The organism is Pantoea sp. BAV 3049 (assembly GCF_009765445.1).
Classification (GTDB): domain Bacteria; phylum Pseudomonadota; class Gammaproteobacteria; order Enterobacterales; family Enterobacteriaceae; genus Erwinia.
This window is the reverse complement of the sequence record NZ_WHOY01000031.1, coordinates 2,996,415-3,052,941: the sequence shown is the minus strand read 5'-3', so window position 1 is coordinate 3,052,941 and position 56,527 is coordinate 2,996,415. Positions and strand designations below refer to the sequence as shown.

At 54.7% G+C, this 56,527-nt stretch carries 57 protein-coding genes (1 of these 57 running past the window's edge); 33 read left to right on the top strand and 24 right to left on the bottom strand.

The features are described 5' to 3' along the window. Positions 1–1,003: the 3' portion of a tRNA preQ1(34) S-adenosylmethionine ribosyltransferase-isomerase QueA gene (gene queA, locus GSQ70_RS15295; protein WP_158785328.1), read on the top strand. The gene continues 68 nt to the left of window position 1, outside the view; 1,003 of the gene's 1,071 nt are visible here — the last part of the coding sequence; its start codon lies beyond the left edge, outside the window; its stop codon occupies positions 1,001–1,003. Positions 1,004–1,125: 122 nt separating this feature from the next. Here queA and GSQ70_RS15290 read toward each other — a convergent pair whose 3' ends face one another. Together GSQ70_RS15290 and GSQ70_RS15285 are read right to left on the bottom strand one after the other, a co-directional pair. After that, positions 1,126–1,515 (bottom strand): hypothetical protein, encoded by a 390-nt coding sequence (locus GSQ70_RS15290; protein ID WP_158783340.1) that lies wholly within the window; start codon positions 1,513–1,515, stop codon positions 1,126–1,128. Beyond that, positions 1,505–2,515: a hypothetical protein gene (locus tag GSQ70_RS15285; RefSeq protein WP_158783339.1), complete on the bottom strand. Its 1,011-nt coding sequence runs from the start codon at positions 2,513–2,515 to the stop codon at positions 1,505–1,507. The genes GSQ70_RS15290 and GSQ70_RS15285 overlap by 11 nt, the downstream gene beginning before the upstream one ends. Before the next feature lie 443 nt (positions 2,516–2,958). On the opposite strand from GSQ70_RS15285, the gene tgt reads away from it, so the two are divergent. From tgt to secF, 4 genes are read left to right on the top strand one after another with little or no spacing between them, the layout of a single operon-like run. After that, positions 2,959–4,083 carry a tRNA guanosine(34) transglycosylase Tgt gene (tgt, locus tag GSQ70_RS15280; RefSeq protein WP_158783338.1) on the top strand — a complete coding sequence of 375 codons (1,125 nt, stop codon included), beginning with the start codon at positions 2,959–2,961 and terminating at the stop codon, positions 4,081–4,083. A 24-nt stretch (positions 4,084–4,107) separates the two neighbouring features. Further along, positions 4,108–4,440 (top strand): preprotein translocase subunit YajC, encoded by a 333-nt coding sequence (gene yajC / locus GSQ70_RS15275; RefSeq protein ID WP_024967238.1) that lies wholly within the window; start codon positions 4,108–4,110, stop codon positions 4,438–4,440. A 27-nt stretch (positions 4,441–4,467) separates the two neighbouring features. Then, the gene (gene secD / locus GSQ70_RS15270; RefSeq protein WP_158783337.1) at positions 4,468–6,315 is read left to right on the top strand and encodes a protein translocase subunit SecD; all 1,848 of its coding nucleotides are present in this window, start codon (positions 4,468–4,470) and stop codon (positions 6,313–6,315) included. Positions 6,316–6,325: 10 nt separating this feature from the next. Beyond that, positions 6,326–7,294: a protein translocase subunit SecF gene (gene secF, locus GSQ70_RS15265; protein WP_158783336.1), complete on the top strand. Its 969-nt coding sequence runs from the start codon at positions 6,326–6,328 to the stop codon at positions 7,292–7,294. A 45-nt stretch (positions 7,295–7,339) separates the two neighbouring features. On the opposite strand, the gene GSQ70_RS15260 is transcribed toward secF, so the two are convergent. Both GSQ70_RS15260 and lysM read right to left on the bottom strand, forming a co-directional pair. Further along, on the bottom strand, positions 7,340–7,912 hold the full coding sequence (locus GSQ70_RS15260) for a DUF3251 domain-containing protein (RefSeq protein WP_158783335.1): 573 nt from the start codon (positions 7,910–7,912) through the stop codon (positions 7,340–7,342). A gap of 25 nt (positions 7,913–7,937) precedes the next feature. Continuing rightward, positions 7,938–8,378 (bottom strand): peptidoglycan-binding protein LysM, encoded by a 441-nt coding sequence (gene lysM, locus GSQ70_RS15255; RefSeq protein WP_158783334.1) that lies wholly within the window; start codon positions 8,376–8,378, stop codon positions 7,938–7,940. A gap of 214 nt (positions 8,379–8,592) precedes the next feature. On the opposite strand from lysM, the gene nrdR reads away from it, so the two are divergent. The 7 genes from nrdR to GSQ70_RS15220 all read left to right on the top strand — a co-directional run bounded on the left by nrdR (position 8,593) and on the right by GSQ70_RS15220 (position 13,720). After that, positions 8,593–9,042: a transcriptional regulator NrdR gene (gene nrdR / locus GSQ70_RS15250; protein ID WP_158783333.1), complete on the top strand. Its 450-nt coding sequence runs from the start codon at positions 8,593–8,595 to the stop codon at positions 9,040–9,042. A 3-nt stretch (positions 9,043–9,045) separates the two neighbouring features. Continuing rightward, positions 9,046–10,146, top strand: a complete 1,101-nt coding sequence (gene ribD, locus GSQ70_RS15245) for a bifunctional diaminohydroxyphosphoribosylaminopyrimidine deaminase/5-amino-6-(5-phosphoribosylamino)uracil reductase RibD (RefSeq protein WP_158783332.1) — start codon at positions 9,046–9,048, stop codon at positions 10,144–10,146. Between the two features lie 128 nt (positions 10,147–10,274). Next, positions 10,275–10,745, top strand: a complete 471-nt coding sequence (gene ribE, locus GSQ70_RS15240; RefSeq protein ID WP_158783331.1) for a 6,7-dimethyl-8-ribityllumazine synthase — start codon at positions 10,275–10,277, stop codon at positions 10,743–10,745. A gap of 16 nt (positions 10,746–10,761) precedes the next feature. Next, on the top strand, positions 10,762–11,181 hold the full coding sequence (nusB, locus tag GSQ70_RS15235) for a transcription antitermination factor NusB (protein WP_158783330.1): 420 nt from the start codon (positions 10,762–10,764) through the stop codon (positions 11,179–11,181). Between the two features lie 55 nt (positions 11,182–11,236). Beyond that, the gene (gene thiL / locus GSQ70_RS15230; protein ID WP_158783329.1) at positions 11,237–12,214 is read left to right on the top strand and encodes a thiamine-phosphate kinase; all 978 of its coding nucleotides are present in this window, start codon (positions 11,237–11,239) and stop codon (positions 12,212–12,214) included. Next, positions 12,192–12,698 carry a phosphatidylglycerophosphatase A gene (gene pgpA, locus GSQ70_RS15225; RefSeq protein ID WP_158783328.1) on the top strand — a complete coding sequence of 169 codons (507 nt, stop codon included), beginning with the start codon at positions 12,192–12,194 and terminating at the stop codon, positions 12,696–12,698. Before thiL ends, pgpA begins: the two co-directional genes overlap by 23 nt. Before the next feature lie 95 nt (positions 12,699–12,793). Further along, entirely contained in the window at positions 12,794–13,720 is a 927-nt protein-coding gene (locus GSQ70_RS15220) for a haloacid dehalogenase-like hydrolase (RefSeq protein WP_158783327.1), read from the top strand. 102 nt (positions 13,721–13,822) lie between these two features. On the opposite strand, the gene GSQ70_RS15215 is transcribed toward GSQ70_RS15220, so the two are convergent. The 4 genes from GSQ70_RS15215 to xseB form a co-directional block, all read right to left on the bottom strand. Beyond that, positions 13,823–14,797: an aldo/keto reductase gene (locus tag GSQ70_RS15215; RefSeq protein WP_158783326.1), complete on the bottom strand. Its 975-nt coding sequence runs from the start codon at positions 14,795–14,797 to the stop codon at positions 13,823–13,825. Positions 14,798–14,894: 97 nt separating this feature from the next. Next, on the bottom strand, positions 14,895–16,760 hold the full coding sequence (gene dxs, locus GSQ70_RS15210; RefSeq protein WP_158783325.1) for a 1-deoxy-D-xylulose-5-phosphate synthase: 1,866 nt from the start codon (positions 16,758–16,760) through the stop codon (positions 14,895–14,897). Between the two features lie 19 nt (positions 16,761–16,779). After that, positions 16,780–17,679: a (2E,6E)-farnesyl diphosphate synthase gene (ispA, locus tag GSQ70_RS15205; protein WP_158783324.1), complete on the bottom strand. Its 900-nt coding sequence runs from the start codon at positions 17,677–17,679 to the stop codon at positions 16,780–16,782. Beyond that, complete coding sequence (gene xseB, locus GSQ70_RS15200; protein ID WP_158783323.1) at positions 17,679–17,921, bottom strand: exodeoxyribonuclease VII small subunit; 243 nt, start codon at positions 17,919–17,921, stop codon at positions 17,679–17,681. Before xseB ends, ispA begins: the two co-directional genes overlap by 1 nt. Positions 17,922–18,149: 228 nt before the next feature. Here xseB and thiI point away from each other — a divergent pair, with 228 nt between their 5' ends. Continuing rightward, on the top strand, positions 18,150–19,598 hold the full coding sequence (gene thiI / locus GSQ70_RS15195; protein WP_158783322.1) for a tRNA uracil 4-sulfurtransferase ThiI: 1,449 nt from the start codon (positions 18,150–18,152) through the stop codon (positions 19,596–19,598). A 73-nt stretch (positions 19,599–19,671) separates the two neighbouring features. Here thiI and yajL read toward each other — a convergent pair whose 3' ends face one another. Both yajL and panE read right to left on the bottom strand, forming a co-directional pair. After that, positions 19,672–20,277, bottom strand: coding sequence for a protein deglycase YajL (gene yajL / locus GSQ70_RS15190; RefSeq protein ID WP_158783321.1), 606 nt, complete (start codon positions 20,275–20,277; stop codon positions 19,672–19,674). After that, positions 20,231–21,151, bottom strand: a complete 921-nt coding sequence (gene panE / locus GSQ70_RS15185; RefSeq protein WP_158783320.1) for a 2-dehydropantoate 2-reductase — start codon at positions 21,149–21,151, stop codon at positions 20,231–20,233. Before panE ends, yajL begins: the two co-directional genes overlap by 47 nt. 173 nt (positions 21,152–21,324) lie before the next feature. Between panE and GSQ70_RS15180 the strand changes: the two genes are divergently transcribed. Then, the gene (locus GSQ70_RS15180) at positions 21,325–21,816 is read left to right on the top strand and encodes a YajQ family cyclic di-GMP-binding protein (RefSeq protein WP_158783319.1); all 492 of its coding nucleotides are present in this window, start codon (positions 21,325–21,327) and stop codon (positions 21,814–21,816) included. A 46-nt stretch (positions 21,817–21,862) separates the two neighbouring features. On the opposite strand, the gene GSQ70_RS15175 is transcribed toward GSQ70_RS15180, so the two are convergent. From GSQ70_RS15175 to cyoA, 9 genes are all read right to left on the bottom strand, one after another. Continuing rightward, entirely contained in the window at positions 21,863–22,486 is a 624-nt protein-coding gene (locus tag GSQ70_RS15175; RefSeq protein WP_158783318.1) for an SDR family oxidoreductase, read from the bottom strand. After that, complete coding sequence (gene hutX, locus GSQ70_RS15170; protein ID WP_158783317.1) at positions 22,486–22,980, bottom strand: heme utilization cystosolic carrier protein HutX; 495 nt, start codon at positions 22,978–22,980, stop codon at positions 22,486–22,488. The genes GSQ70_RS15175 and hutX overlap by 1 nt, the downstream gene beginning before the upstream one ends. Then, on the bottom strand, positions 22,961–24,304 hold the full coding sequence (gene hutW / locus GSQ70_RS15165; RefSeq protein ID WP_158783316.1) for a heme anaerobic degradation radical SAM methyltransferase ChuW/HutW: 1,344 nt from the start codon (positions 24,302–24,304) through the stop codon (positions 22,961–22,963). Before hutW ends, hutX begins: the two co-directional genes overlap by 20 nt. 449 nt (positions 24,305–24,753) lie before the next feature. Continuing rightward, positions 24,754–26,118, bottom strand: a complete 1,365-nt coding sequence (locus tag GSQ70_RS15160; RefSeq protein WP_158783315.1) for an MFS transporter — start codon at positions 26,116–26,118, stop codon at positions 24,754–24,756. Between the two features lie 127 nt (positions 26,119–26,245). After that, positions 26,246–27,133: a heme o synthase gene (gene cyoE, locus GSQ70_RS15155; RefSeq protein ID WP_158783314.1), complete on the bottom strand. Its 888-nt coding sequence runs from the start codon at positions 27,131–27,133 to the stop codon at positions 26,246–26,248. 14 nt (positions 27,134–27,147) lie between these two features. After that, a complete protein-coding gene (locus GSQ70_RS15150) occupies positions 27,148–27,477 on the bottom strand; it encodes a cytochrome o ubiquinol oxidase subunit IV (RefSeq protein ID WP_158783313.1) in 330 nt (109 codons plus the stop codon). Then, complete coding sequence (locus GSQ70_RS15145) at positions 27,477–28,091, bottom strand: cytochrome o ubiquinol oxidase subunit III (protein WP_158783312.1); 615 nt, start codon at positions 28,089–28,091, stop codon at positions 27,477–27,479. The genes GSQ70_RS15150 and GSQ70_RS15145 overlap by 1 nt, the downstream gene beginning before the upstream one ends. Then, positions 28,081–30,072: a cytochrome o ubiquinol oxidase subunit I gene (gene cyoB / locus GSQ70_RS15140; RefSeq protein WP_158783311.1), complete on the bottom strand. Its 1,992-nt coding sequence runs from the start codon at positions 30,070–30,072 to the stop codon at positions 28,081–28,083. The genes GSQ70_RS15145 and cyoB overlap by 11 nt, the downstream gene beginning before the upstream one ends. 4 nt (positions 30,073–30,076) lie before the next feature. Continuing rightward, complete coding sequence (gene cyoA / locus GSQ70_RS15135; RefSeq protein WP_158783310.1) at positions 30,077–31,003, bottom strand: cytochrome o ubiquinol oxidase subunit II; 927 nt, start codon at positions 31,001–31,003, stop codon at positions 30,077–30,079. A gap of 373 nt (positions 31,004–31,376) precedes the next feature. On the opposite strand from cyoA, the gene GSQ70_RS15130 reads away from it, so the two are divergent. The 7 genes from GSQ70_RS15130 (at position 31,377) to GSQ70_RS15100 (ending at position 38,072) form a co-directional block, all read left to right on the top strand. Further along, positions 31,377–31,592, top strand: a complete 216-nt coding sequence (locus tag GSQ70_RS15130; RefSeq protein ID WP_158783309.1) for a hypothetical protein — start codon at positions 31,377–31,379, stop codon at positions 31,590–31,592. Positions 31,593–31,737: 145 nt separating this feature from the next. Beyond that, on the top strand, positions 31,738–32,769 hold the full coding sequence (locus tag GSQ70_RS15125) for an ABC transporter substrate-binding protein (RefSeq protein WP_158783308.1): 1,032 nt from the start codon (positions 31,738–31,740) through the stop codon (positions 32,767–32,769). After that, positions 32,766–33,758 (top strand): iron ABC transporter permease, encoded by a 993-nt coding sequence (locus GSQ70_RS15120; protein WP_158783307.1) that lies wholly within the window; start codon positions 32,766–32,768, stop codon positions 33,756–33,758. Before GSQ70_RS15125 ends, GSQ70_RS15120 begins: the two co-directional genes overlap by 4 nt. Continuing rightward, positions 33,755–34,537: an ABC transporter ATP-binding protein gene (locus tag GSQ70_RS15115; RefSeq protein ID WP_370521065.1), complete on the top strand. Its 783-nt coding sequence runs from the start codon at positions 33,755–33,757 to the stop codon at positions 34,535–34,537. The genes GSQ70_RS15120 and GSQ70_RS15115 overlap by 4 nt, the downstream gene beginning before the upstream one ends. Further along, positions 34,527–35,186 (top strand): class I SAM-dependent methyltransferase, encoded by a 660-nt coding sequence (locus GSQ70_RS15110; protein ID WP_158783306.1) that lies wholly within the window; start codon positions 34,527–34,529, stop codon positions 35,184–35,186. The genes GSQ70_RS15115 and GSQ70_RS15110 overlap by 11 nt, the downstream gene beginning before the upstream one ends. Positions 35,187–35,196: 10 nt before the next feature. Beyond that, positions 35,197–36,048 (top strand): ModD protein, encoded by an 852-nt coding sequence (gene modD / locus GSQ70_RS15105; protein ID WP_158783305.1) that lies wholly within the window; start codon positions 35,197–35,199, stop codon positions 36,046–36,048. A gap of 62 nt (positions 36,049–36,110) precedes the next feature. Continuing rightward, on the top strand, positions 36,111–38,072 hold the full coding sequence (locus tag GSQ70_RS15100) for a TonB-dependent siderophore receptor (protein ID WP_158783304.1): 1,962 nt from the start codon (positions 36,111–36,113) through the stop codon (positions 38,070–38,072). Positions 38,073–38,088: 16 nt separating this feature from the next. Here the strand turns inward: GSQ70_RS15100 and ampG are convergent, their stop codons facing one another. Next, the gene (gene ampG, locus GSQ70_RS15095) at positions 38,089–39,567 is read right to left on the bottom strand and encodes a muropeptide MFS transporter AmpG (RefSeq protein ID WP_158783303.1); all 1,479 of its coding nucleotides are present in this window, start codon (positions 39,565–39,567) and stop codon (positions 38,089–38,091) included. Positions 39,568–39,615: 48 nt separating this feature from the next. Further along, entirely contained in the window at positions 39,616–40,194 is a 579-nt protein-coding gene (locus GSQ70_RS15090; RefSeq protein ID WP_158783302.1) for a lipoprotein, read from the bottom strand. Positions 40,195–40,366: 172 nt separating this feature from the next. On the opposite strand from GSQ70_RS15090, the gene bolA reads away from it, so the two are divergent. From bolA to GSQ70_RS15045, 9 genes are all read left to right on the top strand, one after another. Next, a complete protein-coding gene (gene bolA / locus GSQ70_RS15085) occupies positions 40,367–40,681 on the top strand; it encodes a transcriptional regulator BolA (RefSeq protein WP_158783301.1) in 315 nt (104 codons plus the stop codon). Between the two features lie 322 nt (positions 40,682–41,003). Then, positions 41,004–42,308: a trigger factor gene (gene tig, locus GSQ70_RS15080; protein WP_158783300.1), complete on the top strand. Its 1,305-nt coding sequence runs from the start codon at positions 41,004–41,006 to the stop codon at positions 42,306–42,308. A 235-nt stretch (positions 42,309–42,543) separates the two neighbouring features. Next, positions 42,544–43,167, top strand: coding sequence for an ATP-dependent Clp endopeptidase proteolytic subunit ClpP (gene clpP, locus GSQ70_RS15075; RefSeq protein ID WP_024967267.1), 624 nt, complete (start codon positions 42,544–42,546; stop codon positions 43,165–43,167). A gap of 121 nt (positions 43,168–43,288) precedes the next feature. Next, complete coding sequence (gene clpX / locus GSQ70_RS15070; RefSeq protein ID WP_158783299.1) at positions 43,289–44,563, top strand: ATP-dependent protease ATP-binding subunit ClpX; 1,275 nt, start codon at positions 43,289–43,291, stop codon at positions 44,561–44,563. A 189-nt stretch (positions 44,564–44,752) separates the two neighbouring features. Beyond that, complete coding sequence (lon, locus tag GSQ70_RS15065) at positions 44,753–47,107, top strand: endopeptidase La (RefSeq protein ID WP_158783298.1); 2,355 nt, start codon at positions 44,753–44,755, stop codon at positions 47,105–47,107. Positions 47,108–47,327: 220 nt separating this feature from the next. Then, positions 47,328–47,600, top strand: coding sequence for a nucleoid-associated protein HU-beta (gene hupB, locus GSQ70_RS15060; protein ID WP_158783297.1), 273 nt, complete (start codon positions 47,328–47,330; stop codon positions 47,598–47,600). 199 nt (positions 47,601–47,799) lie between these two features. Next, positions 47,800–49,671 carry a peptidylprolyl isomerase gene (ppiD, locus tag GSQ70_RS15055; RefSeq protein WP_158783296.1) on the top strand — a complete coding sequence of 624 codons (1,872 nt, stop codon included), beginning with the start codon at positions 47,800–47,802 and terminating at the stop codon, positions 49,669–49,671. A 139-nt stretch (positions 49,672–49,810) separates the two neighbouring features. Further along, positions 49,811–50,203, top strand: coding sequence for a helix-hairpin-helix domain-containing protein (locus GSQ70_RS15050; protein ID WP_158783295.1), 393 nt, complete (start codon positions 49,811–49,813; stop codon positions 50,201–50,203). A 112-nt stretch (positions 50,204–50,315) separates the two neighbouring features. Further along, positions 50,316–50,717, top strand: a complete 402-nt coding sequence (locus tag GSQ70_RS15045; RefSeq protein ID WP_158783294.1) for a thioesterase family protein — start codon at positions 50,316–50,318, stop codon at positions 50,715–50,717. On the opposite strand, the gene queC is transcribed toward GSQ70_RS15045, so the two are convergent. Beyond that, positions 50,709–51,404, bottom strand: a complete 696-nt coding sequence (gene queC, locus GSQ70_RS15040) for a 7-cyano-7-deazaguanine synthase QueC (protein WP_158783293.1) — start codon at positions 51,402–51,404, stop codon at positions 50,709–50,711. The two genes, GSQ70_RS15045 and queC, sit on opposite strands and share 9 nt — an antisense overlap. 66 nt (positions 51,405–51,470) lie before the next feature. Continuing rightward, positions 51,471–53,171: an SgrR family transcriptional regulator gene (locus GSQ70_RS15035; protein WP_158783292.1), complete on the bottom strand. Its 1,701-nt coding sequence runs from the start codon at positions 53,169–53,171 to the stop codon at positions 51,471–51,473. Positions 53,172–53,266: 95 nt separating this feature from the next. On the opposite strand from GSQ70_RS15035, the gene cof reads away from it, so the two are divergent. Further along, positions 53,267–54,088 carry an HMP-PP phosphatase gene (cof, locus tag GSQ70_RS15030; protein WP_158783291.1) on the top strand — a complete coding sequence of 274 codons (822 nt, stop codon included), beginning with the start codon at positions 53,267–53,269 and terminating at the stop codon, positions 54,086–54,088. A 79-nt stretch (positions 54,089–54,167) separates the two neighbouring features. Here cof and GSQ70_RS15025 read toward each other — a convergent pair whose 3' ends face one another. Continuing rightward, entirely contained in the window at positions 54,168–55,205 is a 1,038-nt protein-coding gene (locus tag GSQ70_RS15025; RefSeq protein WP_158783290.1) for a PLP-dependent cysteine synthase family protein, read from the bottom strand. A gap of 114 nt (positions 55,206–55,319) precedes the next feature. On the opposite strand from GSQ70_RS15025, the gene GSQ70_RS15020 reads away from it, so the two are divergent. After that, positions 55,320–55,778, top strand: coding sequence for an Lrp/AsnC family transcriptional regulator (locus tag GSQ70_RS15020; RefSeq protein WP_158783289.1), 459 nt, complete (start codon positions 55,320–55,322; stop codon positions 55,776–55,778). Between the two features lie 47 nt (positions 55,779–55,825). Beyond that, positions 55,826–56,527 (top strand): ABC transporter transmembrane domain-containing protein (locus GSQ70_RS15015; protein WP_255455418.1); only part of this gene is annotated, 702 nt, incomplete at its 3' end.

Genomic DNA, 56,527 nt, shown 5'->3' with positions numbered 1-56,527 from the left:
CAGCGGATGCCGTCTTCTGTCCCTTAATGGGCCGGACGGCGAGCTGACGCATGGGGTGTTCACCGATTTACTGGATAAACTCAATCCGGGCGACCTGCTGGTGTTCAACAACACGCGGGTGATTCCAGCGCGAGTATTTGGTCGCAAGGCCAGCGGTGGGAAAATTGAAGTTCTGGTGGAACGGATGTTGGACGATCACCGCGTGCTGGCTCACGTACGTTCCTCTAAAGCGCCAAAACCAGGCACTGAACTGCTGCTTGGTGACGACGAAAGCGTCAGGGCCACTATGGTCGCCCGTCACGATGCGCTGTTTGAGCTTCACTTTGACGATGAACGTGCAGTGCTGGATATCCTCAACGCCGTTGGCCATATGCCGCTGCCTCCTTATATTGATCGTCCGGATGAAGAGGCGGACCGCGAGCTGTATCAGACAGTCTACAGCGAACGTCCTGGGGCTGTTGCCGCGCCGACCGCCGGTCTGCATTTTGATCAACCGATGCTTGAAGCATTGCGGGTTAAGGGGATTGAAACCGCTTTCGTCACTCTGCACGTTGGCGCGGGAACTTTCCAGCCGGTGCGGGTGGAGAGTATCGAAGACCACATCATGCATGCCGAATATGCCGAAGTGCCGCAGGAAGTGGTTGATGCCGTGTTGGCCTGCAAGGCTCGCGGAAATCGCGTGGTGGCCGTGGGCACAACTTCTGTCCGTTCGCTGGAAAGCGCGGCGCAGGCAGCAACCGACGCGCTGATAGCGCCGTTCTTCGATGACACCAAAATCTTTATCTTTCCGGGCTACCAGTATCAGGTGATTGATGCGCTGGTGACCAACTTCCACCTGCCGGAATCCACGCTGATTATGCTGGTCTCGGCCTTTGCCGGTTACCGCAACACCATGCAGGCTTATCAGCAGGCGGTAGCGGATCAGTACCGCTTCTTCAGCTACGGCGATGCGATGTTTATCACCCGCAATCCTGAAGCGGTGGATGAGAAAGTCAGTAAATAATTTTTGCCCGTTGTAAATTCAGATGGCAGAGAGGTTTATTGACGGCTGTCTGTCGATGCTGGATGTCAGGTTGGAAATGGATAACTGATGCTGAGCAAAGGCCCTGGTATGGGCCTTAGTGATTATGGTAAAAGCAGGCCAAAAAAAGCAAACAAGAGATAACACACCGTTGCTGCCATCCAAAGGAAAGAGAAGAACTTCATCCATGTGTGTATAACGATATCTTTATTATCAAAGAAAGTATAAGCAGGATCGTTACGATCCATAAAAAATATTTTTTTCCCCTTTTTTAATTTTATAAAAAAATGCAAAACCGGGAACGCACCAAAAAATCCCATCATGTGCCAAAAGGAACAGGGGGGGGGGAATATATACTTTTCAGTATATGATGTAACTAGCTTGTAATACTCTCTCCTTTTAACCGCATAAATTAACAGAGAGATTATTAGCATGCTGCTACCCAACATCAGAAAAAACAATGCTAAAGTGGCTAATGATTTATTACTTATCATAATATTCAATCACTGTATTGACTAAGGCTTCTAAACCAGTGCCTCCCACGTACCCGCCAGCCATAGAACCAACGGCTGCACAAGCGACGCCTCCAATGCCGACCGTAGCAATCCCTATGCCGGCACAAACACCAACCATTGCAGTACTTCCATATATACCGCCCAACATTCCACCACCAGTCCCAGCTACAAACCTGGCATATTGTTTAAAAGCAATTTTTCCACATTCACTCTCACGCCCTTTACTGCAGGCATCAACCACATCATTGGTCGTTCCGGCAAACGAAAATCCAATGCCAACGTAGCCGCCCATCCTGAGGAAACGCGCCGCTCTGGCCGCATTGCCGACATAGTAGGAATAGCCCGGTATCCCACCCATCCCCACAGTGGACCACTCATGTACGATTGAACGGCTGGAGAGGTTTAGCGCCCTCTTCATATTTTCATACTGTTGGAATTTCACGGTATACCGGGCAAGGGATTTTAACAGCGGCTTGTTGACCAGTTCCTTTAGCTGATGCAGCAACTGATTTCGCTCAACAAAAAATTGCTGTCCTATCAGCGTACCCTGAGTACGAAATTGATTCTGGTAGCTGGCCTCAATTTTTTTTAAGGTTTGCTCAATAGCATTAAAATACTTTTCTCCAACGTCTCCAGCTGTTCCAAAAATCTTGTCTCCGGCAGCGGTCAGCCCGGCAATCATTCCATAATGTTTCTGCATAAAGCTGGCATCTTCACCACTCACCCCAGTGAGAGCCGCATTGGTTTTATGCTTTGCCTGCCGGAGCGTATTCAGCATCTGCATTGTTTGCTGGTCAGGCGTATCCGGGTCAGCCACAATCAAAATCTGGCCTGGTTTCAGATACTGCGTATCCGCATTAAGTTTCATAAACAGGCTGGTGGCTGGTGAACGAATATCCCTGAACAGTTCCCGTGCCTGATAATCAAGCGTTCCGGGTCGTTCCACCACACAATATCCGGGGGCTATATCACGGGCCATGCTTCCATTCTCCCTTAAATTTAGCGCCACAAGGTAAGCGCAGTTGTTTACAAAAAATAAGAAATAAATAATTCTCCTGTGTTACGCAAAAACTATTATAAAGCATAGTGTTATGGTTGTCACAACGCACCCTCTAATAAACAACGCAGCCTGGCCTTTGGGTAAGTTTTTTTGCTTTCTGCATCCAAATTACCGGGCTGAAAGCGGCAAAGCATATGAGGATTTATTACCGAACGATGAAGTCCGTATGGTCGTGAAGGATTAACTGTTACTGGCTTGTCTGAAGGGGGCAAATTTGTGTCATAACTAGGGTTCAATGTGGCATAAATCAGCAAATAATAACTGACTCTATACTTGTGGGCTTGCTTGTGCAGCGACTCAGATGGTTGTTAGAATGCGCCACTTTTTATCAATCATCAGACTGTTTCTCTGGTGGAGGCAACGTGAAGTTCGAATTAGATACTACCGATGGGCGCGCGCGCCGTGGCCGTCTGGTCTTTGACCGTGGCGTGGTGGAAACTCCGGCATTTATGCCGGTGGGCACCTATGGCACCGTTAAAGGCATGACGCCGGAAGAGGTACAGGAAACCGGAGCTCAGATCATCCTCGGCAATACCTTCCATTTATGGCTGCGTCCGGGTCAGGAGATCATGAAGCTGCATGGCGACCTGCACGACTTTATGCAGTGGAAAGGGCCGATCCTTACTGATTCCGGCGGTTTCCAGGTCTTTAGCCTGGGTGACATTCGTAAGATCACCGAAGCAGGCGTGCATTTCCGCAACCCAATCAACGGCGATGCGATCTTCCTCGACCCGGAAAAATCCATGGAGATCCAGTACGATCTGGGCTCCGATATCGTGATGATCTTTGACGAGTGTACGCCTTACCCGGCCGACTGGGATTATGCCAAGCGCTCGATGGAGATGTCGCTGCGCTGGGCACAACGTAGTCGTGATCGCTTTGATTCCCTTGAGAATAAAAATGCGCTTTTCGGCATTATCCAGGGTGGGGTTTACGAAGATTTACGAGATGTCTCGGTAAAAGGGCTGGTAGAGATTGGCTTTGATGGTTACGCTGTGGGCGGCCTGGCGGTCGGCGAGCCAAAAGAGGATATGCACCGGATTCTTGAGCATGTCTGCCCGCAGATCCCTGAGGACAAACCGCGCTACCTGATGGGCGTCGGCAAACCCGAGGATCTGGTGGAAGGCGTGCGTCGCGGCATTGATATGTTTGACTGCGTGATGCCAACCCGAAATGCCCGCAATGGTCACCTGTTTGTGACCGATGGCGTGGTGAAAATCCGCAACGCGAAGTATAAAGATGACACGTCCTCGCTCGATGCCGACTGTGATTGCTACACCTGTCGCCATTACAGCCGCGCCTACTTGCATCATCTTGATCGTTGTAACGAAATACTGGGTGCGCGCCTGAACACCATTCATAACCTGCGCTATTACCAGCGTTTGATGGCGGGTTTACGCCAGGCTATTGAAGAGGGTAAATTAGAGCACTTTGTTACCGAATTCTATGACCGGACGGGCAAGGCGGTTCCGCCGTTAAACGTCTGATAATTAAACAATGAGGGAAATTTAATGAGCTTATTCATTTCTGACGCAGTGGCAGCCGCTGGGGCGCCATCTCAGGGAAGCCCGTATTCACTGGTCATTATGCTGGTGGTGTTTGGTCTGATTTTCTATTTCATGATCCTGCGCCCACAGCAGAAACGTGCGAAAGAGCACAAAAAACTGATGGACTCCATTTCCAAGGGTGATGAAGTGCTGACCACCGGTGGTCTGGTGGGTCGTGTGACCAAAGTGGCTGAAACTGGCTATGTGGCAATCGCGCTGAACGATACAACGGAAGTTGTGGTCAAACGTGATTTCGTGGCTGCCGTTCTGCCGAAAGGTACGATGAAGGCGCTGTAATTTTTTGTTTTCCCTAAGGGAACTGCCGTGTTAAACCGTTATCCTTTGTGGAAGTACATCATGCTGATCGTCGTGTTAATCGTCGGTCTGGTGTACGCACTTCCCAACCTTTATGGTGAGGATCCGGCTGTTCAGGTCACTGGTGCGCGCGGAAGCGCCGCCAGTGAGCAAACGCTGGGTCAGATCCAGGACGTACTGAAAAAAAATAATATTCAGAGCAAATCACTGCTGCTTGAAAATGGCGCGATTATGGCGCGTTTTGCCAACGGTGACGTGCAGCTGCGTGCCCGTGATGCCATTACTCAGGCGTTGGGTGAGAACTACGTTGTAGCGCTTAACCTTGCCCCTGCCACGCCAGCCTGGCTGAGCCTGCTGCAGGCAGAACCGATGAAACTCGGTCTCGATCTGCGTGGCGGCGTACACTTCCTGATGGAAGTCGATATGGATACCGCTCTGGGGAAACTCCAGGAGCAGAACATCGACAACCTGCGCAGCGATCTGCGTGACAAAAACATTCCTTATACCAACGTTCGCAAAACTGATAACTACGGTCTGGAAATTCGTTTCCGTGACGGTCAGGCGCGTGATGAAGCCGTCAGCTATCTGACTGGTCGCCACCGTGACATGGTGATCAACACCAGCGGCAGCAATGCCCTGCGAGCGGTGATGACCGACGAGCGTCTGCGTGAAGCGCGTGAATACGCGGTGCAGCAGAACATCAACATCCTGCGTAATCGTGTTAACCAGCTGGGCGTGGCTGAGCCACTGGTGCAGCGTCAGGGCTCTGACCGTATCGTCGTGGAACTGCCTGGTATTCAGGATACCGCGCGGGCGAAAGAGATTCTGGGCGCGACTGCCACCCTGGAATTCCGTCTGGTAAACACTTCTGTCGACCCAACTGCTGCTGCTAACGGCCGCGTACCGGGCGACTCAGAAGTGAAAAACCCCCGTGACGGCCAGCCAGTGACGCTGTACAAGCGTGTGATCCTGACCGGTGACCACATCACTGACTCCACGTCGAGCCAGGATGAGTACAACCAGGCACAGGTCAACATCTCGCTGGACAGTGCCGGTGGTAACATCATGTCCAACTTCACCAAGGACAATATCGGCAAGCCAATGGCAACCCTGTTTGTGGAATACAAAGACAGCGGTAAGAAAGATGCCAACGGCCGGGCGATTCTGGCGAAGCAGGAAGAAGTGATTAACGTGGCCAACATCCAGTCTCGTCTGGGTAACAGCTTCCGTATCACTGGTATCAGCAACCCTAACGAAGCCCGCCAGCTGTCGCTGCTGCTGCGTGCCGGTGCGTTGATTGCCCCAATTCAGATTGTGGAAGAGCGGACTATTGGCCCGACTATGGGTCAGCAGAACATCACTCAGGGTCTGGAAGCCTGTCTGTGGGGCCTGATCGCCTCGATCCTGTTCATGATTATCTTCTACAAGAAGTTTGGTCTGATTGCGACCTCTGCGCTGCTGCTTAACCTGGTGCTGATTGTCGGTATCATGTCATTGCTGCCAGGCGCGACGCTGACCATGCCGGGTATTGCCGGTATTGTGTTGACGCTGGCGGTAGCCGTCGATGCTAACGTTCTGATTAACGAGCGTATTAAAGAAGAGCTGCGTAACGGTCGTTCTGTTCAGCAGGCAATTCATGAAGGCTATAAAGGCGCTTTCTCAAGTATTGTCGATGCGAACATTACCACTCTGATCAAAGTTATCATTCTGTATGCGGTCGGAACCGGTTCGATCAAAGGCTTTGCGATTACTACCGCAATCGGTATTGGGACGTCGATGTTCACGGCGATTATAGGTACCCGTGCCATTGTTAATCTGGTTTACGGTGGCAAACGCATCAATAAGCTGTCTATCTGAGGAGTGCGTTGTGGCACAGGAATATAACGTTGAACAGTTGAACCACGGCCGTAAAGTCATTGATTTTATGAGCTGGGACCGACTGGCCTTTATTATCTCAGGGCTACTGATTGTGGCTGCGGTGGCTGTTATTGGCTTACGTGGTTTCAACTGGGGACTTGATTTTACCGGTGGTACGGTAATTGAAATCAACCTGGAAAAACCGGCCGATCTTGAGGTGCTACGTGATGATTTGGTGAAAGCCGGTTTTCACGAGCCACAGGTGCAGAATTTCGGCAGCAGCCGTGACGTGATAGTGCGTATGGCACCGGTGTCAGGTCCGGCTGGTACGGAATTAGGTAACAAGGTGGTTTCGGTTATCAATCAGACGACTCAGCAGAACGCCAGTGTTAAGCGTATCGAATTCGTTGGTCCCAGCGTCGGCAGTGATTTGGCGCAAACGGGGGCGATGGCACTGCTGTCGGCACTGATAGCGATTTTGATCTACATTGGGTTCCGTTTTGAATGGCGTCTGGCCCTGGGTACCGTGCTGGCGCTGGCACACGATGTGATCATCACCAGCGGTCTGCTGGCGCTGTTTCGGGTCGAAATTGACCTTACCATTGTCGCGTCGCTGATGTCGGTAATTGGTTATTCGCTTAACGATAAAATTGTTGTCTCCGACCGTATCCGTGAGAATTTCCGCAAGATTCGCCGGGGATCCTCTTACGATATTACCAATGTGTCGCTGACCCAAACGCTGAGCCGAACGCTGATTACCTCGCTGACCACGTTAGCGATGATTCTGATCCTGTTCGTGTTTGGCGGTGAGCTGCTGAAAGGCTTCTCACTGACTATGCTGATCGGTGTGACTATCGGTACTGTCTCGTCAATTTATGTTTCTTCGGCGCTGGCGTTGAAGCTGGGCATGAAGCGCGAGCATATGCTGGTGCAGAAAGTGGAAAAAGAGGGCGCAGATCAGCCTTCAATTCTGCCTTAAGCTGGACTGTCAGAAATGAGAAGGGCCGCGAAAGCGGCCCTTTTTTTATGGCTGGCTGGTGGGTTGAACGGGAGCCTGTACCACGAGGTCATGAACGCGAATGTAACCTGACTGTTCCGGCACGGTGTTGCTCAGCCGCAGCGGGATGGTCACTTCACTGCGTGGCAGCAGAGATCCCGCCACGTTGATCAACTGACTCTGGCTGTCGACCTGCAACGGTTTACCGGTTGTCGGATCCATTTCTCCCCATTCGACACGGACGGTGAAGGCCGGAAGGGGCTTTTCTCCGGCCGCGCGGATATTCAGGATCGCACGGGTCCCGTTGGCTTCACTTGAAACATGGCTCAGCGACAGGCGAACATCGCCTGCCTGGCTTTTCAGCACCACCGCGGTGTTGGCGGCGGGCAACAGCCACGCGCCCTGAGTGGAGTTAGTGTTAAGCATGTTCTGCTGGGTCAGCGCCGTAGCCTGTTGGGTCAGCTGGCGCAGTTCGCCATTCAGCTTGCCAACCTGAGTATGCAGCTTGTTCAATTCCGGCTGCTGTGAGGGCGTTGCACAACCTGCCAGCAGCAGTGCTGCTACCAGCAAAACGGGCTTTCTCATTACCACTCTGGTCATAACCAGTCAGCTCCTTGCAGTTAAATTATTCAGGAATACGCAGTGTCTGCCCGGGATAGATTTTGTCCGGATGAGACAGCATCGGCTTGTTAGCCTCGAATATCTTATTGTATTTGTTTGCATCACCATACACTTCACGTGAAATGGCACTCAGGGTGTCGCCTTTCTTCACCGTATAGAATTTTGCTTCTGTGGCGGGCTGCGCGACGTTAACGTTATCTTCCACCGAGGTAATACCGGCCACGTTACCAGCAGCAATCAGGATCTTCTCCTTCAGCTCCTGGGAGATTGCGTCACCGCTGATGCTGGCTTTGCCGTCGGTGACTTTCACATCCACCTTATCCGCGCCGGGCAGGCCCAGCTTACTGATGTAGTCCTGCAGTTTCTTACTCTGATCGTCACCTGAGCCGGTAACGGAGTCCCACAATTTCTCACCTGCTTCTTTTACGAAGTTAAACAGTCCCATATATCCTCCGGTTAATCCTTGATAAGAGAAAAAGTTACGCTATGTAACTAAGTTATTATAGCGGGAAAGTCGAGGCTGTACTGCGTACGGCTGTCTGAAAGTCATCGGGGAACGAACTTTTCCGGGAAAGGGCGGAAATGGACAGCCCGTTATTTTGTTAGCGTTGACTTCGCGCTACACTGTGGTCAAATTTCCAGGATTATCAGGAAGCACCATGCATTGCCCGTTCTGTTCCGCTGTGGATACCAAAGTGATCGATTCCCGCCTGGTGGGGGAAGGCACCTCGGTGCGTCGCCGCCGTCAGTGTCTGGTGTGCCATGAGCGGTTCACCACTTTCGAAGTGGCCGAGCTGGTGATGCCACGGGTGGTCAAAAGCAACGAGATCCGCGAACCGTTTAACGAAGACAAGCTGTGCAGCGGCATGCTGAAAGCGCTGGAGAAGCGCCCGGTGAATTCCGACGATGTGGAAAACGCCATCAGCCATATCAAGAGCCAGCTGCGCTCCACCGGCGAGCGTGAAGTGCCCAGTAAGATGATCGGCAATCTGGTGATGGACGAGCTGAAAAAGCTCGATAAAGTGGCCTATATCCGCTTTGCTTCTGTTTATCGTAGTTTTGAAGATATCCGTGAATTTGGCGAAGAGATCGCCCGCTTACAGGACTGAACCATGCAAGATGAAGTCTGGATGGCGCGAGCCCTTGAACTGGCCCGTCGGGGTCGGTTCACCACCACTCCAAATCCTAACGTCGGCTGCGTGATTGTCCGTGACGGCGAAATGGTCGGCGAAGGATATCATTTTCGCGCCGGGGAGCCGCATGCCGAAGTACACGCGCTGAGGATGGCTGGTGAGAAAGCGCGCGGCGCAACTGCTTATGTCACGCTGGAGCCTTGCAGCCATCATGGCCGCACGCCGCCCTGCTGTGATGCTTTAATTGCCGCTGGCGTCAGCCGGGTGGTTGCTGCCATGCAGGACCCGAACCCGGAAGTGGCAGGACGCGGTTTGTATCGGCTTCAGCAGGCAGGAATTGAGGTCAGCTCAGGTCTGATGATGCAGGAAGCAGAAGCGCTGAACCGGGGCTTTCTCAAGAGGATGCGCACCGGCTTCCCATGGGTACAGTTGAAGATGGGTGCTTCGCTGGATGGTCGTACGGCAATGGCCAGCGGTGAAAGCCAGTGGATAACCTCCCCGGAAGCTCGCCGTGATGTACAGCGCCTGCGTGCGCAAAGCTCGGCTATCCTGACCACCAGTGCCACGGTGCTGGCAGACGATCCTTCGCTGACCGTGCGCTGGGATGAATTAAGTGCGGAGACGCAGGCCATATATGCGCAGGAAAATTTACGTCAGCCAGTGCGGGTGGTAATTGATGGCCATAACCGGGTTACGCCGCAGCACCGCCTGATTGCACAGCCGGGGCAGACCTGGCTGGCCCGTCATCAGGCCGATACGCAGGCCTGGCCAGAGAATGTGGAACAGTTCACTGCACCTAAGCTCAATGAACAGGTAGATTTGGTGTCGCTGATGATGCTGCTGGGACGTCGGCAGATTAACAACGTCTGGGTGGAAGCCGGCGCTAAGCTGGCGGGCGCGTTGCTGACTGCGGGCGTGGTGGACGAGTTGATTGTCTACCTGGCACCAAAACTGCTTGGTGATTCGGCGCGTGGTCTGTGCTATCTGCCTGGTTTAGCACAACTTGCTGAAGCTCCTGCGCTCACATTCAGCGATATTCGTCAGGTGGGGCCAGACTTGCGCCTTACGTTGACAGCCTGATTTATGGCCTGCTGACAAGAATCCAGTCGCCAGGCGGTAACGGAGTGAATCTCCGGAAGCAGACCGTTTAAGAGTGTGATAGAATCCGCCCCCCTGCGGGGCCATAACAGAACCCTGAAAGGAAAATTATGAAAGTTATTGAAGCTGCTGTTGCTACTCCTGATGCGCGCGTGGCCATTGTTATTGCGCGTTTCAACAACTTTATCAACGACAGCCTGCTGAGCGGTGCCCTCGATGCGTTAAAACGTATTGGCCAGGTGAAAGATGAAAACATCACCGTAGTCTGGGTGCCGGGTGCCTATGAAATGCCAACCACCGCGCGCGCGCTGGCGAAAGCCGGCAAGCACGACGCCGTAGTGGCGCTGGGCACCGTGATCCGCGGTGGCACTGCCCACTTCGAATACGTGGCCGGTGAAGCCAGCTCTGGCCTGGCCAGCGTGGCAATGAACAGCGATATCCCGGTTGCCTTTGGCGTCCTGACGACGGAAAACATCGAGCAGGCCATCGAACGCGCCGGAACCAAAGCGGGTAACAAAGGGGCGGAAGCTGCCCTGACCGCACTAGAAATGATTAACGTATTGAAAGCCATCAAAGCCTGATCCTAAGGGGAATTTCGTGAAACCTGCTGCTCGCCGCCGCGCCCGTGAATGTGCTGTCCAGGCACTTTACTCCTGGCAGTTATCTAACAACGACATCGCTGATGTCGAATATCAGTTTCTTGCGGAGCAAGACGTCAAAGACGTTGATATCAGCTACTTCCGTGAGCTGCTGAGCGGCGTTGCGACCAACAGCGCGTATCTCGACGGCCTGATGAAGCCTTACCTGTCCCGCCAGCTGGAAGAGCTGGGCCAGGTAGAGAAGGCCGTTCTGCGCATCTCACTGTTCGAGCTGAGCAAGCGTGCCGACGTTCCCTACAAGGTGGCAATCAACGAGGGGATTGAGCTGGCCAAAGTGTTTGGTGCCGAAGACAGCCACAAGTTTGTCAACGGCGTGCTGGACAAAGCCGCTCCTCATATCCGCCCCAATAAGAAGTAATCCTCTCAGGCCGGTTTAACCGGCCTTCTTCATTTTCAGACTCGGAACACAGTGTATGGCATGTGGCGAATTTGAACTTATCGCGCGTTATTTTGACCGCGTGACAAGCTCCCGTCGCGATGTGGAAAAAGGCATCGGCGACGACTGCGCATTACTGACTCTGCCGGAAAAACAGACCCTGGCAATCAGCACCGACACGCTGGTTGAAGGCGTGCATTTCCTGCGCGATATCCATCCTTCCGATCTCGGCTACAAAGCGCTGGCGGTTAATCTCAGCGATCTGGCGGCAATGGGGGCTGACCCGGCGTGGCTGACGCTGGCACTGACCCTGCCGGAAGTGAATGAAGTCTGGCTGAAAGACTTCAGCGACAGCCTGTTTGAGCTGCTCGACTACTACGATATGCAACTGGTTGGGGGCGACACCACTCGCGGGCCGCTAAGCCTGACGCTGGGCATTCACGGCCTGGTGCCGCAGGGCAGGGCGCTGAAACGCTCTGGTGCCCGACCGGGAGACTGGATTTACGTCACCGGCACGCTGGGCGACAGTGCGGCAGGGCTGGCGCTGTTACAGCATCATATGAAAATTAACGATCCGGTGGCACATGAAGCGCTGATCAAGCGCCATCTGCGCCCGATGCCGCGTATTCTGCAGGGCCAGGCGTTGCGCGATCTCGCCACCTCGGCTATCGATCTCTCCGACGGGCTGATCTCCGACCTTCACCATATCCTGAAGGCCAGCGATTGTGGTGCGCGTCTGAATCTGGATGCCCTGCCGCTATCAAAGGTGATGAAGCAGCATTTTGAGCCTGACCAGGCTCTGCGCTGGGCGCTTAGCGGCGGTGAAGACTACGAACTGTGCTTTACCGTGCCGGAAATCAACCGTGGTGCTCTGGACGTGGCGCTGGGACATTACGGCGTACCGTTTACCTGCATCGGGCAGATGGCTCCGCAGTCTGAAGGGCTGGTGCTGCTGCAGGATGGCAAACCGGTGGAAAGCGAATTGAAAGGATTTGATCATTTTGCCTCGCGATAAAGACGTGGCGAAAAGTCGCCTGAAAATGAGCAATCCGTGGCACCTGCTGGCAACGGGGTTTGGCAGCGGGTTAAGCCCTTATGTGCCGGGCACCATGGGTTCCCTGGCCGCGATCCCGTTCTGGTGCCTGATGATTTACCTGCCGCCGGATATTTATTCGCTGCTGGTGATGTTCGGCATCTGTATTGGGGTCTACCTTTGCCACCGTACGGCGAAAGATATGGGCGTGCACGATCACGGCAGTATCGTCTGGGATGAGTTTATCGGGATGTGGATTACGCTGATGGCGATCCCGGTAAATAACTGGAAATGGGTGCTGGCGGGATTCGTGGTGTTTCGTATTCTGGATATGTGGAAACCGTGGCCCATTCGCTGGTTTGATCGCAACGTGCACGGCGGCATGGGCATTATGGTTGATGATATCGTGGCCGGGATTATCTCCGCCGGTATTCTTTACTATGCGGGGCTGCATCTGACGCTGTAAGCAGTGTTAATTCGCGATGAAAATTATGTGGGTTGTTTCACAGCCAGTCAGCTGATCTGCTGCCTATAATGTCTCCTTTTTATAAGGAGCTTTATATGGTTAAACGCTATCTTGACTGCAGCGCCTCGGAACTGGCGGCTCTTCAGGCCCGGGAATTGCTGGATTCGCTGCGCCAGAGTGAAGGACGCATTATCGTCAGCGAGACAATCTCTGCCGTACAACCTTTGCTGATGTCGGTGACCAACGCCGAACTGGCCGCCAGCCAGGGGGCCGATTTGCTCCTCCTGAATATGTTCGATGTCAACTCCCCTTGCGTACAGGGGATGCCTGCTGGCAGCGAACCCGGTGAGACCTTGCGGGATTTGCAGCGCCTTACAGGGCGTGTCATTGGCGTCAATCTTGAAGCTGTCGATCCCGGATTTACCGATCATCATAATGAATTTTGGGCGATGAAAGCCGGACGGCTGGCAACGTCGCAAAATGCGTTGAAGCTGGTAGAGATGGGGGCAAAGTTTATTGTCCTGACCGGGAATCCAGGCAATGGTGTCAGTAACGAGGCTATAGGTAACTGCATTCGTGCAATCCGGGAAGCTACCGGTGACAAATTGGTGATCATCGCGGGCAAAATGCACTCGGCGGGTATTCTTCCTGCTGCGGGTGAAAAAATCATCACCACTGCCGATGTCGATAAGTTTATTGCCTGTGGCGCAGATATTTTACTGATCCCCGCGCCCGGAACAGTGCCTGGTATCACTCAGGCCTATGCGGAGCAGTTAATCAGTCATAGTCATCAGGCTGGTAAAATGGTGATGACGGCTATTGGCACTTCACAGGAAGGCTGCGATGTGTCGACGATCAGGCAGATAGCGCTGATGTGCAAAATGGCGGGTGCCGATCTGCATCATATTGGTGATACCGGCTATACAGGGATCGCTTTGCCGGAGAATATTCAGGCGTACAGTATCGCTGTTCGCGGTGTACGTCATACCTACGCGCGGATGGCCCGCTCGATCAACCGCTGACGGCCATACGTGTCGTGAGCATGTTGTCAGTTAAGGTACAGGCTTTCGGAAAAAATCCGCAAAGCCTGCTTTCATGATTGCGCTTTATTTGTCGCCCGAGGGTTATTCGAAGCCCACCACGTTGTGCGGCTGATAGACGCTTTCCAGCTCGATCATCTCTTCCTGCGTCAGCTCCACATTCACTGCTTTAACCAGGTCGGCCAGCTGCTCTGAACGCGATGCCCCGATAATCGGTGCGGTGACCGCAGGTTTTGCCAGCATCCATGCCAGTGCAATCTGCGCCCGGCTGACGCCTTTATCTTCGGCTATCTTCGCCACCCGCTGGGCAATCGCGCCGTCATTCTCTTCGGTTTTGTCATACAGCGTGCTGCCAAATTCATCTGAAACCGAGCGGGCGGTGGTTTCACCCCACGGACGAGTCAGCCGTCCACGCGCCAGTGGACTCCATGGCAGCACGGCAATATTTTCTGCCTGGCAGAGCGGGTGCATTTCACGCTCCTCTTCGCGCTGGATCAGGTTGTACTGGTCCTGCATGCTGACAAAGCGCGTCCAGCCATGGCGATCGGCTGTATAAAGCGCTTTGGCAAACTGCCAGGCAAACATCGAGGATGCGCCGATGTAACGGGCCTTGCCGGATTGCACTACGTCGTGCAGCGCTTCCAGAGTCTCCTCCAGTGGCGTGTTGTAGTCCCAACGGTGGATCTGCAGCAGGTCAACATGATCCATGCCCAGACGGCCAAGGCTGTCATCAATGGATTGCATAATGTTGGCGCGGGACAGACCTCCGGCCAGGTTGCTCATCGGAAAATAGACTTTGGTTGCCACCACGATCTCGTCGCGGCGGGCGAACTCTTTCAGGGCACGGCCCACGATCTCTTCGCTGCTGCCGTCTGAGTAGCTGTTGGCGGTATCGAAAAAGTTAATGCCGGACTCCAGCGCCTGCCTGATCAGCGGTCTGCTGCTCTCTTCGGGTAAAGTCCAGGCATGGCGGCCACGGTCAGGCTCACCAAAAGTCATGCAGCCCAGGCAAAGGCGGGAAACGGTCAGGTCGGTGCTGCCTAATTGAAGGGTTTTCATGCAGGCTCCTGCTATCGGTTTACGGCTTACCAGCCGGTGAAATTCCCGTTAAGCATAGCAGGTGAAAAGCTCCCCGGACGGGGAGCATCGTGCGGTATTACTGTGCCAGCCAGTGGCTGATTTGCTGTGCAATCCCTTCAGCATCCAGCAGATAGTCATGGCGAATTTCGTCCTGAGTGCCCTGCGGAATAAACTCATCGGGCAGGCCGATATTCAGCACCGGTACCAGCAGCCGTTTAGCCATCAGCAGTTCAATCACGCCGCTACCGGCACCGCCTTTAATCGCCCCTTCTTCCAGAGTGATCAGCGCCTCATGGCTGGCGGCCAGTTCGAGGATTAACGCCTCATCCAGCGGCTTCACAAAGCGCATATCCACCAGAGTGGCATTCAGCGAATCAGCCACCGCGGCCGCTTCTGGCAGCAGCGTACCAAAGTTGAGGATCGCCAGCTTTTCGCCTTCGCGCTTCACCACGCCTTTCCCTAACTGCAGCGAGGAGAGTGGCTTCAGCTCTGCGCCAGTACCTGTTCCGCGCGGATAACGTACGGCGCTCGGCCCCTGAGAGTAGTGGTAGCCGGTATACAGCATCTGGCGGCACTCGTTCTCATCGCTCGGCGTCATGATCACCATATTCGGAATACAGCGCAGGAAGGAGATATCGAAGGCACCCTGGTGAGTCTGCCCGTCCGCGCCGACGATGCCGCCACGGTCAATGGCGAACAGCACCGGCAGTTTCTGGATAGCCACGTCATGGATCAGCTGATCGTAAGCGCGCTGCAGGAAGGTGGAGTAGATCGCCACCACCGGTTTGTAACCGCCAATCGCCAGGCCCGCAGCAAAGGTCACAGCGTGCTGTTCCGCAATTGCTACGTCAAAATACTGCCCCGGGTAGTCGCGTGAGAAGCTGACCATACCGGAGCCTTCACGCATCGCCGGAGTCACAGCCATCAGCTTGTCGTCATCAGCGGCGGTTTCGCTCAGCCACTGACCGAAGATTTTCGAGTAGCCCGGCAGACCTTCTGCCGCTTTTGGCAGCAGACCGCTGGCTGGATCGAACTTCGGCACCGCGTGCCAGGCGATCGGGTCTTTTTCTGCCGGGGCGTAGCCTTTGCCCTTTTTGGTCATGATATGCAGGAACTGCGGGCCTTTCAGGTCACGCATGTTCTTCAGAGTATGCACCAGCGACAGCACGTCGTGGCCATCTACCGGACCGATATAGTTCCAGCCCAGCTCTTCAAACAGCGTGCCGGGCACCACCATCCCTTTCAGATGTTCTTCGGTGCGCTTTACCAGCTCTTTGATCGGCGGCAGGCCGGTCAGCACTTTTTTACCGCCTTCGCGCAGGCGAGAGTAAGTCTTGCCGGAAAGGATCTGCGCCAGGCGATTGTTCAGCGCACCGACGTTTTCTGAAATCGACATTTCGTTGTCGTTCAGCACCACCAGCATGTCCGGCTTGATGTCGCCAGCGTGGTTCATCGCCTCAAACGCCATTCCGGCGGTAATAGCACCGTCGCCAATCACACAGGCTGTACGACGGCCTTTGCCTTCTTTTCCGGCGGCTACGGCCATACCCAGCCCGGCGCTGATCGAGGTGGAGGAGTGGCCGACGTTCAGCACGTCGAACTCGCTCTCATCGCGCCACGGGAATGGATGCAGGCCGTTTTTCTGCCGGATGGTGCCGATACGATCGCGGCGACCGGTCAGAATTTTATGCGGGTAGGCCTGATGGCCCACGTCCCACACCAGATGATCAAATGGCGTGTTATAGACATAATGCAGCGCAACGGTCAGTTCCACCACGCCCAGTCCGGAGGCAAAATGACCGCTGGAGCGGCTGACGCTGTCCAGTAAATACTGGCGCAGATCGTCACAGAGTTTTGGCAGGCTCTCTTTTGGCAGTGAACGTAATTCTTGTACCGAAGCGGCCAGTGCAAGCGTCGGATATTTTGCAGTATCAAAACTCATCAGAGACTCATTGTGGAAGTTATTTATTGCGTTCAATTATGTAACTTGCCAGTGCTTGTAATGATGCTGTGTTAAATGATTGCGCGGCAAGTGTTTCCAGTGCGCTGAGCGATTCCTGATACAGATCCCAGGCTTTTGCACGTGCACCTTCGAGTCCCAACAGGGCTGGATAGGTGCTTTTTCCCAGATCCTGATCGGCTCCCTGCCGCTTTCCGATGACGGCGGTATCGCCCACCACATCGAGTATGTCATCCTGCACCTGGAATGCCAGGCCAATAGCGTTTGCGTAACGGTCCAGCGCTGGTATCGCAGCACGTCCGCGTTCTCCGGCGGCCAGCGCACCCAGGCGGACTGCGGAGCGGATCAGCGCACCGGTTTTATGACGATGAATTTGTTCCAGCGCCGACAGGTTAACCTGCTGGCCTTCAGCCGCCAGATCGAGCGCCTGGCCTCCACACATTCCGGCGACACCGCTGGCCTGTGCCAGTTCGGAAATCATCGCAATCCGGTTGAATTCCGTCACGCCGGGCATCGGTGTATCAGCAAGAATGGTAAATGCCAGCGTTTGCAGCGCATCGCCCGCTAAAATAGCCGTGTCCTCGCCAAATTTAATATGGCAGGTGGGCTGCCCGCGGCGAAGGCTGTCGTCATCCATGGCGGGAAGATCATCGTGGATCAGCGAATAGGCGTGAATGCATTCAACCGCTGCGGCGGGCGCATCCAGCGCGGCGCTGTCGGCGTGCAGCATCTCTCCGGTGGCATACACCAGAAACGGACGCAGCCGCTTACCGCCTAATAATGCACCATATTCCATGGCATTCACCAGAGGAGAACTCTGAAACGGCAATGGGGCAATGAAGCGTTGTAAAGCCTGATTAACGCGCGCGTGGTGCGCGGTCAGAAGGGCGCTAAAATCCATCAGTCATTTTCCGGCGTGAAAGGCTTCAGTTCGGCATCTTTATCATCGCTGAGCAGGATCTGCACGCGCTGCTCTGCCTGTTGCAATTTTTGCTGCCCCACGCGGGCCAGCTGGACGCCACGCTCAAACTCATTGAGCGCCTCTTCCAGCGGCAAATCCCCACTTTCCAGACGAGAGACGATTTGCTCCAGCTGTTCCAGAGAGGTTTCAAAGCTGGCGGGCTGTTCGGCTTTTTTTGGCATTATGGCTCTCGGCTAAGTTGTTTTTTTTCACCTTGGAGCCGTCCATGGTAGCCGACTCATAATGATTAGCAAAATAATGATCTCAACAGATGAAGAAGCAGTCGCCGGACAGGTGTGGTATAATCCGCGGCTTAGCTGCAAAGGGCATAAGCTACTTTGCGAGACGATGATTTTACCCTCTAAGTGCCGATAATACAGCACTTAACTGCCCTTTGAGCCCATGCTTCCATGAAGTTTATCATTAAGCTGTTCCCCGAAATTACCATCAAAAGTCAGTCTGTTCGTCTGCGTTTTATCAAAATCCTGACGACCAACATCCGTAACGTGCTGAAAGACTACGACGACTCGCTGGCGGTTGTCCGCCACTGGGACCATATCGAAGTGCGTGCCAAAGATGAGAACCAGCGCGAAAACATTGTTGACGAACTGCAGCGTATCCCCGGCATCCACCACGTGCTGGCGGTGGAAGACCGGCCGTACACCAATATGCATAACATTTTTGAGCAGGCGCTGGAGCTGTACCGCGAGAGGATCGAAGGGAAAACTTTCTGTGTCCGCGTGAAGCGACGTGGCAAGCAGGACTTCAGCTCACAGGATGTTGAACGCTACGTGGGCGGTGGGCTGAATCAGCACGTTGCCACCGCGCAGGTGAAGCTGAACCATCCGGAAGTCACGGTGCATCTGGAGATCGAAGACGATCGCCTGCTGCTGATCACCGGCCGTTACGAAGGTATCGGGGGCTTTCCTATTGGTACTCAGGAAGATGTGATGTCGCTGATTTCCGGCGGTTTCGACTCCGGTGTCTCCAGCTATATGCTGATCCGTCGTGGCTGCCGCGTGCATTACTGCTTCTTCAACCTTGGCGGTGCAGCACATGAAATCGGTGTCCGTCAGGTGGCGCACTATCTGTGGAATCGCTTTGGACGCTCGCATAAAGTGCGCTTTGTGGCGATCAACTTTGAGCCGGTAGTCGGTGAGATCCTGGAAAAAATCGAAGACGGTCAGATGGGGGTGGTACTCAAGCGCATGATGGTGCGTGCCGCCTCAAAAATTGCCGAGCGCTATGGCGTACAGGCTATCGTGACCGGCGAAGCGCTGGGGCAGGTTTCCAGCCAGACGCTGACTAACCTGCGCCTGATTGATAATGCGTCTGACACGCTGATCCTGCGTCCGCTGATCTCCCACGATAAAGAACACATTATCGATCTGGCCCGCCACATCGGGACGGAAGATTTCGCCCGGACCATGCCGGAATACTGTGGGGTGATTTCAAAAAGCCCGACGGTGAAGGCAGTGAAGGCGAAAATTGAGGCGGAAGAGCAGAATTTCGACTTTGCTATCCTCGACAAAATGGTGGAAGAAGCGACTAATGTCGATATCCGTCAGATTGCAGAAGACACCCAGCAGGAAGTGGTGGAAGTGGAAACCGTGGTTTCCTTTGGCGATAACGATGTGGTGCTGGATATCCGCTCACCCGATGAGCAGGACGACGAGCCGCTGGCTCTGGAAGGGGTGGAAGTGAAGGGTATGCCTTTCTATAAGCTCAGCACCCAGTTCGGCGATCTTGACCAGAGCAAAACCTGGCTGCTGTACTGTGACCGTGGCGTGATGAGCCGCCTGCAGGCGCTTTATCTGCACGAGCAGGGCTTCACTAATGTGAAGGTTTACCGCCCGTAATCTGCGTGGGGCGAAGCGATTCGCCCCTGCTTATACAACCTCAACCGCTCGCTTTTCCTGGCGCTCCAGCCTGCTACTCGATCCACTCGCGGTAATCAAAAATACCGGCTGCCAGTACCAATTGGCTGGCAACTTCGTGCGCTTTTTCTTTCCCGACCAGCAGGTCAATCAGCTTCAGGGCAAAATCGATAGCCGTGCCCGGTCCCTGGCTGGTCAGCAGGTTAACCCGCGGATCCCACACCACACGTTTGTCCATCCACTTGCTGTCAGGAATGGTCTCTTTCAGGCCGGGAAAGCCGGTCATATTGCCGACCGGGAACAGGTCATGCGGCACCAGTACCGTTCCGGCGGCGGCGCAAATGGCCGCCACAATCCGGCCGGAAAGATGAAACTGGCGAACGGTTTCCACCAGCAGTGGGCTGTCACGAAAAGCTTCTGCCCCTTTCAGGCCACCGGGCAGCACGATGGCGGCAAAGTCGTTATCAGCCACTTCAACCAGCGGTGCATCTGCCAGCAGGCGCACGCCTCTTGAACAGCGAATCTCCGTGCTGCCGTCATCCGTTACGCTGGCAGTGGTGACTGACAGGCCACCGCGTACCAGCAAATCAATAGTGGTAACGGCTTCCGTTTCCTCACTGCCAGGTGCCAGGCAAACCAGCACCGATGCGTTCGCGCTCATAATCTTGTTCCTTACGCTTAATCATTTCATAAAGTCGGCTGTTTTCCGGCGTTGTCAGGCCCTGCGCCCGTGCGCGGCGGATCACATAGCCGGTGATATAATCGATCTCTGTTCGCCGTTCTGCACGGATATCCTGCAGCATAGAAGAGGTGTTGGCGGCCGTGCTGTTAATCACATCCATTACGTAATCAAGCAGCGCCTCTCTTGAGGTGTGCTGGCCTTCACGCTCCATCACCATCGCCACTTCGTTACACAGCGCCGCCACCTCCTGCTGATGATTGAGCAACTCACCGTTTGGACAGTCGTACTGCACCGTCAGCGGGTTGATCACGCAGTTAACCGCCAGCTTTTGCCAGGCAGCAGAGGCCACATTGTTGTGCCAGGCCACGTCAGGCAGCGCCTGATGCAGCACTTCGGCCAGGTCGCTGAGTCCTGCCCCATCCGCCGTGGCGGGGCCGATATGGGTGATCCCGGCGGCAACATGCACGATCACCGTTCCGTCTCGTTTGGCGGCGTGAGTGGTGATCCCTCGCAGCAGCGGTTGTTGAACCGCCTTCAGCTCGTCCAGCGTGCCCATGCCGTTGTGCAGCAGAAGAATGGGACAGTCATCACGTATCACAGACTGCAGATTTTTCACCGCTTCGGAGACCTGCCAGGCTTTCAACGTTACCAGGAGCAGATCGCTGTCGGCTAAAAATTTCGGATCGTTGGCAATCCAGGTTTTGTTGATTGCCGTGCCGCCCGGCGTGATGACATTAGCCGAACAGTACGGCTGCGGCACCCGCAGCCAGCCCTGCACCTCATGTCCACGGGCATCAAGTGCCGTAAGCCAGATCTGCCCTAAGGCACCGCATCCCAATACGGTAATCTTCATTCGTCCTCCCCGCGTGCGGGTTGTGTAAAGTCCGCCGTGCTGTCCAACCCTTGCCGGGTAAACCGGGTCCGCGCTGGTGGATACTTTCTTATTATAGCTTTCCACGCCGGTGGTTTTTTTAAACCGGCTAAGTGGGTATTATGCATGTCACTTTAGAATCAGGAGAATACATCATGCCATCTTTCGATATCGTTTCAGAAATTGACATGCAGGAAGTACGAAATGCCGTAGAGAATGCTAACCGTGAAGTCTCAACCCGTTTCGATTTTCGCAACGTCACTGCCAGCTACGAGCTGAACGAGAAAAACGAATCCATAAAGGTGTTGAGCGAGTCTGATTTCCAGGTGAAACAGCTGGTGGATATTATGCGCGAGAAACTGCTGAAGCGCGGCATCGAAGGCGGTGCGCTGGAAGTCCCGGAAGAGATTGAGCACAGCGGCAAGAGCTGGTCGGTGGAAGCGAAGCTGAAGAAAGGCATTCCCGCTGACGTGGCGAAGAAGTTGGTTAAGCTGATCAAAGACAGCAAGATGAAAGTGCAAACGCAGATCCAGGGTGAGGAAGTGCGGGTGACCGGCAAATCGCGTGACGATCTGCAGGGCGCGATGGCGCTGGTTCGTGGCGGCAATCTGGGCCAGCCGTTCCAGTTCAAAAACTTCCGCGATTAAGTAAACAGGGCGAAGATTTTCGCCCTGTTTACTTTGCAGATTGTGGTCAGGCTTTTTGCGATGTCAAGCCCGGTTGAGTCAGGCTGTAGATCTGATTATCCAGCGGTTTCGCGACTAAGGCGGCGATAGTTAATGCCACATCAGCACGGCGGATAAGTCCGTGTACTTCGGTATTTTGCACCAGTTCTCCTTTGCCTGTTGCCTCACCGTTCAGCAGGCCGCCGGGCCGCAAAATACACCAGTCAAGCGTACTGGTTTGCAGCCAGCTTTCGGCCAGCGACTTCTCCCTGACGGCCTGACCAAAAGCCTGTTTAGCCCGGTCAGACAGCGTTGGCCAGCCGTCACCGCAGCCCAGTGAAGTGACCATCAGCATTTTCCGGATCCCAGCCTGCTCCGCGCAGTCAATCACCGTCCGGTGTGCGGGGTAATCGTGGCTGCCGCCCATGGTTGAGACAATCACCGCATCCGGCCCGGCAGCCTGGCATACCTGCGTCACGGCATTTTCGTCGCAGGCGTCACCGATCATAATCTGAATATTCATCGCGGCCAGTCGATCGGCATCTTCCTGCTTCCTGACCAATGCCAGCACGGGTTGCTGATGAGCCAGCGCGTGCTGCACCAGCAGCAATCCGGTACCCTTAGCAGCACCAAAAATCAGCCATGTCGCCATTATTTTTCTTCCTGTTGCAGAGCTTCAGCCAGCTGGCGGAAGGCGGTAAGCTGTTCGGTCAACAGCTGATGATGGCTGTCGCGGCCGACAAAGATCTTCAGCATAGCCTGGCCCTGGACATTGAGGAAAATTACCGAGGCGGTTGCCATGCCCATAAACGGTCGCTCGACGAAGGCGATGCGCTGGCAGTGGCTGGCTTTAATATGGCCGCTTAATCCCTTTTTGCCGCGCAGATTAAAATAGCCGTGGCCGTGATGGCCGGAAGGCAGCTCCCCGTGAAACTCCAGAATGATATCCGGATTATTCACCAGCGTGGTGACTTCACCCCAGCCGGTGATGGCATCCCAGACGGCATCAAACTGCACGCCGCTAACCAGCGTTTTCTCCGGCATTGCCTCAATGGCAGACTGTAGCGGCACGGCATAGCGGGCAGCAATCTCTTCCAGTGTGCCTTCCGGCCCGGTTTGCATAAACTCAGTGAGGGTGGGTTGCATGGTGACTTCCTTTTTCAGAGTGGGTTACAGAGAGCTGCAGTAAAATATCAGAAAGCGACTGCATCAGATTATTGGCCCAGAAGCGGCCACTGTCTGTCATACGCAGGCACAAATCGTTGCCGGTCAACAGCCCGGACTGGTACCACTGATCGACGAGTGGCTGAAGCTGGGCAGCATCGGCGGTCAGTTCAGTTAAATCCACCCGGCCAATTTCAATGCCTGCCTGTAACTGGTGCCGCCACTGATGCGAGCTTTGCATTGCTGGCGTCATCATGCCAATGGGCTTATGGCCGTTATCCAGCGAGCTGTAGTAGCTCTTCAGCTGGCGATCGATCATATAAGCCTGGCCGTTCAGGTTACCTCCGGCACCGGATCCCAGCGCCAGGCAGTCCGCGCCCTGTTTGATCAGCAGGTTGTACAGGTTGCGTTCGCGCGTGGTTCTGGCCCAGTGGCTGTTGCTCAGCTGTCGCCAGCCAAATTCTGCCAGCAGCGCTGCACCCTGCATATAGAGCTCGCGCCGCTCCGTCACATCCGGCAGCGCCACTCGTTCGTTATCGACGGCTTTCGCCAGCGGAGTGGTAGGGAGCAGGTTCAGCGCATAGAGATCCACGCCATCCAGACCGATATCCCTCACTGTTTCCAGGTCCCGATGCCAGTGGCTGGCAGTTTGTCCGGGCAGGCCGAAGATCAGATCGCAGACCACGGCAGCACGATCGCGTCGGCACAGTTTTTCGAGAAAGGCGATAGATTGCTGGCGGTCAGAGGTGCGGGCCATTTTCTTGCGGATGCGGCTGTCAAAAGTCTGGATGCCAATAGAGAAACGGTTTGCTCCGGCATCCAGGCAGGCATCGATCCTTTCGTCGTCAAAGTTCAGGATGCGCCCTTCAATAGTGATTTCGCAGTCCGGTGCCAGCGGCAGGCGCTCTTTCAGCAGGCTGATAACATGGTACAACCCCTGAGCGGAGAGGGCGGTTGGCGTGCCACCGCCAAAATAGACGGCATGAATGGGCGCAGACTGATGCAGCGGGCTGTCTGCCTCCATCTCGATTTCACGCAGTAAGTAGCTGACGTATTTTTCGGCTTCGTCCGGCTGAAATTTATTCTGATAAAAACCGCAGAAGGTACAGTGGGTGGCGCAAAATGGCACATGAAGGTAGACCAGTCGTTTGCGTGGTGGCACCGGATGCAGCAGCAGGTTTTGCCATGCGGGCTGGATAGCTTCTGCGGGAAGGGGGGCTGTGTTACGCCACGGCATCGCGGCACGTCGTTCATTAAAGGCCTGAATGCCGGGGAGGGCGAACCAGGGGGACAGATCAATCGACATAAACCTCATCCATGGGGCAGGGAAGAATGAGACTTATTAAAAGATAATCATTATCATTTAGCAAAGTTAACTGACGTGGGGATGATTCAGGTCAAAAACGGGGAAGGGTATGGGAGCGATGGGGGGCATCAAACAGTGAACAGTAAACATCAAAACAGTGCTTTACAGGGAACACAGGCCGCTCATAAAGACGCAAAAATCGCCATCCCTGGCCGCTCGACCCGCACCGTCCATGGTGCGGGATGCTTTATTCCCGACCTGTGTTCCCCTACTGTGAATTGGGAGGAAATTAGCCCTTAACGACAGAACAACACTTTGGCCTGCCTACAACGTGCAACCACGGTGTAACCGACAGCCAGGGCGGCAGAATCGCTCAAATCTCTGACTTCCGCGCACGGACGCGATGTTACCTGCACTTTGAGCCAGGAAGTTGTTTCCCAGAGGTTTACTCAGCAGCTGGCGACCAGCGCTTCCAGTTCAGGCCGGTTGGTCACCTTGCTGTCGATCTTCACGTAGGCACTTTTCTCTTCCGGCACAATAAAGACGGAAGCGACGCCTGGCTGGGCTTTCAGTCGTTTTTCCAGCGCATCTTTATCCAGATTATCGTCCTTCAGCAGAATACGCAGGCTGCTGACGTAAGGGGGTTCCTGCATGGTGCAGCTGACCAGCAGCCAGACTACGGCGATAATCGAGCCGACCAGAAACACGGTCTGTGCGTCGAAATGACCGAATACCCAACCACCCAGGCTGCCGCCGATGGCCACACCAATAAACTGGCTGGTGGAGTAGAGGCCCATCGCTGTGCCTTTATAGCCAGGAGGCGACTCTTTACTCACCAGCGAAGGCAGGATCGCTTCCATCAGATTGAAGCCAATAAAGAACAGCTGCACGCCAACCACCAGCGTCCAGAAGTGGTTGCCTGCGCCCCACAGCACCACTTCCGCAATCAGCATCAGTGCCACGCAGCAGACAAACACCCGCTTCATCTTGCGCTTCACTTCCGCATAAATGATAAACGGGATCACTCCGCAGAAGGCAATCAGCATGGTGACCAGGTAGATTTTCCAGTGCTGTTCAGCCGGGAAACCGGCGTTTTCAAATTCGCCCGGCAGCGCCACAAAGCTCGACATCAGCATAATATGCAGGCACATGATGCCGAAATTCAGCTTCACCAGACGGCTGTTTGCCAGCACCTTACGGATGCTACCTTTCACCATGCCCGATTCACGGTTCAGCACGTGACTGGAGGCGTTTGGCACCACCAGCAGAGTGATTACGATACCGCTGGCCGCGAGGACAGCAATCATCCAGAACAGCGCGTGCAGACCCAACGCATGCGTAATGATCGGGCCGAGCACCATAGCAATGGCAAAGGTGATACCAAAGCTGATGCCGATAAAGGCCATGGCTTTGGTGCGGTTCTGTTCCCGGGTCAGATCTGACAGCAGAGCCATCACTGCTGCTGCAATCGCACCGGAGCCTTGCAACGCACGGCCGAGGATCACTCCCCAGATGGACGTGGTGCAGGCAGCAATCACGCTACCAAGAACAAAAATCAGTAACCCGCCGACGATTAACGGCTTGCGACCAATGCGGTCAGACAATAAGCCGAAGGGGATTTGGAATACGGCCTGCGCTAAACCGTAGATGCCGATGGCGAGTCCTATTAATGCTTCACTTGCTCCCTGTAATGCCATGCCATAAGTAGTCAGGACGGGCAGCACCATAAACATTCCCAGCATACGCAGGGAAAAGACCGTCCCTAAACCCCATGTCGCACGCAGCTCGACCGGAGTCATTTTATTATCGTTCATTACAACCTCAATTTATCAGGTGCAGGTATTTTAAGGGGCAGGGCAGGGTGGGTAAAATACTTCTTATTAAACAGTCGTAACAAAAAGAAAGGGCGCGATAATCGCGCCCTTTATGATGAGGTCTGTCTTACCAGACGTAAGTCAGCAGGTCTTTTGAGGCCGGAGCCATAAAATCGACCGACATCATTACGCTCAGGGCAGTAATGGCGACGATAGAGAAGACGAACAGCTTACGGGCCCAGACGCGGTCATTCTGCGTTTTGTACCCTGAAAGCGCCATCCCCAGCCACCACACGCTGACCGCTGCAGCCACCACCAGATACTTGTAGCCTGCGTAACCCACCAGCGTCAGCATCAGGGTGGCAATCATAAACGCGAGGATATACAGCGTGATATGATTTTTCGCCACGGAGATACCTTTTACCACCGGCAGAACCGGGATATTCGCAGCCTGGTAATCTTTAAAGCGGAAGATGGCAATCGCATAGGAATGCGGCATCTGCCACAGGCTAAAGATAGCCAGCAGGATTAACGCACCAGCATCAAACTGGTTGGTCACGGCGCAGTAGCCAATCACCGGCGGCGCAGCACCGGAGAGGCTGCCAATCAGCGTGCCGTAGACAGACTTGCGCTTCATGTACAGGCTATAAATGCCGACATAAACCACAAAGCCCATCACCGCCAGCCACATGGCCAGCGGGTTAGCTCCGAAATACAGCAACGCGAATCCAGCAATACCCAGAACGGTTGCATAAACCAGAGAGACTGTCGGAGAAATGAGGCCTTTAACCAGCACCCGATTTCTGGTCCTCTCCATTTTCACGTCGATGTCACGATCGATAAAGTTGTTATAAACACAACCCGATGCGACCACCAGCGAGACGCCGACTAAGGTGGAGAAAAACAGGGCATAGTCAATGTGGCCTTTCGAGGCCAGCAGAAAACCCCCGATCACAGAAATCAGATTTCCGAAAATAATTCCTGGTTTCGTTACTTGCAGGTATTGCTTAATCATCACTGGTAGCTCGGTTAGTTGGCCATCATGTTGTAGTTGAGGTTCCACATGATCCATAGCGAGCCAACAACAACTATCAAGATGATTATTGCGGCAAAAACAATTGCCACAAGGTTCCATCTTTCTTCAGAAGAGGTGTTCAGGTGCAGGAAGTACACCAGGTGCACCAGCACCTGGACAATCGCACAAACCAGAACCACACCGAGGATGGTCGCTTTAGAAGCGCCGCCGTCCATGACCATCCAGAACGGGATCGCGGTCAGAATGATCGACAGGATAAAGCCGATCATATAAGACTTCACGCTACCGTGTGACGCACCATGTTCGTTAACAGAATGACTCATTACATGGCTCCCATCAGGTAAACAATGGTGAATACACAGATCCACACCACGTCCAGGAAGTGCCAGAACAGGCTCAGGCACATCACACGGGTGCGGTTAGTTTCAGACAGACCACGTTTGGAGATTTGGTACATCAGTACCGCCATCCAAATCAGACCTGAAGTCACGTGCAAACCGTGCGTCCCTACCAGCGTAAAGAACGCGGAGAGGAAGCCACTGCGCTGCGGACCAAAACCTTCCATGATCAGATGATGGAATTCATAGATTTCCATCCCGATAAAGCCCAGACCGAACAGGAAAGTCAGCGCCAGCCAGCCGATAACGGAGCCTTTGCTGCCTTTGTTCATGCTGATCACGGCAAAACCATAGGTAATGGAGCTCAGCAGCAGCAGGGCGGTTTCACCCAGTACGAACGGCAGTTCAAAAATATCTTTACCAGCCGGGCCGCCAGCGGTGTTGTTAACCATCACACCGAAAGTAGCAAACAGGGTGGCGAAGATGATGCAGTCGCTCATCAGGTAGATCCAGAAGCCAAAGACCTTATTGGCTCCTGCATCGTGATGCCCATGCTCCGCATGGGCGTCGTGGTGTTTAGTCAGAGTTTCAGTTGACATTTTTCAGTCCTGCTTTGCTAATTTCGTCAAAGTGCTGATTCTCGATTTTTTCGATCTCGGCAACGGGAACGTAGTAATCAACGTCTTCGTCGAAGCTCTTGATGACCCAGGTCAGGATCATGCCGAGGAACGACAGACCCACCAGCCACCAGATGTGCCAGATAGCTGCGAAACCGAACACCAGGCTGAATGCACCGATCACCACACCAGCACCGCTGTTTTTCGGCATGTGGATCTCAGCGTAGTGAGCAGGCTGTTTGTACGCTTCGCCTTTTTCCTTCATTTCCCAGAACGCATCGCGCTCGTGGATAACAGGCACTTCAGCAAAGTTGTAGAACGGTGGTGGTGAAGAGGTTGCCCACTCCAGAGTACGGCCGCCCCATGGATCACCAGTCAGATCACGCAGCTGCTCACGGTCACGTACGGAGACCCAGAACTGAGTGATCTGGCAGATAACGCCACAGGCAATCAGTGCTGCGCCGCCCGCTGCAACAACCAGCAGTGGGTGGAACTGAGGATCGATATTCTGACTCAGACGACGGGTCATCCCCATGAAGCCCAGCGCGTACAGCGGCATAAAGGCAACGAAGAAGCCGATGATCCAGAACCAGAAGGCGCGGATACCCCATTTCTCGTTCAGGCAGAAGCCGAACGCTTTCGGGAACCAGTAAGTCACACCAGCGAAGCAACCGAACACCACACCACCGATAATCACGTTATGGAAGTGAGCAATCAGGAACAGACTGTTGTGCAGAACGAAGTCCGCACCTGGCACCGCCAGCAGAACACCGGTCATACCACCTACGGAGAAGGTGACCAGGAAGCCCACGGTCCACAGCATGGCAGAGTGCATCTGAATGCGGCCCTGGTACATGGTGAACAGCCAGTTAAAGATCTTAACACCGGTCGGGATGGCGATAATCATCGTCATAATACCGAAGAAGGCGTTAACGTTCGCTCCTGCACCCATGGTGAAGAAGTGGTGCAGCCACACGATAAAGGACAGGATGGTGATAACAATCGTTGCCCAGACCAGTGAGGTGTAACCAAACAGGCGTTTTTTGGAGAAGGTTGCCACCACTTCGGAGAACACACCGAAGACTGGCAGAACCAGAATGTAAACTTCCGGATGGCCCCAAACCCAGATCAGGTTGACGTACATCATCATGTTGCCGCCCATTTCATTGGTGAAGAAATGGAAGCCCAGATAACGGTCAAGGGTCAGCAGTGCAAGCGTCACGGTCAGCACCGGGAAGGCCGCGATAATCAGTACGTTAGTACACAGCGAAGCCCAGGTGAACACCGGCATTTTGAACATGGTCATGCCAGGAGCACGCATTTTCAGGATAGTAACGAAGAAGTTAATACCCGTTAATGTCGTCCCGATCCCCGACAGCTGCAGACTCCATATCCAGTAGTCAACACCGACCCCTGGACTGTATTCCGCACCGGAAAGTGGTGGGTATGCCAGCCAGCCGGTCTGAGCGAACTCGCCCACCCCCAGTGACAGGTTAACCAGCACCACACCCACAGCCGTGAACCAGAAGCTCAGGTTGTTCAGGAACGGGAAGGCTACGTCGCGTGCACCGATCTGCAGAGGAACAGCGATGTTCATCAGACCGACAACAAACGGCATCGCTACGAAGAAGATCATGATCACGCCGTGAGCGGTGAAGATCTGGTCGTAGTGATGGGGAGGCAGGAACCCGGCCTCGCCGGCAGAAGCCAGCACTTGCTGGCTACGCATCATGACCGCATCGGCAAAGCCGCGCAGCAGCATGACGAAGGCCATGATGATATACATGATACCGAGTTTTTTGTGGTCAACAGACGTCAGCCATTCTGACCACAGGTATTGCCACTTACCGAAGTAAGTGATTGCTCCAGCAACCGCCAGACCACCAAGAATGATGGCGGCAACCGTAACCACGATAATCGGCTCGTGATACGGTACTGCATCAAGGGTTAATTTTCCCAACATCGTATTATTCCTCGGCTCCAGCTTTAGGGGCGTCGCTCATGTCCATGCCTTCGTGTCCGGACATGTCCATTTTCCCGTGGTTCATCATGAACTTGTCAATAACCTGCTTGAACAGTCCAGGATTAGCAGTAGAGAAGAACTCAACAGGATGGTTTTCGCTAGGCGCGGCCAGTTTCTCGAAGTCATCCATGGTCATCAGCGTATTGGATGATTCTTTCGCCTTTGCAACCCACTGATCGAATGATGCCTGGTCAGGAGTGGCGATCGCTTTGAACTTCATACCTGAGAAGCCACGACCACTGAAGTTAGCGGAGATACCGTCAAACGTGCCGGGTTCATTCGCAATCAGATGCAGTTTGGTCTGCATGCCCGCCATAGCGTAAATCTGGCTACCGAGGGTAGGAATGAAGAAGGAGTTCATCACGGAGTTGGAAGTGATTTTGAAGTTCACTGGCGTGTTAGCCGGGAACGCGATCTGGTTCACTGTCGCAATACCCTGTTCCGGGTAGATAAACAGCCATTTCCAGTCCAGTGCCACCACGTCGATCTCAACTGGCTTCACATCAGAGGCCAGAGGCTTGCTTGGTTCCAGCGCGTGGGTCGATTTCCACGTCAGTACACCAAGGAAGATAATAATCAAGATGGGAACAGTCCACACCACGGCTTCCACTTTATTTGAGTGTGACCAGTTAGGGCTGTATTTGGCATTGGTATTGGATGCCCGATATTTCCAGGCGAACACCACAGCCATTAAGACTGCCGGAATAACGACGATCATCATCAAGCCAAAGGCTGTCAGTATCAGCGAACGTTGCTCCAATGCAATCTGTCCTTTGGGATTCAACAATGCACTATCACAGCCACTTAACAATAAAGTGCCTGCAATTAATGACAAAATCCCCAAACTTTTATTGTATTTCCTGAGTCTCATTTAACGACCTCAATGACAAGGGCTCTATTGTCGTTTAAGTGTGGCGGCATTTTACGGGAACGTTTCATTACTGTAAACCAGCAACAGCTTGTGTCAGCGCCATGTTGACACCTTTTGCAAAGGCTGTCACAGATGTTGCTGGAGGTGACAAAATATGAATGGAGGCAAGGGTTTGGAGGCAATATAACAAAAACCTATCGAATAACCCCTTCAAAAATCGTGGCTGCTATAACCAGCGAATTTGGTACTCAAATATTTAACATATTTGCATCATTTGGGCGATGTGAATTATACAATAATAATAACGCACCGGTTTTTAATATTCTACACGGAGGGAATGTTGCGGGATAAACCTTTTAGGAAATAACGGAGAATGGCCAAATTATCCCCGCAGGCAATTGTTAAAAATCGTGTGTTTCCCGACCGCAACCCCCCTTTTTTGAGCGTCAAAAAAAGCCTTTTTGTTGCGGCATTGTTAGGTGCAATTTTTTCACTTCACTTCCTTCTGTCGGCAGTGGGGTCAGCGCCGCCCGTTTTGTTCCTGCATGAGTGGGTGTTTTTCCAAATGGTGCCAGAAATATGCCTGTAAATTGGGTGGTGCACCTCCAAATTTGGGCAGTTAATCCGAGCGGAATCACACTGTTCAGGCTGGTTATCATTTCAGTGTTGACAATATCCCGGGAGCATTATCATTATATAACCCGCTATATAGCGACTGAAAACAGGGAGTTGATATGGATATCACCCGACGCCGTCTGGCTGGCTTTGTTGCCGCCAGTGGCCTTCTCTCAATACTGCCTTTTCCGGTCCTGGCGACTGCACCAGGCCTGTTTATTTATGGCAAACTTCCCTCACCTTCCCGAATTCGTACCGTTCTGAGCGCTGGTGCGCCCGGCGACCCGTTGCTGCTGGCGCTGGTTCCTGAAAAACTGCTGGGTTTATCCTTTTTTGAACTCGCTCAGCCGGGCAATGAATTTCTGCCGGAGAAGATCCGCCGCCTGCCGAAAATTAGCCGTCTGGCTGGTCGGGCAAGTACGCTCTCACTGGAGCGGGTGATGGCGCTTCAGCCTGATGTCATCGTTGACTGTGGTACGGCGGATGCAACTTATCGTTCGCTGGCAGAGAGAATCAGCGCCCGAACCGGTATTCCGTGGGTGCTGGTTGATGGCGGGTTAGCGTCCACGCCCCGCCAATTGCGGCAGGTTGGGGGGCTTCTTGGGGTAAGCGACCGGGCTGAACAACAGGCCCGGCTGGCTGAAAAATTTCTCAGCGAGGCGACGGTTTTTGCCGCCCGGCAGTCTTCAACCCGGACGTTTTATTCAGCCAGGGGGGTAAGGGGGCAGGAAACAGGGCTGGAAGGATCTTTGCACACGGCTGCTGCAGAACTGCTGGGGCTGGAAAATGTGGCAAAACAGGTCGGACAGTCGCGGCTGGCACAGGTTTCAATGGAGCAGATCCTTGACTGGCAGCCTTCTCTGGTGATCACCCAGAGCCAGAGCGCATGGCAACATATTACCACCGATGTCGTCTGGCAGGGTGTGAAAGCGGTGCAGGATCGGCAGGTCCTGCTGTTTCCCCGGCATCCTTTCGGCTGGCTGGATGCGCCTCCTGGCGTCAACCGGTTGATGGGGCTGCGTACTCTGCAGGCGCATTTTGATCCGCAGGTTAAACAGAGACTGGAGCGGGATCGGGCGCTGTTTTTTAAATTGTTTTATCACGCGGAGCCTGATGTGAGCCAGTGGCAGCATCTGCTGAGTCCTTCATGAAAAGCTGGATGCAGTGGCTGATTGCCGCCGGGATAGCGCTGACCTGCGTAGTCGTTTCAGTTGGCGTTGGTGCGTTCCCTCTGACCGTTGCGCAGATGATCGGCCTGATCTTTCATCCGGGAGAAATCAGCCAGGCACCTGAACCGGGGATCGTCTTCTGGCAGATCCGACTGCCGCGTATTGCGGCCGCGTTGCTCATTGGTGCCGGGCTTTCCGCAGCCGGAGCCGCTTATCAGGGGATCTTCCGCAATCCGCTGGTGTCGCCGGATATTCTGGGCGTTTCCGCAGGAGCTGGCCTGGGAGCCTCGCTGGCGATTTTGCTGGAAATGCCGGTGATCGCCATTCAGGCGTTCGCTTTTGTCGGTGGCCTGGTCGTGGTCACTCTTGCGACGGGGATTGCCCGCATGGCACGCCGGCACGACGCTGTTTTGTCGCTGGTGCTGGTGGGTATTGCCCTTGGGGCATTGTGCGGTGCGGCAATCTCGCTGATTAAAGTTATCTCCGATCCTTACACACAATTGCCGACCATTACCTTCTGGCTGTTGGGCAGTTTATCAGCCATAACTCGCGGCGACCTGATGACCGCCGGGGCCGGGATTATCGCCGGGCTGATGCCGTTGCTGCTCCTGCGCTGGCGGGTCAATTTGCTCAGCCTGCCAGATGAGGAGGCACAGGCACTTGGTGTGAATGTCACCCGGATCCGCGTTCTCTTTATTGTCTGCGCCACACTGGTAACGGCCAGCGCGGTAGCGGTCGCCGGAGTGATTGGCTGGGTTGGGCTGGTGGTGCCGCATATCTGCCGTTTGCTGGTGGGAGCCAACTACCTGCGTTTGCTTCCCTTGTCGCTCTTTTGCGGAGGATTGTTTTTGCTGCTGACCGACACTCTGGCCCGTACCCTGGGCGCGATTGAGCTGCCACTTGGGATCCTCACTTCCTTTACTGGCGCTCCCTTTTTTCTGTTGCTGCTTCTGCGCGGAGGACGAAGGTGATGGTGTTACAGTTCGACAGGGTGACGCTTGGCTATTTTGGCGTCAGCATCTTGCGTGAAGTCAGTTTCAGCCTGCGTCGGGGAGAGATTTGCTGCCTGCTCGGCGGCAATGGCAGCGGAAAAAGCACACTGTTGCGCAGCCTGGTCGGGGCGATTAAACCTTCTGCGGGTGCCATTAACCTTGCGGGTAAACCGCTCGGTAGCTGGTCGGTGCGTGAGCGGTCAGCCCTTGTTGGTTGGGTGCCTCAGTCGCACCACACTCCGTTTGCTTTCAGCGTACTGGATATGGTGATGATGGGCAGCACAGCCGGGCAGGGAATCTTCAGTTCACCCGGCAAAAAGCAGCGCGACCAGGCCCGCAGCGCCCTCGCCGGGCTGGGGATCGGCAGGCTGGAGCCGCGGCTCTGGCCTACGCTGAGCGGCGGAGAACAGCAGTTGGTGCTGATTGCCCGGGCGCTGGTGCAGCAGCCACAGCTGATGCTGTTAGATGAACCCGCTGCCAGCCTGGATTTTGGCCACCAGATCGCTCTGCTGGAGCAGATCCAGCAGCTGAAAAAATCAGGAATGACCCTGCTGATCGCGACTCACCATCCCATGCATGCCAGTGCGGTGGCCGACCGGGTGGCTTTCGTCAGCCCGGCAACAGGTGTCACCATCGGCTCTCCGGCAACCATGCTAACCAGCGAATCGCTGGCAACCCTTTATCAGGTACAGGCGGAAGATATCCGTCGCCATCTGAATCTCAGCAGCCAGCTACAGGAGAAAGACCATGCTGATTGATGACATTGATTTCGCGGCCCTTTATCAGCAGCAGCTCAGGCTGGCAAAGCGTACCGAAAAGAGCCCGGAATACTGGGACGGGCGTGCACAGGAAATGTCTGCCATTTGTGCCAGCCCGCAAAGCCCTTATCTGCAGCAACTGCTGGCCAAAATTGATTTCACTGGCGCTTCCACTTTACTGGATGTCGGCTGTGGCCCCGGCACGGTCTGCCTGAATGCAGCTTCGCGGCTTGAGCAGGTTTACGGCATTGATTACAGCTCCGGCATGCTGGAGGCGGCCGCGCAGAAGGCAAAAGTGATGGGGGTGAACAACGTCACTCTGCTACAACGAGCCTGGGAAGAGTGTTGGGACGAGCTTCCCGTCTGTGATATTGCCGTGGCATCACGCTCCACGCTGGTGGGGGATCTGCGTGACGCGATGTTCAAACTCAATCAGCAGGCACGCCTGCGAATCTACACCACCCACACGGTGACCGGCAGGTTCGGCGATCCGCAACCGGGCGAAGAAGAAAAACCCGAGCTGCCGAACTATATCTATGCCGTTAACGTGCTGTACCAGATGGGCATTCAGGCGCGGGTGGATTTTATCCGGCATCCTGCCGCCCGTGACTGGGCGCTGGTGTCCTGGGACCGGGTATCGCTGACTTAAGGAGATCGCGATGATCTACATACCGGACAGCCTGCTCGAACGGTGGCTGCTGGAGGATATTCAGGGCGGTGACCTGACCACGCGCACGCTGGGTTTTGGATCCCGGTCCGGGCAGATGGTGTTTTCACACCGGCAGGGCGGCTGCGTGAGCGGGCTGGAGTGCGCGCGCCGAATGCTGAAGCGACTGGATCTGCAGATCGATTTCGCCGTCCGCGATGGCGAAGTGGTGGCTTTGGGAGGACTTCTGCTGACAGCAACCGGCCCGGCGCAGGCACTCCATCAGGGATGGAAAGCGGTGCAGAACGTGCTGGAGTGGAGCTGCGGCGTGGCTGACTACGTTTATCAGATGCAGCAGCGAATGAGGCAGTTCGTACCGGAAGGGCATATCGCCTGCACCCGCAAAACTATCCCCGGAACGAAATTGCTCGCCATGCAGGCTGTGTTAAACGGCGGTGGCATCATTCATCGTGCGGGATGTGCCGAAACAGTATTACTTTTTGCCAGCCACCGCCGCTTTTGCCGCGATCCTCAGGACTGGAAAGCGATGATAGCCACTCTGCGGCGGGAGGCTCCGGAAAAAGCAATCGTCGTTGAAGCGGATAACCTGCAGGAGGCAGAAGCGGCGCTGAAAGCACGGCCGGATGTTCTGCAACTGGATAAATTCACCCCGGCGGAAGTGTTGCAGGTGCAGGCAATAGCTGCACAGCTGGCACCCGAATGTCGGCTATCGGTGGCCGGAGGGATCACTCTCGCCACCGTTGAAGATTTTGCCCGCACCGGTATTGCGCTGCTGGTGACCTCGGCACCCTATTACGCCCAACCAGCGGATATTTCAGTGGTTATCAGCCCTATGGACGACTAAAGGATTCGCAAGGCTGCCACGGGCGTGGCGGCACTGCTTTATCACCGATCAGGGAAATGATCATGGAAATAAGACCTCTCACTCTTTCACTGGCTGCCACACTGGCCATCACCGGGCAGCTCCAGGCAGAAGAACAGACCCTTCAGGTCTGGTCCAGCCCGATCGCTGCCAGCCGCGATATCCTTACGCTGGACACCTTTAACCAGCTTGAAAAACACGATGCCGCTGAAGCGCTGGCTACCGTGTCCGGCGTCACGCTGGACAAGTCTGGCAACCGCAATGAAATGCTGGTTCGCGTCAGGGGCTTCGACAGCAAACAGGTCCCCATTTACTACGACGGCGTGCCGATCTATATCCCTTACGACGGCAACCTCGATCTCAGCCGTTTTCTCACCTCCGGGCTGGCTTCGCTCGAAGTATCAAAAGGTTATACCTCGCTGTTGCAGGGACCGAATCAGTTGGGCGGTTCGATTAATCTCACCACTCAGCAGCCGAAAAAACCACTGGAAGGCCGCATTGGCTACCGGCAGGGCTGGAGTCGGGGCGAACGCAATGCCAGGGACATGGATGCTTCTCTGGGCATGAAAGCTGACAGCGGGTTCCTGCAGCTTAACGGCAGCCAGTTGAAAAGGGATTTCACCGGACTTGCGCACGGCGTGACTAACCCGATAGTCGGAGAGAACGGCAAACGCAGTAACTCGGCGTCAGAGGATAAGCGCGGAATGGTTAAGCTGGGCTGGACCCCGCGTGAAAGCGATGAGTATCTCTTTAGCTGGATCGGCCAGCAGGGCAAAAAAAACAGCCCGCCGTATGCCGGAACCGCTGCCGTGCAGCCACGCTACTGGCAGTGGCCTGAATATGATAAGCAAAGTCTTTACTACCAGGGTATCACGGCATTAGGGGGGGATTTCACTCTGAAATCCCGGATCTATCACGACACATTTAAGAATACCCTGCTGATGTATAACTCTGCTGCGGCGCTGCGGAATAAGCAGGGCAATTACAGCCATTATGACGACTACAGCAACGGAGCAAGCCTGCAACTGGCCGCTAACGTACGTGACAGCGATCTGCTCTCCTTTGCCACACACTGGAAAGACGATGTGCACCGCGAGCAGGGCTCTAAAAATGGCCCGGTTGATCGTTATGCTGACCGGACCTGGTCGCTGGCGACGGAGTATCAGTGGGCGGTCGCCGATGCTCTGGATGCGGTAGCGGGCATCAGCTATGACTGGCGGCAAAGCCTGGAAGGACTGAAGCATGAAAGTAACGGCACTCTCACCCGCTATGACGGCAATCGTCAGCATGCGTTTAACTGGCAGATGCTGATGAAATACCATTTTATGGGGGGTGATACGCTCTCCTTCTCGCTGGCGGACAGAACCCGTTTTCCGACGCAAAAAGAACGTTATACCACCTCTCGTCCGGCCTATGCCGTGTCCGCGCTGGTGAATCCTCACCTTCAGCCGGAACGGGCGCAAAGCGTTGATATGAGCTGGAATGGCGCACTGAGTGAACTCTGGCGCTATGAGATCAGTGCTTATTACAATCATCTGAGCAATACCATTCTCAGCCATGATATCGATGCGCAGACGGTACAGAACCGTAACAGCGGTGAAGTGAACTATCGCGGGCTGGATTTCGGGCTGAACGGCGCGATGGGCAAAAAAGCTAAAGTGGGCCTGAACTATGGCCTGATCCACAGTGAGGTGAAGCAGCGTTCTGCCGGTAAAATTACCGGGCTGCCGAGGCAAACACTGACTACCTGGGTCACGTTCAACTGGCTTGAAAACTGGAGTATGACGCTGACGGAAGAAGCGCGTTCAGCCAGTTACAGCGACAATGCTGGTACCCGTAAAGCCGCAGGTTATGCGATCAGCCATCTTCGTACGGACCTGCAACTCGGGAAGGGATTCAGCGTTAACGCGGCTGTTCAGAATCTCTTTGATAAAGAGTATGCGCTGACAGAAGGTTTTGACGAGTCGGGAAGGCAGTTCTGGGCCGGGCTGGAATACCGTTTCTGATACTCCAGCCCGCAGGCTAAACCTGATGGGGGCGGCGCAGAGCCAGGTAATCCAGCAGGCTGCCGCAGACGATCCCCGCCACGGCCAGAATAATGCCGCTTTGCAGTAGCAGGTTCACAAGGGCACCGGCATCAAGCCAGCCGGTAGCCCTTAAAGCCAGCAGGATCAGACCGGCCGCTACCAGGGCTGCGCCGGTCTTCAGCGCTCTCAGCGCCCAGCGATAGCCGCTGGTGAAGTGGCTGCGGGGAGTAAAGTCTTCACCGCTTTGCGCCCGCTCCAGCGTGGTTTTACAGCCTGCCAGCAACAGCAGCCCCGGCAGCGCAGCCACCACCGAAAAAGCATAGAATGTTGGCCAGCCCCAGGCTTCGACAAACCAGCCCGCTACCGGCCCGACATAGACACGACCAACGGCGGAAAGGGCCGAGAGCAGGGCGAACTGGGTCGCCGAGAAGGATTTGTTGCACAGCGTCATCAGCAGTGCGACAAAAGCAGCCGTGCCCATACCGCCGCACAGATTCTCAACAAAGACCGCCGCTGCCATGCTGTAAAGGTGTTTATCGGTGACCGCCAGCCCCCAGTAGGCCAGATTGGAAACGGCCTGCAGAATGCCAAACAACATCAGCGCACGGAACAGGCTCAGACGCTGCATCAGTACGCCCCCGTAAAGTGCGCCAATAATCGTTGCGGCCAGACCAAGAGTTTTGTTGATCAGCCCGACGTCACCGGCATCAAAGCCAACGCCGCGGATCAGGAAGATGGTGGTCAGGCTGAGGGCAAATGCATCGCCCAGCTTATAAAGGACAATCAGCGAAAGGATCAGCCAGGCGTTGTTGCGGTTGAAGAAGTCACGCAGTGGCGCAATCACCGCTTCTTCCAGCGTTTTAGGCTGGGCGATGGCATCATCCGGCTCCCTCGCCATCAGCGTGGCGATCACGCCAGGGATCATCATCGCCGCCATCACCCACCAGATTGCGTGCCATCCGAAGTAGCGATCAGCCAGCCACAGCGCCAGCCCACCGGAAACCAGCATTGCCAGACGGTAACCCAGCACGCTGATTGCCGCACCGCTGCCTCGCTCTTCGGCGGGCAGCACGTCCGTCTTCCAGGCATCAAACACGATATCCTGCGAGGCGGAACAAAAGGCGACCAGCACCGCCAGCGCGGCCAGCAGGGTCAGGTCACGGGAGGGATCCATAAAGCCCATCAGCGCGATGCCGACGATCAACAGGAGCTGTGTCACCAGCAGCCAGCCACGACGACGGCCTGAAAAAGGCGGCGTGTAGCGATCCATCAGCGGTGACCAGAGGAATTTGAAGACATAAGCCTGGCCCACCAGAGAGAAGAAGCCGATGGTTTTGATATCAACGTTTTCCACTGCCATCCATGCCTGTAGCGTGCCGGAAGTCAGTGCGAGAGGTAAACCAGAGGCAAACCCAAGGATCAGAAGAAGGGCGGCATTACGTTGGGTAAAGATCTGCAGATAGTGACTGGGCATACGGACCTTAAAACACGGCCCGCCACCGCAGTGGCGGGCAAAGGCAAATTAACGGGCGTTTTGCTTGATGAACTCGTGAATGCTGGTGTCCTGAGCCATATCGGCGATCACGTCGCTGAGCGTGGAATTAACTGCGTTCGTGATTTTGGCGTTGGTGGCAGAAAATGCTCCTTCAACGCTGTAGGTCTGACGGTAGTTTTTCACCTGCTTGCTGCCATTTTTGGCGGTTGCGATGATCGAGATGTCTGCTTTAGTGGTGATGCTGTAACGCACGTTACCCTGAGTCACGTCAGCGTAAAGGTTGTTAACCACGATCTGCAGATCAACTGCGCCGTTAGGGCCAATCATATAACCACGGGCACCCATCTGCTTCTCCAGCACCTCCTGCAGCAGGAAGCGCAGATCGCGGGAAGGGGTCAGGGTGACCAGCTGGCCGTCACGGTTAACCTTGGCCAGCGCCTGGTCGCTGCGCTGATCGGCACCATTGATGCTGACGGTCACGCCCATCAGGCTGGGATCCTGCTGCGGCAGCTGAATTTTCGGAGAAACGGTGAGTGTGTTGCTGTTGCTTGCACAGCCAGCCAGAATAAATACGGCCAGCAGAGGGAAAATTATTTTTTTTAACATGCTTATTTTCTCGGTAACTAAAAGGTTTAGTGCAGACGTTACTGCGGTCATCATAACATCGCTTAAGCCAAGAGGAAGCCCTCAGAGCGCGTAAATTCATCGCCTTGCATTTTTAAACCAGCTAATATTTAAAGGGATGGGTTAGTGCCCGCTGTAGTAGAGGAGTAAAGGTATGATCCGCGAACAAATAGAAGCAAAGTTAAGAACGGCGTTTGCTCCCTTGCATCTTGAGGTCCATGACGAAAGTTACCGTCATAACGTGCCCGCCGGTGCGGAAAGCCACTTTAAAGTGGTGATTGTCAGCGACAGTTTCCTTAATCAGAGATTTCTGATGCGCCACCGTGCCATCTATGGCGCATTGGCGGATGAGCTGGCCGGCAGCGTCCACGCACTGGCTCTGCATACCTACACTGAGAAAGAGTGGGAAGGGCTGCAGGACACGGTTCCGGCCTCGCCGAACTGCCGGGGAGCCGGAACGCTGGCCTGATTATCCTGTTTTAATGCTAAGCGGCCTGCGGGCCGCTTTGTTGTTTATGGGGCAAAATGCATGCGCAAGACCGATTTTTATCAGGTTTGTGAGGCAAAAGAAGCAAAGTTAGCGAAATGGGAGGCGGTAGCAGCCTCGACTCGCTTTGAGGTTGTCGCTATAATGCTGCGTCTATTTTTCCGGAATGTCTTCGGGACGCTTCTGGTACAGGGAATGCGGTTCTGACATCAGAAGCGGTCCCGGTTCTTAGTCTCTATCCTGTTTCTTGCGGAGCAGGGAGGGTCTGAAGTTGACCGAGCACGTGATTTTTTGAGGTAATAAGATGCAAGCTTCAGTAGAAACAACTCAGGGCCTGGGCCGTCGCGTTACGATTACCGTTGATAAAGATGTGATCGAAAACGCGGTGAAAAGCGAGCTGGTCAGCGTATCTAAAAAGGTACGTATTGACGGTTTCCGCAAAGGGAAAGTGCCAATGACTGTCGTGGCACAGCGCTACGGCGCCTCTGTTCGCCAGGACGTTCTGGGCGATCTGATGCAGCGCAACTTTGTTGACGCTATCATCAAAGAGAAAATCAATCCGGCTGGTGCCCCTAACTACGTGCCAGGCGAATACAAAACCGGTGAAGACTTCACTTACGCCGTTGAGTTCGAAGTGTACCCGGAAGTTGAGCTGAAAGGTCTGGAAGCAATTGAAGTTGAAAAACCGGTTGTGGAAGTGACTGACGCCGACGTTGACACCATGCTGGACACCCTGCGTAAGCAGCAGGCCACCTGGAAAGAAACTGACCGCGCAGCGGAAGCAGAAGACCGCGCCACCATCGATTTCACCGGCTCTGTAGACGGCGAAGAGTTCGAAGGCGGCAAAGCGTCTGACTTCGTGCTGGCGATGGGCCAGGGTCGTATGATCCCGGGTTTTGAAGAGGGCGTAGTCGGTCACAAAGCTGGCGAAACCTTCACTATCGACGTGAACTTCCCGGAAGATTACCACGCTGAAAACCTGAAAGGGAAAGCAGCGAAGTTTGAAATCGTGCTGAAGAAAGTTGAAGAGCGTGAACTGCCAGAATTCACCGAAGAGTTCATCAAGCGTTTCGGCGTGGAAGATGGTTCTGTGGCCGGTCTGCGCACCGAAGTGCGTAAAAACATGGAGCGTGAGCTGAAAGGTGCCGTGCGTAACCGTGTCAAGACTCAGGCAATCGACGGTCTGGTCAGCGCTAACGATATCGAAGTGCCAACTGCACTGATCGATGGCGAAATCGACGTGCTGAAGCGTCAGGCTGCACAGCGTTTTGGCGGCAACGAGAAGCAGGCTCTGGAACTGCCACGTGAGCTGTTCGAAGAGCAGGCTAAGCGCCGCGTTGTTGTTGGACTGCTGTTGGGTGAAGTAATCCGCACTCACGAGCTGAAAGCTGACGAAGACCGTGTTAAAGCGCTGATCGAAGAAATGGCTTCTGCTTACGAAGATCCACGTGAAGTGATTGAGTTCTACAGCAAGAACAACGAGCTGATGAACAACATGCGTAACGTCGCTCTGGAAGAGCAGGCTGTTGAAGCCGTGCTGGAAAAAGCGAAAGTGACCGAAAAGGCCACTAACTTCCAGGAACTGATGAACCAGACCCAGACGGCCTGATTCACTGATTCTGAAGGATAATCAAAAGCCCGCGGTTGTGACGATCGCGGGCTTTTTGCATTTATCAGATGCGCGGAGTGTGATAACAGCGCTTATTCGCTCATTTATCCGGCAAATTATCGACTAAGCTACTTTTCCTGGTTAGCAGTTGATAAAAACGTTGTTATGCTTGAATCAGTGGGGCAGCATCCCCAGATAGGTATCCGGCCAAGTGAAATTTATCCAGGAGACGATAATGTCATACAGTGGCGAACGTGAACAAACAGCACCTCATATGGCATTAGTGCCAATGGTGGTTGAGCAGACCTCTCGCGGAGAGCGCTCTTACGACATTTTTTCCCGCCTGCTCAAGGAACGTATCATCTTTCTGACCGGTCAGGTCGAAGATCATATGGCGAACCTGATCGTCGCCCAGATGCTGTTCCTGGAAGCTGAGAACCCGGAAAAAGATATCCACCTTTACATCAACTCCCCTGGCGGCGTGATCACTGCGGGCATGTCAATCTATGACACCATGAAGTTCATCAAGCCTGATGTCAGCACCATCTGTATGGGGCAGGCCTGTTCCATGGGCGCGTTCCTGCTGACCGCCGGAGCCAAAGGCAAGCGTTACTGCCTGCCAAACTCCCGCGTGATGATCCACCAGCCGCTGGGCGGCTACCAGGGTCAGGCGACGGATATTGAAATCCACGCGCGTGAAATCCTGAAGGTCAAACAGCGTATGAATGAGCTGATGGCGGAACATACGGGCAAAACTCTTGAAGAAATCGAGCGTGACACAGAACGTGACCGTTTCCTGTCCGCCAGCGAAGCTGTAGAGTATGGTCTGGTAGATTCCATTCTGACGCATCGCACTTAAGCCCATCGCCTCTGAGTCGTCTATAGTTACTGCAGGGGCGTAAGCGACGAATGAGGGTGCCGCCAGGCGGCATCATCGCCGCAATAAAGTGCGGACGAAGAAAAACAGAAGAGGTTAACTGATGACAGATAAGCGCAAAGACGGTTCAGGAAAGCTGCTGTACTGCTCTTTTTGCGGCAAAAGCCAGCATGAAGTGCGCAAGCTGATTGCCGGCCCGTCAGTGTATATCTGCGATGAGTGTGTCGACTTATGTAACGACATCATTCGCGAAGAGATTAAAGAAGTCGCGCCGCATCGCGAGCGTAGTGCGCTGCCGACGCCGCATGAAATCCGCCATCACCTCGACGATTACGTTATCGGTCAGGAAAGAGCGAAGAAAGTGTTGGCAGTGGCGGTCTACAACCACTATAAACGTCTGCGTAACGGCGATACCAGCAACGGCATCGAGCTTGGCAAAAGTAACATTCTGCTGATCGGCCCGACCGGTAGCGGTAAGACACTGCTGGCCGAAACCCTGGCTCGCCTGCTGGACGTTCCGTTCACCATGGCCGATGCCACCACCCTGACCGAAGCCGGTTATGTGGGTGAAGACGTCGAGAACATCATTCAGAAGCTGCTGCAGAAGTGCGACTATGACGTACAGAAAGCGCAGCGTGGGATCGTTTATATCGATGAAATCGATAAAATCTCCCGCAAATCTGATAACCCTTCCATCACCCGCGACGTGTCGGGTGAGGGCGTTCAGCAGGCACTGCTGAAACTGATTGAAGGGACCGTGGCTGCCGTGCCACCGCAGGGTGGACGCAAGCATCCGCAGCAGGAATTCCTGCAGGTTGATACCTCCAAAATCCTGTTTATCTGTGGCGGGGCGTTTGCTGGCCTGGATAAAGTGATCTCGCAGCGCGTGGAAACTGGATCCGGTATTGGCTTTGGTGCCACGGTGAAAGGCAAATCGCAGAAAGCGACGGAAGGTCAGCTGCTGGAACAGGTTGAGCCGGAAGATCTGATAAAATTTGGTCTGATCCCTGAGTTCATCGGTCGTCTGCCCGTCGTGGCAACGCTGAATGAACTGAGCGAAGAAGCGCTGATCCAGATCCTGCGTGAACCGAAAAATGCCCTGACCAAGCAGTATCAGGCATTATTCAATCTGGAAGGCGTGGAACTGGAGTTCCGCGACGAAGCCCTGACGGCGATTGCCAAAAAGGCGATGTCACGCAAAACCGGTGCACGTGGCCTCCGCTCCATCGTGGAAGGTGCGCTGCTGAATACCATGTATGACCTCCCTTCAATGGACGACGTGGAAAAAGTGGTGATTGACGATTCAGTGATCGACGGCCAGACCGAACCGATGCTGATCTATGGAAAACACGAAGCGCAGCAGGCTTCTGGTGAATAAATAACCACATCTTTCCAGTCAGTTATCTTAAAAAGGGGGAAATTTTTCCCCCTTTTGTTTTTCTCTCGCACAGAACGTTGAATGTCTTACATTCATCCCCATATACTCAACTACCTGTGGGTAAAACTGCTATGAGTGTCTGTTGCGGTTCCCATCACCCTGGCGGAAATTAAACTAAGAGAGAGCTCTATGAATCCTGAGCGTTCTGAACGCATTGAAATCCCTGTGTTGCCGTTGCGTGACGTAGTGGTTTATCCGCACATGGTAATTCCGTTGTTTGTTGGCCGTGAAAAATCGATTCGCTGCCTTGAAGCGGCCATGGATCATGACAAAAAGATCATGCTGGTCGCTCAGAAAGAGGCTTCAACGGATGAACCTGGCATTAACGATCTCTTCTCTGTAGGGACCGTGGCTTCCATCCTGCAGATGCTGAAGCTGCCTGACGGCACGGTTAAAGTGCTGGTAGAAGGTCTGCAGCGTGCGCATATCACCACGCTGGCTGACAATGGCGACCACTTTACTGCCCAGGCCGAATACCTGGCCTCGCCGGAAATTGACGAGCGCGAGCAGGAAGTGCTGGTGCGTACGGCCATCAATCAGTTTGAAGGCTACATCAAACTGAACAAAAAAATCCCTCCTGAGGTGCTGACTTCACTGAACAGCATCGAGGATGCGGCGCGCCTGGCCGATACCGTGGCCGCCCATATGCCGCTGAAGCTGGCCGATAAACAGTCCGTGCTGGAAATGTCAGATGTGAACGAGCGTCTGGAATATCTGATGGCGATGATGGAGTCGGAGATTGACCTGCTGCAGGTTGAGAAGCGCATTCGTAACCGCGTCAAAAAGCAGATGGAAAAAAGCCAGCGCGAGTACTACCTGAACGAACAGATGAAGGCGATTCAGAAAGAGCTGGGCGAGATGGATGATGCGCCTGACGAAAATGAAGCCCTGAAACGCAAAATCGACGCGGCGAAAATGCCGAAAGAGGCGCGTGACAAAACCGAAGCCGAGCTGCAGAAGCTGAAGATGATGTCGCCGATGTCCGCTGAAGCTACCGTGGTTCGTGGTTATATCGACTGGATGGTGCAGGTTCCGTGGAATGCGCGCAGTAAGGTGAAGAAGGATCTGGTGAAGGCGCAGGAAACGCTGGATACCGACCATTTCGGCCTGGAGCGGGTGAAAGACCGTATCCTGGAATATTTAGCCGTGCAGAGCCGCGTCAGCAAAATCAAAGGGCCGATCCTGTGTCTGGTGGGGCCTCCTGGCGTGGGTAAAACCTCTCTGGGTCAGTCCATTGCCAAAGCTACAGGCCGTAAATATGTGCGGATGGCGCTGGGTGGCGTGCGTGACGAAGCGGAAATCCGTGGTCACCGCCGTACCTATATCGGCTCCATGCCGGGCAAACTGATCCAGAAAATGGCGAAAGTTGGGGTGAAAAACCCACTGTTCCTGCTGGATGAGATCGACAAGATGTCTTCTGACATGCGCGGCGATCCGGCTTCCGCCCTGCTGGAAGTGCTCGATCCGGAACAGAACATTGCCTTTAACGATCACTATCTGGAAGTGGATTACGATCTCTCCGATGTGATGTTCGTGGCAACGTCTAACTCAATGAACATCCCGGCTCCGCTGCTGGATCGTATGGAAGTTATCCGCCTGTCGGGTTACACCGAGGACGAGAAACTCAATATTGCCAAACAGCACCTGCTGTCCAAGCAGATTGAGCGTAATGCCCTGAAGCCAAGTGAGCTGACCGTGGATGACAGCGCGATTGTGGGCATCATCCGCTACTACACCCGCGAGGCTGGTGTGCGTAGCCTTGAGCGCGAACTGTCCAAGCTGTGCCGTAAGGCAGTGAAAACGCTGCTGATGGACAAATCCATCAGGCATATTGAGATCAATGCGGACAACCTGAAAGATTATCTGGGCGTACAGCGCTATGACTACGGTCGTGCCGACAGCGAAAACCGCGTGGGTCAGGTAACGGGTCTGGCGTGGACGGAAGTCGGCGGCGACCTGTTAACCATCGAAACCGCCTGCGTGCCGGGCAAAGGCAAGCTGACCTACACCGGTTCACTGGGTGAAGTGATGCAGGAGTCCATTCAGGCAGCGCTGACCGTGGTGCGCGCCCGTGCGGAGAAGCTGGGTATCAACAGCGACTTCTATGAAAAACGCGACATCCACGTGCACGTACCTGAAGGGGCAACGCCGAAGGATGGTCCAAGTGCCGGTATCGCAATGTGCACCGCGCTGGTCTCCTGCCTGACAGGTAACCCTGTGCGTGCTGATGTTGCGATGACCGGTGAGATCACGCTGCGCGGTCAGGTTCTGCCAATCGGCGGCCTGAAAGAAAAACTGCTGGCTGCACACCGTGGTGGCATCAAAACCGTGCTGATCCCGGATGAAAATAAGCGCGATCTGGAAGAGATTCCGGACAACGTTATTGCCGATCTGGACATCCATCCGGTCAAGCGTATTGAGGAAGTGCTGACCCTGGCACTGCAAAATGCGCCTTACGGCATGCAGGTTGCCACCGCAAAATAGTGATTTAAGACAAAAAGACCACAAAACCAGAGCTGGCAGGCAAATTCGGACTTGCCAGCTTTTTTTTGTGCCGCTAATTTAGAGGGCTGTTAAGCCAGTGAAGGCCAGAGCATGCGGCATCCTGTTACGGCTCAACAGACAAAAATCTTACATAACTGATGCGCGTTCGTGGCAGGTGGGAAGCCTGACCGCGAAGTGAATAATCATAGGGGATGATTGAGTGAATAAGTCACAGTTGATCGACAAAATCGCTGCAAATGCTGATATTTCTAAAGCGGCAGCCGGACGTGTATTAGATGCTTTTATGGGTTCTGTTTCTGATTCCCTGAAAGCAGGCGATGAAGTCGCGCTGGTTGGTTTCGGGACCTTCTCTGTTCGTGAGCGTTCAGAGCGTACCGGTCGTAATCCACAAACCGGCAAAGAAATTACTATCCCAGCGGGTAAAGTACCAGGCTTCCGTGCCGGTAAAGCGCTGAAAGACGCCGTTAATTAAGGCGTTCTGAGCAATTTCTCTGGTCACAATGAGGACTGTCCAGGCGTTCTCATGTACCATACGGGGCACATCAGGATACTGATGTGCCTTTTTTTCAACGATCACCGGGCCTGATACGCAGCGGCGTGGAGCGTTCCTGGGAACGTGGGACGAAAGCTCAAGGTTTTACATTCACACTACAGCGGAGTGTTGTCACACCATGATGGACAATTTACGCGCGGCGTCGAACCATGTCGTGCTCAAAATTATATTGGGTCTGATCTGCCTGTCTTTTATCCTGACCGGGGTGGGCAACTACCTGATTGGCGGCAACGGGGATTATGCAGCCAAAGTTAACGGGCAGGAAATCAGCCGCGCACAGCTTGAAAGAGCGTTCTCCAGCGAGCGTTCACGCCAGCAGCAGCAGCTGGGCGATCAGTTCTCCCAACTGGCGAGCAACCCGGCCTATCTGCAGCAGGTCCGCCAGCAGGCGCTGTCTCAGCTGATCGATGAACGCTTACTGGATCAGTATGCGAAAGACCTCGGCCTGGCGATCAGCGACGCACAGATCAAGCAGGCGATCTTCAGCCAGCCCGCTTTCCAGACTAACGGCAAGTTCGACAACGCCAAATATCTGGGCATTATCAATAACATGGGCTTTTCGGCCGATCAGTATGCGGAAGCACTGCGTAAGCAGCTGACTACCCAGCAGCTGGTGGCCTCTGTCACTGGTACCGACTTTATGCTGACGAGTGAAACCGATGCGCTGGCCGCTCTGGTTTCTCAGGAGCGTCTGGTGCGCGAAGCGACGATCAATGTGAGCGCACTGAGCGCAAAACAGACCGTCAGCGACGAAGAAGTGAAGAACTACTACGAGCAGAACAAAAACAACTTCATGACGCCTGAGCAGTTCCGCGTCAGCTATATCAAACTGGATGCGGCTTCCCTGCAGGAAACGGCCAGCGAGAGCGATATCCAGAGCTGGTACGATCAGCATCAGGCGGATTACACCCAGCCGCAGCGCAGCCGCTTTAGCATTATTCAGACCAAAACTGAGGCTGATGCCCAGTCGGTGTTGGATGCGCTGAAGAAAGGCGGTGACTTTGCCGCGCTGGCGAAGCAGAAATCAGCTGACCCGATCTCCGCACGTAACGGTGGTGACATGGGCTGGCTGGAGCCGGACACCACGCCGGACGAGCTGAAAAACGCAGGCCTTACTCAGAAAGGTCAGCTTTCTGGCGTGATTAAGTCTTCCGTGGGCTTTATCGTCGCCCGCCTGGATGATGTGCAGGCACAGCAGGTCAAACCGCTGTCTGCCGTTCACGACGATATTGCCGCGAAAGTGAAGCAGGAAAAAGCGGTTGATGCCTATTACAAACTGCAGCAGAAAGTCAGTGATGCAGCCAGCAACGACAACGAGTCACTGGCAGGTGCTGAAGAAGCCGCAGGCGTAAAAGCGGTGGAGACGGGCTGGTTCAGCCACGACACCCCTCCGGCAGAGCTGAACTTCAAACCAGTTGAGCAGGCTATTTTCAACGGCGGCCTGGTCGGTGAGAACGGCGCGCCGGGCAGCAACTCGGACATCATTACCGTCGATGGCGACCGTGCTTTTGTGCTGCGTATCAGTGCCCACAAACCTGAAGCGGTGAAACCGCTGAGTGAAGTGACCGCTCAGATCACCGACATGCTGAAAACTGAAAAAGCGCAGAAAGAAGCGAAAGCGCAGGCAGAGAAGCTGATGGCCGATCTGAAAGCGGGCAAAGGCGATGAGGCGATGAAAGCGGCCAACCTCAGCTTCAGCGCGCAGAAAACGCTGACCCGTAACGGTCAGGATGCCATCACCCAGTCCGCCTTTACCATGCCGCTGCCGGAGAAAGACAAGCCGGGTTATGCGGTCAGTGAAGATGGTCAGGGCAATGTGGTGCTGGTGGCGCTGGATCAGGTTCGCAGCGGTTCAATGCCGGATGGGCAGAAGAAAGCGATGATTCAGGGCGTGACGCAGAACAACGCGCAGATCGCGTTTGAAGCTCTGCTCAGCAACCTGCGTAAAGAAGGCAAAATCAAATACGGTGCAGCTGCACAGGCCCAGTAAGCCTCGCACATTTTTTGCAACGCAATGCAATATCAAAGGCCGCTTATGCGGCCTTTTCCATTTCTGTTTTCTGCCGTTTGTGATGGTGCCGGGGCAGGAGTACCCTGGCTTCGCTGTCAAATACATGGAGGAAAACAGCATGCAAAACAAAGTAGTTTCAGCGTTGAGCTTTGCCTTACTGATTGGCACTGCAATGTTACCGGCTCAGGCCGAACAGGCGAACACAGTGGCAACGGCCACCGGACAGGTCAGTGCACCTGTGAGCGGGCAGGCCAGCGCAGAAGCTGGTCAGAACAGCTCTCCACGTAGCCAGGGGGCTTCTCCGTCCGCACTGGGCGGTCAGGTCAGCATTAACCAGGCAACGGCTGAGGAGCTGGCCGCCGCGCTGAATGGCGTTGGGCTGAAAAAAGCTCAGGCTATTGTCAGCTACCGCGAGGAGTACGGCGACTTCACTCAGGTCGAACAGTTGAAAGAGGTGCCGGGGATGGGCAATGCGCTGGTGGAGCGGAATCTGTCACGGCTGAAACTGTGATCGCCTTCGCGACTTTGCGACAGCGCGTCTCCCGCTTAATGGCGGGCTGCTAATCTGTCAGAGGTCATACCAGTTGGTGTGGCCTCTATTTTTTAAAAGGGGCAGAAGCGCTATGCAGACCACGATTAAAGTTCGCGGCTATCACCTGGATGTCTATCAGCACGTTAACAATGCCCGCTACCTGGAATTTCTGGAGGAGGCGCGCTGGGCCTGGCTGGAAAAGCTGGAGGCTTTTGACTGGATGACGGAAAACCGGCTGGCTTTTGTGGTGGTGAATATCAATATTAATTATCGCCGCCCGGCGGTGCTTGGTGACGTACTGGAAATCAACAGTCAGCTACTGGAGCTGGGGGGCAAAAGCGGGGTGATTGGTCAGACCGTCATCCTGTCACCGGGCGGCGAAGCCGTAGCGGATGCACGGCTGACCTTTGTCTGTATCGATCTGCGCACGCAAAAAGCGCAGCCGATGGAGGGAGAGCTGAAGCGCAGGATGGAGCAGATGCTGTCAGCGTAAACCCGTCTTGCGCTGCATTTCCTGCATCACGGTAGCGCTGCTGATCTGATACTCCTTTAGCCCGTTGGCGCGTAAATGGCAGGCAGCACATTCGCCACAGCCGTCGCCCTTCAAGCCGTTGTAGCAGGTCAGAGTTTCGTTTCGCACCAGCGGCAGTTGCTGCCAGTAGTCGGCCAGCGCCCAGGTTTCCGCTTTGTTCAGCCACATCAGCGGCGTTTCGAAGCGTACGGGGCGCGCCATTCCCAGCTCTACCGCGTGATTCAGTGCCTTCACAAACTCATCGCGGCAATCGGGATAGCCGGAAAAGTCAGTTTCACACACGCCGGTGATCACCGCTTCGGCTTCAACCTGGTATGCATAGATTGAAGCCAGGGTCAGAAAGAGGATATTGCGGCCCGGGACAAAGGTACTTGGCAGACCGCTGGCATCCGGATCGTAAGCAGGGACGGGAATGCTGTCGCGCGTCAGGCTGCTGACCGCCAGCTCATTGAGCAGGGTTACGTCCAGCACCTTGTGCGCACGGGCGCCCAGATCGCGGGAGAGTTGCTGCGCAATATCGATTTCCGCGCGGTGACGCTGGCCGTAGTCGAAGGTGATGCAGTGCACCTCGTCATACTGCTTTAATGCCTGAATCAGACAGGTTGTTGAGTCCTGACCACCGCTGAAAACCACTACTGCACGTTTCATACTGTTCACCTTATTTATTTGTTGCGCCGTATGGTACTGCCTGATGGAGCGGAAGCCCAGACCTGTTCACGGGATTGCCACCGGCGGCGGGATCCACGCGCGGGAAAAATCAAACCAGCCCCAGGCATTCAGCGCGATGCCTTCCACGCCCGGCGGGGCGCTGACCTGATAACGATAGTTGAACAGTGGCGTCACTGCCGCCCGTGCCATCAGCTGTTGAAACGTCTCACGCAACCCCTGCAGGCGCAGCGCCTCATCAGGCTCCTGCTGAATTTTGCTGAGCCTGTTCAGCAGTCTGGCAAAATCCTTTTTTCCCAAAACTGCCGGCCATAACGGATCGAGCCGAAGCCAGCTTTCCAGGGTAAACTCTGGCGCTTCACCAATCAGCCGGTCGCCCATAATAATATCGGCGCTTTCCAGTCCGTTGTAGCCCCGCCAGTCTTTTCCGTTGTGGAAATGCAGCGTCAGTTCGCAGCCTTCCCCGTCCAGCACCTCTTTGAGTTTTTCTGCCATCACATGCAGCTCAACCGGCAGGTGGTAGTGCAGGCTGAGCTTTTCCGGCAAAGGCTCGTCATGGTATGGCTGCGTTTCAGGCAGGGACCAGCCGGGCAGCATCTCCTGGCTGGGCATGATCAGACCTTCTTCCAGCGGTAGCTGATCGACCAGCTGCTTACGGCGGATTAACGTCATTAGTGACAGTGCCTGCCAGGCCGAGAGGTTGGTGTTGGGGCGCAGGGCCAGATAGCAAAAGCCCAGGCTGATGCGGCGGCTGACCGGACGCAGCAGCGACAGTTCATGATCCTCACCGATAGCAATCTGTACCGGATGGCGGCAGCTGGAGCCAAGCGCTTTATCGAACAACTGCGGGGTGATCCAGTATTCCACCGCCTGCATCAGCGGCAGGGCACCATGATAGCGTTCATGGTTCTCAATTCTGACCAGCCCGGCAGACCAGCTGGCCAGACGCCACGGACCTGTGCCCAGTTGTTTATCTTCCGGATGGGTCAGCAGGCAGGGTACGGTAGCCAGGCGGTAAGCCAGCCAGTTGTCCGGTTGATGGAGATCGATGCGCAGGCACATTGCCTGCGGCAGGGAAAGCGACTTAACGCTGCTCAGCAGCCGTTGTCCTTCCGGATTAGCCAGTATCTGTTGCAGGCGTTGCAGTAGCTGTTGTGAAGAGACTCGCTCACCGTTGTGCCAGTAAAGTTGCGGGCGCAGGAAGAAAAACCAGCTCAGCCCGTCTTCACTGCACTGCCAGTGGTGGGCCAGATCGGCCACTACCTGATCATCTTCGAAGCGCGTCAGGCCGGAAAACAGCTGTTTCGCCAGATGCTGCTCCGCCCGTCCGGGCAGTTCTGAGGGATCGAGTGGATCGAGCTGCCGGTAGTAAGGGATACGTAACGTAGGGCGGTCATCCAGCCACTGGCCGCCCATAAAGGGTTTCAGCAGCTGGCTGAGCTGATCCGGTTCGATCTGCACCAGCTGCAGGGCCTGATGAGGCAACCCCTGATCGAGCTGTTGTTGCAGCAGGACACTGCGCAGGTGCTCGGGAGATTCGATAAAACTCAACTCGCCGCGTTTGCCCCGGCCGGACTGCGACTGCCAGCTCAGCCAGCCCTGCTGCTGCCATTGGCTGAGCAGGGTACGGGCATGCCGCTCGCTGCAGAAGCAGTGCAGGGCAATCTCTGCCACGCTGGTCAGCTGCATTTTGCCCTGACTGATTTGCCACAGGCGCTGATACTGGTTAAGGCGATTAAGCTGACGCATAGTAAACCCGGAACAGTTTTTCAAAAGTATTCACTATTAGTTCCGTAAATACCAGGGGATACTCAGCCATCGGTGAATCATCTTCAGGAGTGACAATGGCTCGTCTGGCAGCGTTTGATATGGATGGCACTTTACTGATGCCTGACCATCAGTTAGGAACGACCACCATCAGGGCGCTCCATGCGCTGGCGGAACGCGGCGTGATCCTGGCTTTTGCCACCGGTCGTCACTGGCAGGAGATGCAGCCGCTGATTGCCGGTTTGCAGCTCAGTGCTTATCTGATCAGCGGTAACGGCACCCGCGTTCATGACCAGCAGGGCAATTTGCTGGCAGGCACTGACCTGTCACCGGAGGTGGCCGAACAGGTGATCCACACCCGCTGGGATACCACTGCCAGTCTGCACGTGTTCAACGACGATGGCTGGCTGACACAGGACGATGTCCCGGAAGTTCTCCATGCCCATCAGATGAGTGGTTTCCGCTATCAGCTCACCGACCTGAAACGCCTTCCGGCACACCAGGTGACGAAAATTTGTTTTATTGCCGATCATGAAGAGCTTTGCCAGCTACAGGGTCAGTTGCGTGATGCACTGGGCGATCGTGCCCATTTCTGTTTCTCTGCGCGGCACTGTCTGGAAGTGATGCCGGTGGGCTGTAATAAAGGCAGCGCGCTGGCTGCGCTGACTGCCTCGCTGGACCTGAGCCTGGCTGAATGCATGGCCTTTGGCGACGCCATGAACGACCGTGAAATGCTGGAAAGCGTCGGACGCGGCTTTATCATGGGCAATGCGATGAGCCAGCTGAAAGCGCTGCTGCCCCATTTACCCGTTATCGGACATTGCGAGACACAGGGCGTGTCTCATTATCTTAACCACTGGCTTACCAACCCCAACCTCGCCTATTCCCCCGAATACTGAGGCCCGCTTCCAGTGTGCCGGAGAGGATGTCCGGCTTTTTATCAGCCACCCGACCCACAGACCAGCCATGTATACAGGCTTAATTCAGAAGCTGTTGCTGCCATGCGCTGATATCACCAATGTTCTGCGTCACCCATTCCGGATTGTAGTAAGTCTCCAGATAACGCTCGCCGCTGTCGCACATCAACGTAACAATCGAACCATTGCGATTCTCTTCCTTCATCCATTTCGCTACCGTCAGGGCACCCCAGACATTGGTACCGGTGGACGGCCCTGCTTTGCGCCCCAGCTGTTTCTCCAGCCACAGCATGGTGGCGATACTGGCGGCGTCGGGCACTTTGAGCATCTGATCGACCACTTCAGCAATAAAAGAGGGCTCGACGCGCGGACGACCGATCCCTTCAATTTTGCTGCCGCAGGCATTGCTCAGCGACTTGTCACGCAGGTGCCAGTATTCGAAGAAGACTGAATTTTCCGGATCCACCACCATCAGCTTAGTCGGATGGCCCTGATAGCGCAGATAGCGGCCAAGAGTGGCCGAGGTGCCGCCCGTACCGGCGCTCATTACAATGGTGTCCGGAATGGGGAACGGCTCGCTCTTCATCTGCTGAAAAATACTGTCGGCGATATTGTTATTGCCGCGCCAGTCGGTTGCGCGTTCCGCATAGGTGAATTGATCCATGAAATGGCCGTTCAGCTCGCGAGCCAGCCGCTCTGATTCTGCATACATCTGGCAGGGATCGGAGACAAAGTGGCAGCGGCCGCCGTAGAAAGCGATCTGTTCGATTTTGCGCTTTGCGGTGGTTGCAGGCATCACTGCAATAAACGGCAGGCCGAGCAAACGGGCAAAATAGGCTTCGGAAACGGCGGTACTGCCCGAAGAGGCTTCGATAATCGGCGTGCCCTCTTTAATCCAGCCGTTGCACAAGCCATAGAGAAACAGCGATCGCGCCAGCCGGTGCTTGAGGCTGCCGCTCGGATGGGTGCTTTCATCTTTCAGGTAGAGCCAGATGCCAGGATAAGCAGGCAGCGGCACCCGCATCAGGTGGGTATCTGCCGAGCGCTGCACATCGGCGTTAATCTCTTGTATTGCACGGGAAACCCATGAGTCGTTCATCTGTTCTGCCCTGGTGAAATTTTGCTAAAGCGTACGGCATTAACGGGAAAAAAGGTTTACTCTCTTTGCTTTATAATCGGTCTTTAAGAGAAAGTTATTCTCCCGGAGTGGCAAATGACAGATAAAACCGACCTGAAACTACTGGCGCTCCTGCAGCAGGACTGTACGCTGTCGCTGCAGGCGCTGGCTGATGCGGTCCATCTGACCACAACGCCGTGCTGGAAACGCTTGAAAAGGCTGGAAGATGAGGGCTATATTCGCGGCCGGGTGGCGCTGTTAGATCCGGAGAAACTCTCACTGTCACTCACTGCCTTTATGCTGATCAAAACTCAGCAGCACAGCAGCAGCTGGTATCAGCAGTTCGTTGAAGTGGTGCAGGGGATGCCGGAAGTGATGGGTTGCTACCGCATGGCCGGGGAATACGACTACCTGCTGCGTATTCAGGTAGCCGATATGAAGACTTACGATGCCTTTTATAAGCGTTTAGTGAACGGGGTTCCAGGTTTGCTGGACGTCACTTCGAGCTTTGCGATGGAAGAGATAAAATACACCACGGCGTTGCCGCTGAACTGATGGCCGCCTGATGATCACCTCGCTCAAACTTAACCGGGATGTTTACTGTGCGACTGTTTAGCCAATTAAGCTGGTACTTTATTCGCGAATGGCGGCGCTATCTGGGGGCCGTGTTCCTGCTGATTATTATCGCGTTGCTACAACTGCTGCCACCGAAAATTGTTGGCATTATTGTGGATAGCGTGACTCACCAACAGATGAGCGGATCGCGGCTGATGATGTGGATCGGCGTAATGCTGATCACTGCCGTGGTGGTCTATCTGCTGCGCTACGTCTGGCGTGTGCTATTGTTCGGTGCTTCTTATCAGCTGGCGGTTGAACTCCGCCAGGACTTTTACCGGCAGCTTAGCCGTCAGCATCCTGAATTCTACCTGCGCCATCGTACCGGGGATCTTATCGCCCGCGCGACCAACGATGTGGATCGCGTAGTGTTCGCCGCTGGCGAAGGGGTGCTGACGCTGGTCGATTCGCTGGTGATGGGGCTGGCAGTGCTGATCGTGATGAGCACGCAAATCAGCTGGCAGCTGACCCTGCTGGCGCTGTTGCCGATGCCGATCATGGCGCTGGTGATCAAGCGCTATGGCGATCAGCTGCATCAGCGCTTCAAGCTGGCGCAGGCGGCGTTCTCCTCGCTGAACGATCAGACTCAGGAAAGCCTGACCAGTATCCGGATGATCAAGGCTTTCGGTCTGGAAGATCACCAGTCCGGACAGTTTGCCGAAATCGCCCGCGACACCGGGAAGAAAAAC

Coding starts and splice junctions, on each gene's coding strand:
- queC (WP_158783293.1), bottom strand. CDS start 51,404: ATGAAACGTGCAGTAGTGGTTTTCAGCGGTGGTCAGGACTCAACAACC.
- GSQ70_RS15175 (WP_158783318.1), bottom strand. CDS start 22,486: ATGGCGACATGGCTGATTTTTGGTGCTGCTAAGGGTACCGGATTGCTG.
- ampG (WP_158783303.1), bottom strand. CDS start 39,567: ATGCCCAGTCACTATCTGCAGATCTTTACCCAACGTAATGCCGCCCTT.
- GSQ70_RS15290 (WP_158783340.1), bottom strand. CDS start 1,515: ATGATAAGTAATAAATCATTAGCCACTTTAGCATTGTTTTTTCTGATG.
- yajC (WP_024967238.1), top strand. CDS start 4,108: ATGAGCTTATTCATTTCTGACGCAGTGGCAGCCGCTGGGGCGCCATCT.
- GSQ70_RS15025 (WP_158783290.1), bottom strand. CDS start 55,205: ATGAACGACTCATGGGTTTCCCGTGCAATACAAGAGATTAACGCCGAT.
- GSQ70_RS15050 (WP_158783295.1), top strand. CDS start 49,811: ATGCAAAACAAAGTAGTTTCAGCGTTGAGCTTTGCCTTACTGATTGGC.
- GSQ70_RS15035 (WP_158783292.1), bottom strand. CDS start 53,171: ATGCGTCAGCTTAATCGCCTTAACCAGTATCAGCGCCTGTGGCAAATC.
- tig (WP_158783300.1), top strand. CDS start 41,004: ATGCAAGCTTCAGTAGAAACAACTCAGGGCCTGGGCCGTCGCGTTACG.
- xseB (WP_158783323.1), bottom strand. CDS start 17,921: ATGCCAAAAAAAGCCGAACAGCCCGCCAGCTTTGAAACCTCTCTGGAA.
- lon (WP_158783298.1), top strand. CDS start 44,753: ATGAATCCTGAGCGTTCTGAACGCATTGAAATCCCTGTGTTGCCGTTG.
- GSQ70_RS15020 (WP_158783289.1), top strand. CDS start 55,320: ATGACAGATAAAACCGACCTGAAACTACTGGCGCTCCTGCAGCAGGAC.
- thiL (WP_158783329.1), top strand. CDS start 11,237: ATGGCATGTGGCGAATTTGAACTTATCGCGCGTTATTTTGACCGCGTG.
- ispA (WP_158783324.1), bottom strand. CDS start 17,679: ATGGATTTTAGCGCCCTTCTGACCGCGCACCACGCGCGCGTTAATCAG.
- cyoA (WP_158783310.1), bottom strand. CDS start 31,003: ATGAGACTCAGGAAATACAATAAAAGTTTGGGGATTTTGTCATTAATT.
- clpP (WP_024967267.1), top strand. CDS start 42,544: ATGTCATACAGTGGCGAACGTGAACAAACAGCACCTCATATGGCATTA.
- GSQ70_RS15120 (WP_158783307.1), top strand. CDS start 32,766: ATGAAAAGCTGGATGCAGTGGCTGATTGCCGCCGGGATAGCGCTGACC.
- panE (WP_158783320.1), bottom strand. CDS start 21,151: ATGAAGATTACCGTATTGGGATGCGGTGCCTTAGGGCAGATCTGGCTT.
- GSQ70_RS15215 (WP_158783326.1), bottom strand. CDS start 14,797: ATGAAAACCCTTCAATTAGGCAGCACCGACCTGACCGTTTCCCGCCTT.
- nrdR (WP_158783333.1), top strand. CDS start 8,593: ATGCATTGCCCGTTCTGTTCCGCTGTGGATACCAAAGTGATCGATTCC.
- GSQ70_RS15045 (WP_158783294.1), top strand. CDS start 50,316: ATGCAGACCACGATTAAAGTTCGCGGCTATCACCTGGATGTCTATCAG.
- GSQ70_RS15260 (WP_158783335.1), bottom strand. CDS start 7,912: ATGACCAGAGTGGTAATGAGAAAGCCCGTTTTGCTGGTAGCAGCACTG.
- yajL (WP_158783321.1), bottom strand. CDS start 20,277: ATGAGCGCGAACGCATCGGTGCTGGTTTGCCTGGCACCTGGCAGTGAG.
- GSQ70_RS15125 (WP_158783308.1), top strand. CDS start 31,738: ATGGATATCACCCGACGCCGTCTGGCTGGCTTTGTTGCCGCCAGTGGC.
- lysM (WP_158783334.1), bottom strand. CDS start 8,378: ATGGGACTGTTTAACTTCGTAAAAGAAGCAGGTGAGAAATTGTGGGAC.
- thiI (WP_158783322.1), top strand. CDS start 18,150: ATGAAGTTTATCATTAAGCTGTTCCCCGAAATTACCATCAAAAGTCAG.
- GSQ70_RS15150 (WP_158783313.1), bottom strand. CDS start 27,477: ATGAGTCATTCTGTTAACGAACATGGTGCGTCACACGGTAGCGTGAAG.
- GSQ70_RS15130 (WP_158783309.1), top strand. CDS start 31,377: ATGGCCAAATTATCCCCGCAGGCAATTGTTAAAAATCGTGTGTTTCCC.
- bolA (WP_158783301.1), top strand. CDS start 40,367: ATGATCCGCGAACAAATAGAAGCAAAGTTAAGAACGGCGTTTGCTCCC.
- cof (WP_158783291.1), top strand. CDS start 53,267: ATGGCTCGTCTGGCAGCGTTTGATATGGATGGCACTTTACTGATGCCT.
- GSQ70_RS15180 (WP_158783319.1), top strand. CDS start 21,325: ATGCCATCTTTCGATATCGTTTCAGAAATTGACATGCAGGAAGTACGA.
- ribD (WP_158783332.1), top strand. CDS start 9,046: ATGCAAGATGAAGTCTGGATGGCGCGAGCCCTTGAACTGGCCCGTCGG.
- GSQ70_RS15285 (WP_158783339.1), bottom strand. CDS start 2,515: ATGGCCCGTGATATAGCCCCCGGATATTGTGTGGTGGAACGACCCGGA.
- ppiD (WP_158783296.1), top strand. CDS start 47,800: ATGATGGACAATTTACGCGCGGCGTCGAACCATGTCGTGCTCAAAATT.
- cyoE (WP_158783314.1), bottom strand. CDS start 27,133: ATGATTAAGCAATACCTGCAAGTAACGAAACCAGGAATTATTTTCGGA.
- GSQ70_RS15145 (WP_158783312.1), bottom strand. CDS start 28,091: ATGTCAACTGAAACTCTGACTAAACACCACGACGCCCATGCGGAGCAT.
- clpX (WP_158783299.1), top strand. CDS start 43,289: ATGACAGATAAGCGCAAAGACGGTTCAGGAAAGCTGCTGTACTGCTCT.
- GSQ70_RS15100 (WP_158783304.1), top strand. CDS start 36,111: ATGGAAATAAGACCTCTCACTCTTTCACTGGCTGCCACACTGGCCATC.
- cyoB (WP_158783311.1), bottom strand. CDS start 30,072: ATGTTGGGAAAATTAACCCTTGATGCAGTACCGTATCACGAGCCGATT.
- GSQ70_RS15220 (WP_158783327.1), top strand. CDS start 12,794: ATGGTTAAACGCTATCTTGACTGCAGCGCCTCGGAACTGGCGGCTCTT.
- GSQ70_RS15090 (WP_158783302.1), bottom strand. CDS start 40,194: ATGTTAAAAAAAATAATTTTCCCTCTGCTGGCCGTATTTATTCTGGCT.
- modD (WP_158783305.1), top strand. CDS start 35,197: ATGATCTACATACCGGACAGCCTGCTCGAACGGTGGCTGCTGGAGGAT.
- GSQ70_RS15160 (WP_158783315.1), bottom strand. CDS start 26,118: ATGAACGATAATAAAATGACTCCGGTCGAGCTGCGTGCGACATGGGGT.
- hutX (WP_158783317.1), bottom strand. CDS start 22,980: ATGCAACCCACCCTCACTGAGTTTATGCAAACCGGGCCGGAAGGCACA.
- hutW (WP_158783316.1), bottom strand. CDS start 24,304: ATGTCGATTGATCTGTCCCCCTGGTTCGCCCTCCCCGGCATTCAGGCC.
- GSQ70_RS15110 (WP_158783306.1), top strand. CDS start 34,527: ATGCTGATTGATGACATTGATTTCGCGGCCCTTTATCAGCAGCAGCTC.
- ribE (WP_158783331.1), top strand. CDS start 10,275: ATGAAAGTTATTGAAGCTGCTGTTGCTACTCCTGATGCGCGCGTGGCC.
- dxs (WP_158783325.1), bottom strand. CDS start 16,760: ATGAGTTTTGATACTGCAAAATATCCGACGCTTGCACTGGCCGCTTCG.